60 protein-coding genes, 2 tRNA genes and 2 pseudogenes (1 of these 64 cut by a window edge) are annotated in these 54,590 nt (G+C 56.6%); 40 read left to right on the forward strand and 24 right to left on the reverse strand.

All coding sequences use genetic code 11. The features are described from left to right. Nucleotides 1-759, reverse strand: partial view of a cysteine synthase A gene (gene cysK, locus QP888_RS04805; RefSeq protein WP_284812372.1) — the 5' portion only. The gene continues 177 nt to the left of window position 1, outside the view; 759 of the gene's 936 nt are visible here — the first part of the coding sequence; it begins with the start codon at nt 757-759; its stop codon lies off the left edge, out of view. Between the two features lie 301 nt (nt 760-1,060). On the opposite strand from cysK, the gene ramA reads away from it, so the two are divergent. From ramA to QP888_RS04840, 7 genes are all read left to right on the forward strand, one after another. Next, a complete protein-coding gene (gene ramA, locus QP888_RS04810; protein ID WP_284812373.1) occupies nt 1,061-1,903 on the forward strand; it encodes an acetate metabolism transcriptional regulator RamA in 843 nt (280 codons plus the stop codon). Nucleotides 1,904-2,028: 125 nt separating this feature from the next. Then, entirely contained in the window at nt 2,029-3,291 is a 1,263-nt protein-coding gene (gene murA, locus QP888_RS04815) for a UDP-N-acetylglucosamine 1-carboxyvinyltransferase (RefSeq protein ID WP_284812374.1), read from the forward strand. Between the two features lie 160 nt (nt 3,292-3,451). Next, a complete protein-coding gene (locus QP888_RS04820) occupies nt 3,452-4,270 on the forward strand; it encodes an ABC transporter ATP-binding protein (RefSeq protein ID WP_284812375.1) in 819 nt (272 codons plus the stop codon). A 2-nt stretch (nt 4,271-4,272) separates the two neighbouring features. Beyond that, nucleotides 4,273-6,888: an ABC transporter permease gene (locus tag QP888_RS04825; RefSeq protein ID WP_284812376.1), complete on the forward strand. Its 2,616-nt coding sequence runs from the start codon at nt 4,273-4,275 to the stop codon at nt 6,886-6,888. Between the two features lie 43 nt (nt 6,889-6,931). Next, entirely contained in the window at nt 6,932-7,411 is a 480-nt protein-coding gene (locus QP888_RS04830) for a MauE/DoxX family redox-associated membrane protein (protein WP_284812428.1), read from the forward strand. A 65-nt stretch (nt 7,412-7,476) separates the two neighbouring features. After that, complete coding sequence (locus QP888_RS04835; protein WP_284812377.1) at nt 7,477-8,196, forward strand: DsbA family protein; 720 nt, start codon at nt 7,477-7,479, stop codon at nt 8,194-8,196. Between the two features lie 197 nt (nt 8,197-8,393). Further along, nucleotides 8,394-8,466: transfer RNA gene (locus QP888_RS04840), tRNA-Ala, on the forward strand. A gap of 50 nt (nt 8,467-8,516) precedes the next feature. Here the strand turns inward: QP888_RS04840 and QP888_RS04845 are convergent. Next, complete coding sequence (locus QP888_RS04845; protein ID WP_284812378.1) at nt 8,517-9,707, reverse strand: cytochrome P450; 1,191 nt, start codon at nt 9,705-9,707, stop codon at nt 8,517-8,519. Nucleotides 9,708-9,804: 97 nt separating this feature from the next. Between QP888_RS04845 and QP888_RS04850 the strand changes: the two genes are divergently transcribed. Then, the gene (locus QP888_RS04850; RefSeq protein ID WP_284812379.1) at nt 9,805-10,341 is read left to right on the forward strand and encodes a hypothetical protein; all 537 of its coding nucleotides are present in this window, start codon (nt 9,805-9,807) and stop codon (nt 10,339-10,341) included. A gap of 60 nt (nt 10,342-10,401) precedes the next feature. On the opposite strand, the gene QP888_RS04855 is transcribed toward QP888_RS04850, so the two are convergent. Beyond that, a complete protein-coding gene (locus QP888_RS04855; RefSeq protein WP_284812380.1) occupies nt 10,402-11,202 on the reverse strand; it encodes an SNARE-associated domain-containing protein in 801 nt (266 codons plus the stop codon). A 91-nt stretch (nt 11,203-11,293) separates the two neighbouring features. On the opposite strand from QP888_RS04855, the gene QP888_RS04860 reads away from it, so the two are divergent. Then, nucleotides 11,294-12,052, forward strand: coding sequence for a fructosamine kinase family protein (locus QP888_RS04860; protein WP_284812381.1), 759 nt, complete (start codon nt 11,294-11,296; stop codon nt 12,050-12,052). A gap of 29 nt (nt 12,053-12,081) precedes the next feature. Here QP888_RS04860 and nadE read toward each other — a convergent pair whose 3' ends face one another. After that, nucleotides 12,082-12,936: an NAD(+) synthase gene (nadE, locus tag QP888_RS04865; protein ID WP_284812382.1), complete on the reverse strand. Its 855-nt coding sequence runs from the start codon at nt 12,934-12,936 to the stop codon at nt 12,082-12,084. A gap of 41 nt (nt 12,937-12,977) precedes the next feature. Here nadE and QP888_RS04870 point away from each other — a divergent pair, with 41 nt between their 5' ends. The 5 genes from QP888_RS04870 (at nt 12,978) to nrdE (ending at nt 18,281) form a co-directional block, all read left to right on the forward strand. Further along, nucleotides 12,978-14,432 (forward strand): sugar porter family MFS transporter, encoded by a 1,455-nt coding sequence (locus QP888_RS04870; RefSeq protein ID WP_284812383.1) that lies wholly within the window; start codon nt 12,978-12,980, stop codon nt 14,430-14,432. A 110-nt stretch (nt 14,433-14,542) separates the two neighbouring features. Next, nucleotides 14,543-14,665: a type B 50S ribosomal protein L36 gene (ykgO, locus tag QP888_RS04875; protein WP_018120863.1), complete on the forward strand. Its 123-nt coding sequence runs from the start codon at nt 14,543-14,545 to the stop codon at nt 14,663-14,665. 571 nt (nt 14,666-15,236) lie between these two features. Then, nucleotides 15,237-15,482 carry a glutaredoxin-like protein NrdH gene (nrdH, locus tag QP888_RS04880; protein ID WP_026167934.1) on the forward strand — a complete coding sequence of 82 codons (246 nt, stop codon included), beginning with the start codon at nt 15,237-15,239 and terminating at the stop codon, nt 15,480-15,482. A gap of 117 nt (nt 15,483-15,599) precedes the next feature. Beyond that, nucleotides 15,600-16,040: a class Ib ribonucleoside-diphosphate reductase assembly flavoprotein NrdI gene (gene nrdI, locus QP888_RS04885; RefSeq protein WP_284812384.1), complete on the forward strand. Its 441-nt coding sequence runs from the start codon at nt 15,600-15,602 to the stop codon at nt 16,038-16,040. A gap of 78 nt (nt 16,041-16,118) precedes the next feature. Then, nucleotides 16,119-18,281: a class 1b ribonucleoside-diphosphate reductase subunit alpha gene (gene nrdE, locus QP888_RS04890; protein WP_284812385.1), complete on the forward strand. Its 2,163-nt coding sequence runs from the start codon at nt 16,119-16,121 to the stop codon at nt 18,279-18,281. Between the two features lie 79 nt (nt 18,282-18,360). Here nrdE and QP888_RS04895 read toward each other — a convergent pair whose 3' ends face one another. Next, nucleotides 18,361-19,104 (reverse strand): FadR/GntR family transcriptional regulator, encoded by a 744-nt coding sequence (locus QP888_RS04895; RefSeq protein ID WP_284812386.1) that lies wholly within the window; start codon nt 19,102-19,104, stop codon nt 18,361-18,363. 145 nt (nt 19,105-19,249) lie between these two features. Here QP888_RS04895 and nrdF point away from each other — a divergent pair, with 145 nt between their 5' ends. The 3 genes from nrdF to serB all read left to right on the forward strand — a co-directional run bounded on the left by nrdF (nt 19,250) and on the right by serB (nt 24,087). Beyond that, nucleotides 19,250-20,233, forward strand: a complete 984-nt coding sequence (gene nrdF, locus QP888_RS04900) for a class 1b ribonucleoside-diphosphate reductase subunit beta (protein WP_284812387.1) — start codon at nt 19,250-19,252, stop codon at nt 20,231-20,233. 416 nt (nt 20,234-20,649) lie between these two features. Continuing rightward, on the forward strand, nt 20,650-22,407 hold the full coding sequence (ctaD, locus tag QP888_RS04905; RefSeq protein WP_284812388.1) for an aa3-type cytochrome oxidase subunit I: 1,758 nt from the start codon (nt 20,650-20,652) through the stop codon (nt 22,405-22,407). Between the two features lie 417 nt (nt 22,408-22,824). Beyond that, entirely contained in the window at nt 22,825-24,087 is a 1,263-nt protein-coding gene (gene serB / locus QP888_RS04910) for a phosphoserine phosphatase SerB (RefSeq protein WP_284812429.1), read from the forward strand. Nucleotides 24,088-24,116: 29 nt separating this feature from the next. Here the strand turns inward: serB and QP888_RS04915 are convergent, their stop codons facing one another. From QP888_RS04915 to QP888_RS04925, 3 genes are all read right to left on the reverse strand, one after another. Beyond that, entirely contained in the window at nt 24,117-26,225 is a 2,109-nt protein-coding gene (locus tag QP888_RS04915; RefSeq protein WP_284812389.1) for an ATP-dependent DNA helicase, read from the reverse strand. Beyond that, complete coding sequence (locus tag QP888_RS04920; RefSeq protein WP_284812390.1) at nt 26,226-27,569, reverse strand: nicotinate phosphoribosyltransferase; 1,344 nt, start codon at nt 27,567-27,569, stop codon at nt 26,226-26,228. Nucleotides 27,570-27,637: 68 nt separating this feature from the next. Next, nucleotides 27,638-27,766, reverse strand: coding sequence for a hypothetical protein (locus tag QP888_RS04925; protein ID WP_284611926.1), 129 nt, complete (start codon nt 27,764-27,766; stop codon nt 27,638-27,640). A gap of 621 nt (nt 27,767-28,387) precedes the next feature. On the opposite strand from QP888_RS04925, the gene QP888_RS04930 reads away from it, so the two are divergent. Further along, nucleotides 28,388-28,663: a hypothetical protein gene (locus QP888_RS04930; protein ID WP_284611927.1), complete on the forward strand. Its 276-nt coding sequence runs from the start codon at nt 28,388-28,390 to the stop codon at nt 28,661-28,663. 475 nt (nt 28,664-29,138) lie between these two features. Here the strand turns inward: QP888_RS04930 and QP888_RS04935 are convergent. The 6 genes and pseudogenes from QP888_RS04935 to QP888_RS04955 all read right to left on the reverse strand — a co-directional run bounded on the left by QP888_RS04935 (nt 29,139) and on the right by QP888_RS04955 (nt 32,308). Continuing rightward, nucleotides 29,139-30,420: pseudogene (locus QP888_RS04935) on the reverse strand (IS3 family transposase). Next, a pseudogene (locus QP888_RS11100) lies at nt 30,368-30,487 on the reverse strand (hypothetical protein); the annotation flags it as partial. The pseudogenes QP888_RS11100 and QP888_RS04935, both read right to left, overlap by 53 nt. A 95-nt stretch (nt 30,488-30,582) precedes the next feature. Continuing rightward, nucleotides 30,583-31,104 (reverse strand): hypothetical protein, encoded by a 522-nt coding sequence (locus tag QP888_RS04940; RefSeq protein ID WP_284611929.1) that lies wholly within the window; start codon nt 31,102-31,104, stop codon nt 30,583-30,585. A gap of 114 nt (nt 31,105-31,218) precedes the next feature. Beyond that, the gene (locus QP888_RS04945) at nt 31,219-31,395 is read right to left on the reverse strand and encodes a hypothetical protein (protein ID WP_284812391.1); all 177 of its coding nucleotides are present in this window, start codon (nt 31,393-31,395) and stop codon (nt 31,219-31,221) included. A 170-nt stretch (nt 31,396-31,565) separates the two neighbouring features. After that, entirely contained in the window at nt 31,566-32,003 is a 438-nt protein-coding gene (locus QP888_RS04950; RefSeq protein WP_350338227.1) for a primase C-terminal domain-containing protein, read from the reverse strand. Further along, nucleotides 31,982-32,308 carry a replication initiation protein gene (locus QP888_RS04955; RefSeq protein WP_284611931.1) on the reverse strand — a complete coding sequence of 109 codons (327 nt, stop codon included), beginning with the start codon at nt 32,306-32,308 and terminating at the stop codon, nt 31,982-31,984. The genes QP888_RS04950 and QP888_RS04955 overlap by 22 nt, the downstream gene beginning before the upstream one ends. Before the next feature lie 159 nt (nt 32,309-32,467). Here QP888_RS04955 and clpS point away from each other — a divergent pair, with 159 nt between their 5' ends. From clpS to QP888_RS04995, 8 genes are all read left to right on the forward strand, one after another. Then, nucleotides 32,468-32,779 carry an ATP-dependent Clp protease adapter ClpS gene (gene clpS / locus QP888_RS04960; protein ID WP_026167937.1) on the forward strand — a complete coding sequence of 104 codons (312 nt, stop codon included), beginning with the start codon at nt 32,468-32,470 and terminating at the stop codon, nt 32,777-32,779. Between the two features lie 51 nt (nt 32,780-32,830). Continuing rightward, complete coding sequence (locus tag QP888_RS04965; RefSeq protein WP_284812392.1) at nt 32,831-33,364, forward strand: DUF2017 domain-containing protein; 534 nt, start codon at nt 32,831-32,833, stop codon at nt 33,362-33,364. A gap of 14 nt (nt 33,365-33,378) precedes the next feature. Then, entirely contained in the window at nt 33,379-34,467 is a 1,089-nt protein-coding gene (locus tag QP888_RS04970) for a P1 family peptidase (RefSeq protein WP_284812393.1), read from the forward strand. Between the two features lie 15 nt (nt 34,468-34,482). Next, nucleotides 34,483-35,193 (forward strand): rhomboid family intramembrane serine protease, encoded by a 711-nt coding sequence (locus QP888_RS04975; protein ID WP_284812394.1) that lies wholly within the window; start codon nt 34,483-34,485, stop codon nt 35,191-35,193. 162 nt (nt 35,194-35,355) lie between these two features. After that, complete coding sequence (gene murI / locus QP888_RS04980) at nt 35,356-36,189, forward strand: glutamate racemase (protein ID WP_284812431.1); 834 nt, start codon at nt 35,356-35,358, stop codon at nt 36,187-36,189. Nucleotides 36,190-36,268: 79 nt separating this feature from the next. Next, entirely contained in the window at nt 36,269-37,042 is a 774-nt protein-coding gene (locus QP888_RS04985) for an MBL fold metallo-hydrolase (RefSeq protein WP_284589664.1), read from the forward strand. Between the two features lie 31 nt (nt 37,043-37,073). Then, nucleotides 37,074-37,865 (forward strand): ribonuclease PH, encoded by a 792-nt coding sequence (rph, locus tag QP888_RS04990; protein ID WP_284812395.1) that lies wholly within the window; start codon nt 37,074-37,076, stop codon nt 37,863-37,865. Continuing rightward, entirely contained in the window at nt 37,865-38,506 is a 642-nt protein-coding gene (locus QP888_RS04995) for a non-canonical purine NTP pyrophosphatase (RefSeq protein ID WP_284812396.1), read from the forward strand. Before rph ends, QP888_RS04995 begins: the two co-directional genes overlap by 1 nt. A gap of 26 nt (nt 38,507-38,532) precedes the next feature. On the opposite strand, the gene QP888_RS05000 is transcribed toward QP888_RS04995, so the two are convergent. Then, complete coding sequence (locus QP888_RS05000; RefSeq protein ID WP_284812397.1) at nt 38,533-38,895, reverse strand: DUF3817 domain-containing protein; 363 nt, start codon at nt 38,893-38,895, stop codon at nt 38,533-38,535. Further along, nucleotides 38,895-39,332, reverse strand: a complete 438-nt coding sequence (locus QP888_RS05005) for a hypothetical protein (protein ID WP_284812398.1) — start codon at nt 39,330-39,332, stop codon at nt 38,895-38,897. Before QP888_RS05005 ends, QP888_RS05000 begins: the two co-directional genes overlap by 1 nt. A gap of 72 nt (nt 39,333-39,404) precedes the next feature. On the opposite strand from QP888_RS05005, the gene QP888_RS05010 reads away from it, so the two are divergent. Beyond that, nucleotides 39,405-39,486 (forward strand) — tRNA-Leu (locus QP888_RS05010). A gap of 245 nt (nt 39,487-39,731) precedes the next feature. Here QP888_RS05010 and QP888_RS05015 read toward each other — a convergent pair. From QP888_RS05015 to QP888_RS05030, 4 genes are all read right to left on the reverse strand, one after another. Further along, on the reverse strand, nt 39,732-40,028 hold the full coding sequence (locus tag QP888_RS05015) for a hypothetical protein (protein WP_284812399.1): 297 nt from the start codon (nt 40,026-40,028) through the stop codon (nt 39,732-39,734). Then, the gene (locus QP888_RS05020; protein WP_284812400.1) at nt 40,028-40,231 is read right to left on the reverse strand and encodes a hypothetical protein; all 204 of its coding nucleotides are present in this window, start codon (nt 40,229-40,231) and stop codon (nt 40,028-40,030) included. Before QP888_RS05020 ends, QP888_RS05015 begins: the two co-directional genes overlap by 1 nt. A 144-nt stretch (nt 40,232-40,375) precedes the next feature. Beyond that, nucleotides 40,376-40,987, reverse strand: coding sequence for a class I SAM-dependent methyltransferase (locus tag QP888_RS05025; protein WP_284812401.1), 612 nt, complete (start codon nt 40,985-40,987; stop codon nt 40,376-40,378). A gap of 108 nt (nt 40,988-41,095) precedes the next feature. Continuing rightward, the gene (locus tag QP888_RS05030) at nt 41,096-41,962 is read right to left on the reverse strand and encodes an SDR family oxidoreductase (RefSeq protein WP_284812402.1); all 867 of its coding nucleotides are present in this window, start codon (nt 41,960-41,962) and stop codon (nt 41,096-41,098) included. A 221-nt stretch (nt 41,963-42,183) separates the two neighbouring features. Here QP888_RS05030 and QP888_RS05035 point away from each other — a divergent pair, with 221 nt between their 5' ends. From QP888_RS05035 to bioD, 3 genes are read left to right on the forward strand one after another with little or no spacing between them, the layout of a single operon-like run. Next, nucleotides 42,184-43,134, forward strand: coding sequence for an SPFH domain-containing protein (locus QP888_RS05035; RefSeq protein ID WP_284812403.1), 951 nt, complete (start codon nt 42,184-42,186; stop codon nt 43,132-43,134). A 39-nt stretch (nt 43,135-43,173) separates the two neighbouring features. Beyond that, nucleotides 43,174-44,526: an adenosylmethionine--8-amino-7-oxononanoate transaminase gene (locus QP888_RS05040; RefSeq protein ID WP_284812432.1), complete on the forward strand. Its 1,353-nt coding sequence runs from the start codon at nt 43,174-43,176 to the stop codon at nt 44,524-44,526. Between the two features lie 24 nt (nt 44,527-44,550). Beyond that, on the forward strand, nt 44,551-45,228 hold the full coding sequence (bioD, locus tag QP888_RS05045) for an ATP-dependent dethiobiotin synthetase BioD (RefSeq protein ID WP_284812404.1): 678 nt from the start codon (nt 44,551-44,553) through the stop codon (nt 45,226-45,228). A gap of 147 nt (nt 45,229-45,375) precedes the next feature. On the opposite strand, the gene QP888_RS05050 is transcribed toward bioD, so the two are convergent. Further along, the gene (locus QP888_RS05050; RefSeq protein WP_284812405.1) at nt 45,376-45,996 is read right to left on the reverse strand and encodes a TetR/AcrR family transcriptional regulator; all 621 of its coding nucleotides are present in this window, start codon (nt 45,994-45,996) and stop codon (nt 45,376-45,378) included. A 116-nt stretch (nt 45,997-46,112) separates the two neighbouring features. Beyond that, the gene (bcp, locus tag QP888_RS05055) at nt 46,113-46,583 is read right to left on the reverse strand and encodes a thioredoxin-dependent thiol peroxidase (RefSeq protein WP_284812406.1); all 471 of its coding nucleotides are present in this window, start codon (nt 46,581-46,583) and stop codon (nt 46,113-46,115) included. Between the two features lie 130 nt (nt 46,584-46,713). Between bcp and QP888_RS05060 the strand changes: the two genes are divergently transcribed. Then, the gene (locus tag QP888_RS05060; protein WP_284812407.1) at nt 46,714-46,995 is read left to right on the forward strand and encodes a DUF3618 domain-containing protein; all 282 of its coding nucleotides are present in this window, start codon (nt 46,714-46,716) and stop codon (nt 46,993-46,995) included. Between the two features lie 40 nt (nt 46,996-47,035). Here the strand turns inward: QP888_RS05060 and QP888_RS05065 are convergent, their stop codons facing one another. Beyond that, on the reverse strand, nt 47,036-47,632 hold the full coding sequence (locus QP888_RS05065; protein ID WP_284812408.1) for a nicotinamidase: 597 nt from the start codon (nt 47,630-47,632) through the stop codon (nt 47,036-47,038). A 114-nt stretch (nt 47,633-47,746) separates the two neighbouring features. Here QP888_RS05065 and QP888_RS05070 point away from each other — a divergent pair, with 114 nt between their 5' ends. From QP888_RS05070 to QP888_RS11110, 9 genes are all read left to right on the forward strand, one after another. Further along, nucleotides 47,747-49,123 (forward strand): glutaminase, encoded by a 1,377-nt coding sequence (locus tag QP888_RS05070; RefSeq protein ID WP_284812409.1) that lies wholly within the window; start codon nt 47,747-47,749, stop codon nt 49,121-49,123. 382 nt (nt 49,124-49,505) lie between these two features. After that, nucleotides 49,506-49,937, forward strand: a complete 432-nt coding sequence (locus QP888_RS05075; RefSeq protein WP_284812410.1) for a primase C-terminal domain-containing protein — start codon at nt 49,506-49,508, stop codon at nt 49,935-49,937. Between the two features lie 1,100 nt (nt 49,938-51,037). Beyond that, nucleotides 51,038-51,244 (forward strand): plasmid mobilization relaxosome protein MobC, encoded by a 207-nt coding sequence (mobC, locus tag QP888_RS05080; protein ID WP_284812411.1) that lies wholly within the window; start codon nt 51,038-51,040, stop codon nt 51,242-51,244. Next, nucleotides 51,241-51,798, forward strand: coding sequence for a hypothetical protein (locus QP888_RS05085; protein ID WP_284812412.1), 558 nt, complete (start codon nt 51,241-51,243; stop codon nt 51,796-51,798). Before mobC ends, QP888_RS05085 begins: the two co-directional genes overlap by 4 nt. Nucleotides 51,799-52,154: 356 nt before the next feature. After that, a complete protein-coding gene (locus tag QP888_RS05090; RefSeq protein WP_284812413.1) occupies nt 52,155-52,556 on the forward strand; it encodes a hypothetical protein in 402 nt (133 codons plus the stop codon). Nucleotides 52,557-52,579: 23 nt separating this feature from the next. Further along, nucleotides 52,580-52,759 carry a hypothetical protein gene (locus tag QP888_RS05095; protein WP_284812414.1) on the forward strand — a complete coding sequence of 60 codons (180 nt, stop codon included), beginning with the start codon at nt 52,580-52,582 and terminating at the stop codon, nt 52,757-52,759. Nucleotides 52,760-52,958: 199 nt separating this feature from the next. Further along, nucleotides 52,959-53,186, forward strand: coding sequence for a hypothetical protein (locus QP888_RS05100; protein ID WP_284812415.1), 228 nt, complete (start codon nt 52,959-52,961; stop codon nt 53,184-53,186). A gap of 229 nt (nt 53,187-53,415) precedes the next feature. Beyond that, entirely contained in the window at nt 53,416-53,856 is a 441-nt protein-coding gene (locus tag QP888_RS11105) for a hypothetical protein (RefSeq protein WP_350338226.1), read from the forward strand. Next, nucleotides 53,856-54,038: an integrase core domain-containing protein gene (locus QP888_RS11110; protein ID WP_350338228.1), complete on the forward strand. Its 183-nt coding sequence runs from the start codon at nt 53,856-53,858 to the stop codon at nt 54,036-54,038. Before QP888_RS11105 ends, QP888_RS11110 begins: the two co-directional genes overlap by 1 nt. 142 nt (nt 54,039-54,180) lie before the next feature. On the opposite strand, the gene QP888_RS05105 is transcribed toward QP888_RS11110, so the two are convergent. Then, a complete protein-coding gene (locus QP888_RS05105; protein WP_284812416.1) occupies nt 54,181-54,447 on the reverse strand; it encodes a hypothetical protein in 267 nt (88 codons plus the stop codon). Between the last annotated feature and the right edge of the window lie 143 nt (nt 54,448-54,590).

Below are 54,590 nucleotides of genomic sequence, written 5' to 3' on the forward strand. Positions count from 1 at the left end.
GGAAGCCTTGACGGCGTCTTCGTTGCTGACGGTGATGACTTCATCCAATGCGGAGCGATCCAGAATCTCTGGGATGAAGTTTGCGCCTAGGCCCTGGATCTTGTGTGGGCCGGCCTTGCCTTCGGTCAACAGTGGGGAAGCGGCTGGTTCAACGGCGATAGCCTTCAGGTCCTGGTTCTTTTCCTTCAGGTACTTGCCTGCACCAGAGATGGTGCCGCCGGTACCGATACCAGCAACGAAGATGTCGACGTTGCCGTCAGTGTCTTCCCAGATTTCTGGGCCAGTGGTCTGGTAGTGCACCTGGACGTTGGCCTCGTTAGCGAACTGGCGGGCCAGGATGGCGTTGTCTTCGGTCTCAGCGATCTCGTTGGCCTTGTCGACGGCGCCCTGCATGCCGGCTGCACCAGGCGTGAGAACAATTTCTGCGCCGTATGCGCGCAGCAGAACGCGACGCTCGTTGGACATGGTTTCTGGCATGGTCAAGATGACCTTGTATCCGCGGGCTGCGCCCACCAGCGCCAGGGCGATACCGGTGTTACCGGAGGTAGCTTCAATAATCGTGCCACCTGGCTTCAGCTGACCGGACTCCTCGGCGGCATCGACAATCGCGCGACCGATGCGGTCTTTCACCGAGTTTGCTGGGTTGAAGGATTCTATCTTCGCGTAGACATTTGCCTTGAGGCCCTTGACGGATTCGTTTAAACGAACCAGTGGGGTGCCACCAATGGTGTCAAGAATGTTGTCGTATACCTTACCCATTTGTTGTTCATCTCCTTTGCGGCTGCAGAGTCTATGCATTGGTCTGTATATGGACTATGCGCGTTACTCTGCAATGAAATAGGGGTTTGTTTCTGCGCACCACTATACAGCAAAGAAATAGACAGAGCAGTCTTTATATTCTAGACAGCCAAGTCGGGGATTTTATTAACGAAAGTTTCAGCTTTGTGTGACGTTTCTAGTGGGGTTGATCGGGGTTAGGTATTACCCCCGTTTTCACGCTACAGTGAGGTCAAGCGGTTTTGGAAACACCCAAATGGGTACACCCAGATGAGGAGACTTCATGGATTCCCAACTAGTCAAAGACGATGACGAAGCCATCCGCTCAGCGCTAACGACGTTGAAAAATTCCACCAGCATTCCCGTCACCATGTACGCCACCTTGTTGGCTGATAACCGCCTGCAAATCACGCAGTGGGTTGGGCTGCGTACACCAGCGCTGCAAAACCTCATCATGGAACCCGGAACCGGCGTCGGTGGGCGCGTGGTTAACACCAGGCGCCCGGTAGGTGTGTCCGATTACGTGCGTGCGAACATCATTAGCCACGAAAATGACCAAGTGATGCAGGATGAGGGGCTGCATTCGTTACTGGCAGTGCCAGTCATCGTGCGTCGCGAAATCCGTGGGGTGCTGTACGTGGGTGTGCACTCGCCGGTGCGCTTGGGCGACAAAGTGATCGAAGAAGTCACGATGACGGCCCGTTGTCTGGAGCAAGATTTCGCGGTTAATTCCGCGCTACGGCAATTCGAAGCCTCCGTGCCTGCCACGCCGCGTTCCAACCGCAGCATGAATGGCGCGGAATGGGAACAGGTGCGTTCGACGCACTCCAAGCTGCGTATGCTGGCTAACCGCGTCAATGATGACAATATGCGCAAAGAAATCGAGGTGCTGTGTGAGCAAATGGTCTCGCCAGTGCGCGTGAAGCAATCTACGCGGCTGTCTGCCCGTGAGCTCGATGTGCTCTCGTGCGTCGCGCTGGGGCATACGAATGTGGAAGCTGCAGAAGAAATGGGCATTGGTGCAGAGACCGTGAAGTCTTATCTGCGTTCTGTCATGCGCAAATTGGGTGCACACACCAGGTATGAGGCCGTGAACGCGGCTCGACGCATTGGTGCCTTGCCGTAAAAATCTGCGTTAGCCCATAAAACAACCCATAAAAAACTATGTGAGCTCGCAATAAACTATGCGAGCTCGCACGGGCTGGTCGAATGAGACCATAAGCAACGGAGAAATCGGTACTGTTTAACACCGTGAAGGATATATTTTTAGTCACCGGTGGCGCGCGCTTGCAAGGCTCGGTCAAAGTCGACGGAGCCAAAAACAGCGTGCTGAAATTGATGGCCGCAGCGCTGTTGGCAGAAGGTACGACCACGCTGCACAACTGCCCGGAAATCCTTGATGTTCCCTTGATGCAAAACGTACTGCAAGGGCTGGGCTGTGAGGTGGAAATCGATGGTTCTATCGTGCGGATCACCACCCCAAGCAGTGAAAAGTTATCCCCAGACGCGGATTTTGAGGCGGTCCGGCAGTTCCGGGCTTCAGTCTGCGTGCTTGGTCCGTTGACTGCGCGCTGCGGTCGTGCTGTCGTCGCACTGCCGGGAGGTGATGCGATTGGTTCGCGCCCCCTCGATATGCACCAATCCGGCCTGGAAAAAATGGGCGCGACTACCCGCATCCAGCATGGAGCAGTCGTCGCGGAGGCAGAAAACCTGCATGGCGCAGAAATTAAACTTGATTTTCCCTCGGTCGGTGCTACGGAAAACATTCTGACTGCTGCAGTACTGACCGATGGAGTGACCACCCTGCATAACGCAGCACGGGAACCAGAAATTGTTGACCTGTGCGACATGCTCAATGGCATGGGCGCACAGGTAGAAGGTGCCGGGACGTCGAAAATCGTGATCACCGGCGTCGACAAACTGTACCCGATCGAACACGAAGTGATCGGCGACCGCATTGTGGCTGGAACGTGGGCCTATGCAGCGGCGATGACGCAAGGCGATATTACGGTCGGTGGCATTGCCCCGAAGCATCTGCATTTACCGCTGGAAAAGCTGCGCAGCGCGGGTGCCGAAATCGAATCGTACGAAAACGGATTCCGCGTGCGCATGGACCAGAGCCCGGTCGCTGTCGACTATCAAACCCTGCCGTTTCCGGGCTTCCCAACGGACCTGCAGCCGATGGCAATTGGCATTTCCGCGCTTGCCGACGGCATGTCTGTGATCACGGAAAACGTGTTTGAGGCGCGGTTCCGGTTTGTGGACGAGATGCAGCGACTCGGCGCGGACGCCCAAGTGGATGGCCACCACGTCGTGTTGCGTGGCATCGATGAGCTGTCGTCGACAAGCGTGTGGTCGTCCGATATTCGCGCGGGCGCTGGTTTGGTACTGGCAGCTTTGCGTGCCGACGGGGTCACCACCGTCCATGACGTGCACCATATTGATCGCGGATACCCGAATTTCGTGGAGAATCTGCAGCGTTTGGGGGCAACCATCGAACGCTCTGTTGCATAGCCAGGTTCGCTGGTGCAGCGCTTGTACGAACCGGGGTTTCGTCGGAATACGTCAGTGAATACCGGAAAACCTTGCCCGGGTGTGAGTCCTATCGGGTAGTCTGCTTGGAGTAATCACGCGCTAGATTTCGCCGAAACTTTCCGGAAAGGTTCGCACCCACATGACGGCTCACGACAATGGCCCACAGCAAAGCTCAGGCGCAGGCAAATACGTCACTGACAAACACACCATTAACCCACAGGATGAACCACAAGCGGCTCCCGCTGCCCGCGCGCACCGGTTGTCCAAGAAATATGGCTCGGGTGATACGGAAGTTGTTGCGCTTGACGCTGTCGATGTGGTTTTTGAGCGGGGGAAATTCACCGCGATCATGGGACCTTCCGGTTCCGGCAAATCCACGCTCATGCATTGCATGGCTGGGCTAGATGCGGCTTCTGCTGGGCACTCCTTCATCGGTGAGACAGACCTGTCGCAGCTTGGCGATAAAGGCATTACCGAGCTGCGGCGTGACCGGCTCGGTTTTATTTTCCAGTCGTTTAACCTGGTGCCAACACTCACAGCGGCGGAAAATATCACTTTGCCACTGAATATTGCCGGCAAAGACGTAGATCAGGCGTGGTTCGACGAGGTCACCGCGCGCCTGGGCTTGGCCAAGCGCCTGGATCACCGCCCAGCAGAGCTTTCCGGCGGCCAGCAGCAGCGCGTGGCGTGTGCCCGCGCGTTGGTCTCGCGCCCGGAGATCATTTTCGGTGATGAGCCGACCGGTAACTTGGATTCGAATTCCTCGGCAGAGGTACTGGATATTCTGCGCACTGCCGTTGATAACGACGACCAAACCGTGGTGATTGTCACCCATGATGCGCGCGCGGCCTCGTATGCCGATCGCGTGATATTCCTGAAAGACGGCACTATCGTCGATGAGCTACACGGCGCCAGCATGGACGATATTTTGCAGACCATGGCGGGAATTGAGGGCTAAATATGGCGAAGCGAACTTCCATGCGCACTATCGCCGTGCGCAATATCGTCTCGCACAAACTGCGTCTGGCACTGACGGTGCTGTCAGTGATGCTGGGCACCGCATTTATTTCCGGCGCGTTCATGTTTACCAACTCGCTGTCGTCGACCTTTGAGGCAGCCGTGGGCAGCGCCTATGAGGACGTGGATGCAGCTGTCGGTCCGGCAGAAGGCCACCCCATCATCGATGGAGAGACCGTGCAAGCGATTAGTGCCGATGAATCGGTGCGTGCGGTCAACCTGACTGAATCTACCAACGTGGTAGTCGCCAATGAGAACCTGGAGGCTTACCAAGTAGGTGGCGGTACTTCCACGTTGCAGATGTATTACCCGCCGGAAGCCAAGGTGGGAGAGGCCGACGACATCATTGACGGCGCAGCACCGCACGGTGACGGCGAGGTCATCGTCAACGACACCGCTGCAGAAGAGCAAGGCATCAGCGTCGGTGAGAAGATCATCCTGGTCGCCCCGGATGAGCGCTACGAAGTCACCGTAAGCGGAATCTACACCCCAGCCCTGGAAGAAGGATTGGGCTCGTTGTCGGTGTTGATGGAGGCAGGAGCGTACCAGCACCTGTTTAACCCGGACGGTATTGCTAGCCAGATGACCGTCGCCGCACACGATGGCACCACTTCCGAGCAGCTGGTGAACCACCTCAACGAAGTATACCCGCAGGTAGACGCACAAACCGGGCAGGCGCTTGCCGACGACTTGACCGAACAAATCAGCAACGCGCTGAGCTTCGTCAATTACTTCCTAGTTGCCTTCGGGCTGATTGGTCTGCTGGTGGGCACGTTCATTATCGCCAATACCTTCTCTATGATTGTGGCTCAGCGCATCAAAGAATTCGCGCTGCTGCGGTCTATCGGTGCGTCTCAGCGCCAGATCACCGGATCAGTTGTCGTCGAAGCTCTGGTCGTCGGGTTCCTGGGTTCGGTGCTAGGTGTGGTTGCCGGTATTGGCTTGGTTGCGGTGATCCGCGCGGTGCTATCAGCGCGTGGTATGTCCTTCGACGGTGGGGGCCTGGGTTTGTCGGTTTCCGCCGTTGTCGTGCCAATCATCTTGGGAATTCTGGTCACCATCGGTTCTGCCTGGGCGCCGGCGCGCCGGGCGGGCAGGGTGAAGCCAGTCGAGGCCATGCGCTCGACAGAATCCGCCGCGGGAGCGCCGCTGACCGTGCGCACCATTATCGGAACCATCATCATCGTCGCAGGCGTACTGGCCGCAGGTCTGGCGATGTTGTTGGACGATTCTGGAACTACTCTGCGCGCCAGCTTGGTCGGCATCGGTGCCTTCTTAGTAGTCGTCGGCTACTTCATGGCTGGACCGGCATTCAGCATGGGCATCGTGCCCGCGCTGGGACGGGTCATCGGAGCACCGTTTGGCTCCATGGGACGGCTGGCTTCCACGAATGCGCGCCGCTCGCCACGCCGTACCGCTGCCACGGCATTCGCGTTGACCCTAGGAATGATGCTGGTTACCGGCATTGGCATGTTGGGGGCGACCATGAAAAACAGCATCGGCGACATGCTGGAAGAAACCGTTACCGCGGATTTCTTGGCTACCGGCCCGCAGGATGGGTCTTTCCCAGTACCACAGGCCGTACCGGGTGCCTTGGCGGAAACCGACGGTGTGGAAAGCACAGTGACCATGCGCATGGCGCCAGTGCAGATCGCCGGCCAGGCCGGATACAACTATGGTCCGGGGTATACCTTTACCAACAGTATTGACGGCAACCCGCAGGATTTCGCCGACATGGAAATTCTGGAAGGCTCTGCGGATTTGGTTGCCCAGCCGGGAGTGTTGGTCAGTGATGAACTGGCAGAGGCGGAAGGCTGGACCGTCGGTCAGGCTTTGCCACTGACCACACTGGAAACTGCCGAAAGCTCCGATGAAACTGGTGCACCAGTCGCTGTGGAACCTGGGCATGCAACCGAAGTGACCATCACCGGCATTTACAGCAGCGAGAACGACATCTTTGAAAACCTGCTGGTTGCACAATCTGCCGTTGATGAAGTTATGGAAGGCAATACCGCACCGATCCAAATGATCGCGATAAACACCGATGATTCTGTCGGGGAAAATGAGATGCGCGAGCGGCTGATCGAATCGGTCAAGGAATTCCTGGTCATCCAGGTGAAAACCGGTGCCGAATATGCTGACGAGGCTAGCCAGCTGATCGATCAGATGCTGTCAATCCTGTATGCGTTGCTGGCGCTTGCCGTGATCATCGCGGTGCTGGGCATTATCAATACGCTGACACTCGGTGTGATTGAGCGTCGACAAGAAATCGGCATGTTGCGCGCAGTTGGTGCTTACCGGGGACAGATTCGCACGATGATCATTGTTGAAGCCGTTCAGATTGCGCTATTCGGTGCCATCATGGGAATTCTTGCGGGTCTTGGCCTGGGCTGGGCGTTTATCGACGTGCTGGCAGGTGAAGGCCTCGGCGGAGCGGTCATTCCGTGGAACCAGGTGCTGATCATGCTGGGTGGTGCGGCAGTCGTGGGCGTGGTTTCCGCGTTGTGGCCAGCACGCAAGGCTGCTAAGACACCACCGCTGGAAGCCATCGCGGACTAGCATGAACGATATGGACAGCACGACTGAACCCAAAGATGTTGGTATGGCGAAACGCACCTGGAAGGGGCACTCTCTAGGTTTCTGGGTGCTCGAGGCGATCAGCGCTTTCGCACGGTTTTATATGGCCTATATCTGGATCAGTGCTGGCTCCGCCAAATTGAATCAGCACCTGTCCGTGACACAGACCATTGAGGGCTACGAAATCTTCACCCCGGAATGGTCTTCGGCGTTGGCACATCTGATTGGCCCGCTGGAGATCGCCGGGGGAGCATTCCTGCTTCTTGGTTTGTTCCTGAAACCAGCAGGCTGGGTATCGACGACGGTGTTGGTGCTGTTTATCATCGGTGTAGGGTCCGCATGGGCGCGTGGGCTGATGATCGATTGCGGTTGCTTCACCGTCGACATCAGCGAATCGGATCAGGCTATGAACTATTTGCGGACAATCCTGCGGGATGTGTTTTATATCTTCTTAAGCGTGTGGATTGCGCGCAGACCTTTCCGACGCTTAGCTATTTATCCGTAGGCGGCCGTTTATCCTTAACCGAGACCTTATCGCTAGCGAAAAACAACGAAGAAATAGGTGGATGAGTGAGTAAGAAAGTAACTAACCCAAACCAGAAATCGAGCGCGGGCTTTATCGGTGCCATCGTCGCGGTGCTGGTCATCGTGGTAGCAGTGATTGCGTATATCGTCATTGCTGGCCAGGGGGCGAAAGCAGAGAAATTTGCCAATTGGGAGATCAAGCAAGTTTCCGCAGAAACGAGTTTTGACGACAACACCCTGACGTTTGGTGATGCCGACAAGGCCCCACACGTTGATCTGTATGAGGATTTCTCCTGCCCGCACTGTGGAGAGTTGGCAGAAGCTACGGATGCTGAGGCTCTGGAAGAAATCAACGCCGGGAACCTGGCTGTATCGATTCACCCTATGACTTTCCTGGATCACCAGAGCGATGGTCATTCCACCCAGGCAGTTGCCGCCCTGCTGGCATTAGCTGAGCATGACGACGTCAACGCCCTGTGGAACCTGCGTGAAGCTATGTTCGAAAACCTGCAGGATATTGTCCGTAGTTGGGGCCCTGATGATTTCGCTGATGCGGCCGCACAGATGGAAGCATCTGACGAGGCTGTCGAGGATATTCGCAACGGCAAGTTCCTGGAGAAGGCCCGCGAAGCTGGCGAGGCCAATGGTAAAGACCTGGAATCTAAGGTCGATCGCGTTTCCACCCCGCGCGTTCTGATGGATGGCAAAGACTTGGAAGTTGAGGACATTAACGACTGGGTGAAAGTTGCTGTTGAGTCCAAGTAATGCGCGCTAAGCACAGGGCTGATCTCGAAAGCTAGCACAGCTTCATAGACACCTCCTGCGCTCAGGCTAGGATGGAAGAATCTTCCGAAAACCCTGGCTGAGCGCAGGATTTGTTCACCCTCAAGGTGAAAGTGTAGACTCAACATTCGTTGAACAGACGGCGAGGAACACCGGGTCATCGCTGTGAGTTTCAACCTGGGGCTATGGCGCAGCTGGTAGCGCACCACACTGGCAGTGTGGGGGTCACGGGTTCGAGTCCCGTTAGCTCCACTTTTTGCATTTCCCCTGGTCGTTAATGACCGGGGGTTTGCCTTATCCTTTTAGCGCCGTTGTAGAGTAATCGGCAAGCTACTCCAGCCGCCGACCGGGTGCTCATCGCGCTCGCCGTGCTGGTTTTCACCCGCACGCACATTCGTCGCTGAAAGCAGCTCCTCAACAAAAGCGCCGATTTCCACCATCGACAAATCCTTGCCGGGGCACGCATGTGGCCCAGTGCCCCAGACCAGATTCTTCTCGGCATTCCCCTCTGGATCGAAGCCGTCTGGGTCGGAAAATGTCTCAGGGTCACGGTTTGCAGCAGTCCAGTGCAAATACACTCGCTGACCTTCGTCGATCTGCTTGCCACCCACCGTTGCCGGGCAGGTACTGACCCGCCGGTTAGAAACAAACGGATCGTCAATGCGCAAGATCTCGTCGACAAGCGACACCAGCTCCTCGGAAGACACGCCGGAGCGGATGCGCTCTTGCATAGCAGTGTTTTTTGCGAGCGCGTGCAACAAAACTCCCACGCATTTCGCCATCGAACCAAGATCACCGCCGGTCCAGTTGCGTAGGATGGACACGATCTCGTCGAATTCCAACTCGCGGCCCAAACTGGTGTCATTGATCAAGCGGTAGGTCACGCAATCTTGCCCGGCAGCACGAACCTCGCCGACGACCTCGTTGATGATCTCGTCGTATTCCTGGGCCACCCGGGCGGTGCGGTGCTGCTGCCCAGAGCGAGTGGCGGCCGCGTTTTTCTCCACCCATTCCTTCAGCCGGGGCTCAATCGCGCGTGGCCACCCCAGCCACGCGACCATGGCGCGCACCGCAAAATCGTAGCCCAAATCTTGCACGGCATCGACACTCACGTCATCACCGGTAGCGGGGGCGTCGGCAAGATAACCGTCGATGACCTCGCGGGCCACCCGGTGAAAATCTGCGCTGTAACGGGCAACCTCGTCGGCATTCAGGTAGTTATCCAGCAAGCGTCGGAAAGCGCTGTGCTTGTCGCCATCCAGCCCGTTTGGGATTTGCAGGTAACGCGAGACCGCGGAGCTAAAGGTTTCGGCATCCTGGGCGACGCGGGTGACCTCGTCATGGCTCACGATAACGACATCTCCGGCGTCGTCATGCGCAATCGGGCAGCCGTGAGCATGGACGTCGTGGGAATAAGCCAACGGATCACGCCCGGCCGGGTCGAAAGTGCGAATGTCTAGTTTGTCAGGGGAAGAAGATAGTTTTTCAGACACAATTTCGAGGCTAACAGATATTTTCGTGCTGAAATAAGAAATGTGAGATGGAAAATTCTGTCCAATAGCAGCAGTGCAAACCGCTAAACTGGAGGGCATGAAAAAGACTGCTAGTTCGAAGAAAGACACCGGAAAAAGCAGTGCACGCAAGCTGGCTGCGAAACCCATCGGAGGCGGCCGTGGGACGCGAAGCCTCCTGTTTTTCCTGCCTGCGATTTGGTTGGGGTTGATCATCGGTATTTCGTTGATCGAGGCGCCACTGAAGTTCACCGCCCCAGGGATCACCATTCCGCTGGGGCTGGGCATTGGTCGGCGGGTGTTTTTTGCGATGAACATCGTCGAGGTCATCCTGGCCGTCGTGCTCATGACGACGCTGGTGCGGCTGCTGGGTCGGCCGTCGCGGCAGAAACTCTGGGGCCTGGGCATCGCGATTAGCGTGGTGCTGGCGATCAAAATTCTGGTGATTCGTCCGATCCTGAACATCCGGACCGATGCCGTGCTGGCCGGAAATTTTGCAGGTGGCTCGACCACGCACTATTTTTACGTCGCTGCTGATGCTGCGTTGTTTATTTTGCTGATCACGTTCATGGTGGTAGTTACTCGCCGGTTGCTGCCGAAAAACCCGCAGGCTTAGGGCTTAGCAGTTTTTTAGTGGGGTCGCACCCATCGGCGAGCTAGCACCGAGCTACATCCACTAGCTCGCGTCGCCTTTCCTGATCCGGACGTCTTTCTCAGCCCGGCCGTCCGTATTGCTGAGCCCATGGGCGTCGTCCATGGTGTGCAAACGTGCCTTCTTCCGCTTGGATTTCAGCCACATCGTGAAAAACATATAGCCCAGCAGGGCGAAGGTAATCCAGGTGACGTAGCGTTCGATCGTTACCAGCGTCTCGCGCACCGTAGCGCCGAAGGTCAGCCCCAGATATACGTAGAAACACTTCAGCGCGATGGCATAAACCAACACATAAGCACCGATGATCCAGCCCTTGGCGCGTTTAATACCGGCAATGACGACGATGATCGTGGCAGGGATCGGCGAAAAGGGGATAAACGACAGCAGCAGACAAAAACCCGGGTGGCGGTAGATGAAGTTTTCCAGCTTCCGGAACCACAACGGCGGGTGCCCCATAAATGAGTAATCGATAAACGATGGGCCCCAGCGCTTGCCGATCAAGAAAAACAGCGGCAAAAACTTCACCATGCTTACAGCCGCGACCAATACCGCAGCGACGATCAGGCCGACGTTATCTTCGTTTTCTGCCGTCAGCGCGAGCACCGACAGGCTGGAACCGCTGAGCACCGTGTATACGAAGGTGTAATCGATCAGCAACACCGCGCGGAACGGCAGCAGTACAAGACCGTAAATGCCAGAAGCCGCCAGTAGACCCCACAAAATCCAATCGAAGCGCTGGAAATTTCGCATGAAACTTGGCAGTTGCTGCTGCCAGGAATCTGTATCCTTATCGGTGTGATTCGCCTCCGCGGTGCCATCGCTCATAACGATCCTTTATAGCACCTCACCATTAGCGTTTTATAGTGCTGGGATGCACGCCTGTTGTGGCCTGACACCGCGCGTATCATCGGCGGATATGACACAAACATTCGTGAAACGCCCGAATGAACACCGCGCCGCCGAGGCGGAAGCGGCCGGCCTACGCTGGTTGGCCGAGGCCAGTGAATGCGTGCCAGCGGTGGTGTCGCTGAATGCAGAACGCAACGAATTAGAGACCGCCTACGTGGAATCAGCCGCGCCTACCCCGGAGATAGCTCGGCGTGCGGGCCGCGAATTAGCCCGTATTCATGCCGCTGGAGCCCCGGCTTTTGGCGCACCACCCCAAGGCTGGGATGGGCCGAATTATATCGGCACCGAACAGCAAGAATGCACCCCGAGCGATGAGTGGGGCGAGTTTTATACCCGCCAGCGTGTAGAGCCGTTCGCGCAGGCAGCCAACCGGGCAGGAAATCTTGCCGACGATGAACTAGCCGTGGTTATGCGCGCCTGTGAAGCCATTCGTGCTACTGAATGGAATCTGCGGCCTGCCCGCATCCACGGCGATTTGTGGACGGGCAACCTGCTGTTTGGTAGCGACGGGCCTGCGTTCATTGATCCCGCAGCCCACGGTGGGCACCCGCAGACTGATCTGGCGATGCTGGATCTATTCGGCACCCCGTATTTCGACGAGATTGTCGCCGGTTACCACGAGGTGTCGCCGTTGCCGAAAAATTGGCGCGAATTTATTCCGATGCATCAGCTGCACCCGCTGGCGGTACACAGCCTGACCCACGGCGCTGCGTATGCGGGCCCGTTGCAGCGCGCGGCACAGACAACCTTGCGGATTCTCGGTTGATTCTAGGCCAATGCTGGGTTAAAGCTGGGTTAGCCGCGCCACCAGTCGTCGGCAAGCGTGGCCGGTAGGTGACGCTTGTGCTGGCCTGCGTCCCACAAATTTTCAATCCGAGCAGCCGCCTCGGCGCTGACCTCGCGGCCCTCCAGGTAATCGTCGATTTCGGAATACCGCAGGCCCAGCGCCTCCTCGTCGGGAAGGCCCGGCCGGTTGTCTTCCAGATCCGCCGTCGGAACCTTCTGCCAGGTCGCTTCCGGGGCGCCGAGGTGGTGCAGAAGTGCCGCACCCTGACGTTTATTCAGCCCAGCCAGCGGCACAACATCCGCGGCACCGTCGCCAAATTTAGTGAAGAAACCGGTGACGTTTTCCGCGGCATGATCAGTGCCAATCACCAATAAACCGCGTGCGCCAGCAACTGCGTACTGCGCGATCATCCGTTGCCGAGCTTTCACGTTGCCGCGGTTGAAATCGCTCAAATTAGTCTCACCAACTGCCGCTGCGGCCGCCTGGTCGAGGGCAGCGGTGGCGGGGGCAATATCGATGCTGGCGGTGCGGTCAGGCCGGATGAATTCCAGTGCTAGCTGGGCATCGGCGTCGTCATGCTGTTGGCCGTGCGGCAGTCGCAACGCCCAGAACTCAACGTCCTGCCCTTCTGTGCCGTGCCCTTCTGTGCGCAGCTTTTCGACGGCCAACTGTGCCAAGCGCCCTGCCAGAGTGGAATCTTGCCCGCCGGAAATTCCCAACGCATAACCACGGGCGCCGGTGGTGGCGAGGTATTCGGCGAGGAAGCCAACGCGCCGGGAAATTTCTTCTTCTGGATCGATTAAGGGCTTCACACCCAGGGCTTTTATGATTGATTCTTGCTTATTGCTGGGGTTTTTCGGCATGGTTTTAGCCTAGTCGCCTGACACAATGTGTGTTTGTGAAAATGACCGAGACTAACCAGACTAGTGCGCGCGATATTTCCCGCGCGGAGACTGCCGAGACCCGCCGCTACGTAAAAATGGTTGCTGCATTCGCGGCCATCGGTGGCCTGCTCTTTGGCTATGACACCGGCGTGATGTCTGGAGCGCTGCTGTATATCAGCCCGGAATTTGGCATGTCTGCCGCCGAAGAGGGCCGCGTGACGGCCATGCTGTTGGTCGGAGCAGCCATCGGCGCGTTGCTCGGCGGCCGTGTGGCGGACTGGTGGGGCAGGCGCATGACACTGATCATCAATGGCGTGATCTTCTGCGCTGGGTCCATTTGGTGTGCGCTGGCTGGATCCGTCGCAGAACTGGCCACCGCACGCACATTCTTGGGAGTGGCCGTCGGTGCGGTGTCGATCGTGGTGCCAATGTATATCGCAGAAAAAGTTCCCGCCGCTGTGCGCGGGCGAATGGTCTCGTTGAATACGCTGATGATCGTCGTCGGCCAACTGCTGGCCTACTTGGTCAACTCCGCATTGGCGCCGACTGGCAATTGGCACCTGATGCTGGGCATGGCCGCGATCCCAGGTGCGATGCTGACTGCAGGCATGATCTTTTTGTCGGATACTCCAGTCTGGTTGGCGCGCCGGGGCCGTACCGAACACGCCCGTGCGGTAGCTGCCCGTGCGGGTATGTCGCTGGAAGAACTGTCCATCGTCGTCGAAGCTGAGCAACACGATGCAGGCGCGGATGGCGTGCCGGAGAGCGCGGCTGCCGGACACGCGAAGACTTCCGAGGAATTCCAAGCATTCAAGAAGCTGCGGTGGGTGCGCGTGACCATTTTGTTGGCGATGCTCATTGGTGTGACGCAGCAGATCACTGGAGTTAATGCCGTGATTTATTTCGCCCCGACGATGATGAGCGAGGTTGGTATCTCGACCACCAACGCGGTCTATACCTCCATTGTTATTGGTGTGGTCTCTGTGATTGCATGTTGGGTCGGGCTGAAGATCATTGACGTGGTTGGCCGGAAACGCTTGCTGACGTGGGGGCTGACCGGAAATATCATGTCGCTGCTGATTTTGGCTGTGACATATTCGCTTGCCGACGGCAGCACCACCTGGGCTCTGATTTCGCTGGGCATGATGGCCGTGTTCATTGCTTTCCAGCAGGCGGCGGTATCGCCAACGACCTGGCTGTTGATCTCCGAGATCGTGCCGGTGCAGGCTCGTGGCCTGGGCATGGGTATTGCCGGTTTGGCGCTGTGGGTAGCCAACTGGGCCGTTGCGCAGTTCTTCTTGCCATTGACGGAGATTATGAGCGGTTCCGGCACTTTCGTCGCCTTCGCCATGCTGGGTGTGGTGGCGCTGGGGTTTGTCCGGGTGTTTATCCCGGAGACGATGGGTCGCAGCCTGGAAGAGGTCGGCGAGGTTATGGAAAAACGCTGGGGTAAAAATAAGGATTTGAGAAAATAGTATCTGCCTAGGTAGACTGTCAGCTTGTGTTATGATCGCCGTTTTCGGGCGGTCGCTGATAATTATTGTCTACACGCTGTGTAGTAGCCGCGTACAGAAAGGAGCGCCCGATGAAGGTCCGCAAGTCGCTTCGGTCGCTGAAGAGGAAACCGGGCGCCCAGGTTATCCGCCGCCACGGTAAAACCTTCGTGATCAACAAGAAAGATCCCCGCTTCAAGGCACGTCAGGGCTAATTCACCTGGGTTTCTTCTGAAGCTTTGTGCAAGCCGCCGTCTCACTCGAAACAGAGTGGGGCGGCGGCTTTGCTGTATCTCCATAGTCCCGGAGCCCGTTGCGGGTCACTGCGGGTCACTGCGGAGCCCGTTGCGGGGCACAGTGGGGGCACGGTGGGGCACTAGGCACAAGTGGGTTGTTCGGCGGCTCGGTTCTGGTCTCACTCCCGTGAGAAATTTCCACAATTTGTTCACAGTATTGTCACATCCTGTGAAATTACATCCTTGTATAACGATTTGATAACGCTCTAGCGGGGCGTCCTGGGGAAATGCTGGCGCCGGCCGGAAGGGGGAGTTTCTGGCGGTAGTGGTAATTGCTTGGGGTGAGCTAGATGTGGGGGCTGTGAAAATCACCAGCAGGGGATTCCACAGTTGTAACTACTACATATAGTGCTATTGCGCAGATTCGCCACAAAGTATAGTGTCGATGAGGTCGAAGCGAGCCGCAGCGCTTGCCTCACGAAACTCACAATCAATGAATTAAGTACAAGAATTTTTCGCCCAATTGCGTACTGACAAGGAAGTCTCACCCATGGCAATCACCGTTTACTCCAAGCCAGCTTGCATGCAGTGCACCATGACTAAAAAGAAGTTGGACGCTCTCAACCTGGATTACGACGTTGTCGATATCTCCATGGATGATGAAGCTCGCGACTACATCATGGCACTGGGTTACTTGCAGGCCCCAGTCGTGGAGGCGGAAGGCGAGCATTGGTCCGGATTCCGGCCAGAGCGTTTGAGCGCACTAGCTGAGACCGTAGCCACCGCGTCTGCCTAGACCGCGTCTGCCAAGGCGTGCTTAGGGTGCTCCGAGCTTAGCACCTGGCAAGTACCACCTGTGATAACTCCATATTCCCCCTCTCCCATAGACCGCAGAGACAGGAGTGAGGCCACGATGTTGATCGTGTACTTTTCTTCCACGACGGAAAACACCAAGCGATTCGTCGACAAGCTAGGCTATCGCTCCCAACGTATTCCGCTGCGCCCGGCACAAGAAGGCCACCTCAGTGTCGATGAACCGTTCGTGTTGGTATGCCCAACCTATGGGGGAGGGGTTTCGTTGACTCGAGGCACCGCCAAACCAGTTCCGCCGCAGGTCATTAAATTCTTGAATGATCCGGACAATCGCAAATATTTGCGTGCTGTCATTTCTGGTGGAAACAGCAATTTTGGTGCCGATTACGGCAAAGCAGGAGACATCATTGCTGCCAAGTGCAACGTGCCGTATGTCTACCGCTTCGAGCTCATGGGCACCACAGAAGACGTGGAGCTCGTCCGGCAAGGCCTAGATAACAACGCCCACCGGCTTGGCTTAGTAGAAGGTCTCGCATCATAACTTCATATACACCCCTAATTTCAGACTCTGCGTAATTGCACGCTGATACAACAGGACAAACAAGCAGGAAGGTTTTCCGTGACCACTCACGTCGGCAGAACCGTCGCCGAACCCGTCAATACCGATCATCAGCTCGACTACCATGCGCTGAACGCGTTGCTGAACCTTTATGACGAAAACGGACAGATCCAGTTCGATAAAGACCGCGAAGCGGCGAACCAGTACTTCATCCAGCACGTCAACCAGAACACCGTGTTCTTTCATGACCTGGAAGAAAAAATTGATTACTTGGTAGACAATGCCTATTACGATCCGGCTGTGATCGAGCAGTATGACTTCGAGTTCATCAAATCTCTGTTCAAGCAGGCCTATGCCTACAAATTCCGTTTCCAGACTTTCTTGGGCGCCTACAAGTACTACACCAGCTATACGCTGAAGACTTTCGACGGTCGTCGATACCTGGAGCGTTTTGAAGACCGTGTATCCATGACCGCGCTGTTTCTTGCCGACGGCGACGAGCAGATCGCCAAGGCCCTGGTCGATGAGATCATGTCCGGGCGTTTCCAGCCAGCCACCCCGACGTTTTTGAACGCAGGTAAGGCCCAGCGCGGTGAGTTGGTTTCGTGCTTCTTGCTGCGTATCGAAGACAACATGGAATCTATCGGCCGTTCCATCAACTCTGCCTTGCAGTTGTCTAAGCGCGGCGGCGGCGTGGCGCTGCTGCTGTCCAACGTGCGTGAATCCGGTGCACCGATCAAGCACATCGAGAACCAGTCTTCCGGTGTGATCCCTGTGATGAAGCTGTTGGAAGATGCCTTCTCCTACGCTAACCAGCTGGGTGCGCGACAGGGCGCTGGTGCAGTGTACTTGAATGCACACCACCCGGACATTCTGTCGTTTTTGGACACCAAGCGCGAAAACGCGGACGAGAAAATCCGCATTAAGACGCTGTCCGTCGGCGTGGTTATCCCTGATATCACCTTCGAGCTGGCTAAGCGCAATGAGGACATGTATTTGTTCTCGCCGTATGATGTCGAACGTGTCTACGGTAAAGCGTTCGCGGATATCTCGATTACCGAGCATTACGAAGACATGGTCGAAGATCCGCGCATCCGCAAGTCCAAGATCAACGCGCGCCACCTGTTCCAGACCATCGCTGAGCTGCAGTTTGAGTCCGGTTACCCGTATATCATGTTTGAAGATACGGTCAACCGTGCGAACCCGGTTAAGACCGGCCGGATCAACATGTCCAACCTGTGCTCGGAGATTTTGCAGGTTAATAGCCCATCGGTGCTGAATGCTGATCTGACGTATGATTCCATCGGCCACGATATTTCTTGTAACCTTGGTTCACTGAATATCGCGAAAGCCATGGACTCGCAGGATTTCGAGAAGACCATCGAGATGGCTATCCGTGCGCTGACCGCGGTGGCGGATAAGACCTCCATCGATTCCGTGCCGTCTGTGCGCGAGGGTAACAACAGCTCGCACGCCATCGGCCTGGGGCAGATGAACCTACACGGCTACTTGGGCCGCGAGCACATCTACTATGGATCTGAAGAAGCACTGGATTTCACCAACGCATACTTCGCGTCCGTCATGTATGCCTGCTTGAAGGCGTCGAACAAGCTAGCGCGTGAGCGTGGCGAGTACTTTGCGGAGTTCCCAGAATCTGACTACGCCAGTGGCGTTTTCTTCGACAGCTACGACCCAGCGGAGTTTGCTCCAAAGACTGACAAGGTCAAAGAGCTTTTCGCGAACTCGTCGATCACTACCCCGAGTGCGCAGGACTGGGCACAGCTGAAGCGCGACGTCGCCGAGCACGGCTTGTACAACCGTAACTTGCAGGCAGTGCCGCCGACAGGTTCGATTTCGTACATCAACAACTCGACGTCGTCGATCCACCCAATCGCGTCGAAGATCGAGATCCGCAAGGAAGGCAAAGTCGGCCGTGTGTATTACCCGGCGCCGCACATGGATAACGATAACCAACAGTACTTCCAGGACTCCTACGAAATCGGCTACGAAAAAATCATCGACACCTACGCCGAAGCGACAAAATACGTAGACCAAGGCCTGTCGTTGACGCTGTTCTTTACCGATACCGTGACCACGCGTGATATCAACAAAGCGCAGATTTATGCATGGCGCAAGGGCATCAAGACGCTGTACTACATCCGGCTGCGCCAGCAAGCACTGGAAGGCACCGAGGTCGAAGGTTGCGTTTCCTGCATGCTGTAAGGCTATAAGGCTGTGGTGCGGTGAAGCTGTAGTGCGCTGCGGCCGTGGAACCCTAAGACAGGACTGCTAGCTTTCGCGGTTATTCCAGCGAGCGTGCCACCTCGTGCAGTAATGCGTGCGATGTGCGCTCGGCGTGGATGCCGTCGCCGTCGCTGACGTATTGGGCCAACTCCTGGTGCAGATCCAGGGTGTTGGCCACTGGTTTATCAGAATCCACACCAAAAACGGTTTTGCCGCTGTGGACCGCAAAAAATACTGGGACGAGCGCTGCGAACATTTCGTTGCCGGAAGCCTGCAAAAGCAGCGAATGGAAGCGTAGGTCGGTGTCTAAGAATTCTGCTGCACTCGGGTCAGCGGGCAGTTTCGCGAGCTGCAATAAACGAGCCGCTAATTCCAGAATCTCCACCCGTTGATGCGGGGTGGCGTTCTCGGCGGCCTGTCGTGCCGCGACAGGTTCGACGGCCATGCGCAGCTCGTTCAGCGAGGTTAGCTGTGCGTCACGTTGGTTGGGTGCGGCTAAACGCCACCTGATCACCGCAGGGTCAAACAACGCCCATTGTTGCTGGTCTAGCACGGTGATGCCTACTCGTCGGCCAGATTGCACTAGACCGACGTGTTCGAGTGCGCGCATGGTCTCGCGGGCAACGGTGCGGGAAATTCCAAAACGTTCACAGATGGACTGCAGCGTGAAGTGCGAACCTGTGGCGTATTCACCGGCGACGATTTCTCGGCCGAGTTCGTCGAAGACGGACCCCAGCAGTGGGGTAGCGCTTGGTGCACCGTGGGGCTGGATCGACGGGGTCACAGGTGATCTGCCTTTCATTGTTGTCATTTGCCTGGTGGGCAACCGCTGGGAGTTAGTCACACGGTGACGCAACGGCTAGATTAGTAAGAAGAGATTGGGCACGTGAGAGCGTATTATCCACGCCCAATATTAAGTGAAAACACCGACGGAACGAGGTATTCCCATGACATCTGGTGCCGCTGCTAACGATCCACAGAAACCGGTGAAAGCCATCAACTGGAACACCATCCCGGATGATAAAGACCTAGAGGTCTGGGATCGGTTGACTGGTAATTTTTGGCTGCCAGAAAAGGTGCCTGTGTCCAACGACATTCCAACGTGGAAGACACTGACCGATAAGGAAAAAGAGACCACCATGCGGGTCTTTACCGGCCTGACGCTGTTGGATACTATTCAGGGCACTGTCGGCGCGGTCGCCATGTTGCCGGATTGCCAAACCCAGCATGAAGAAGCCGTGATGACGAATATTGCGTTCATGGAATCGGTGCACGCGAAATCCTATTCCAATATCTTCATGACTTTGGCGCCGACACCGATGATCAACGATGCGTTCCGCTGGTCGGAAGAAAACGAGCGTCTGCAGCGCAAGGCGCGGATTGTGCTGGATTATTACAACGGTGATGATCCGGACAAGCGCAAGGTCGCTTCGACGATCCTGGAATCGTTCCTGTTTTATTCCGGGTTCTACTTGCCCATGCACTGGTCCTCACGTGCGAAGCTGACGAACACCGCGGATATCATCCGGTTGATCATTCGCGACGAGGCCGTCCATGGTTATTACATCGGCTATAAGTATCAGCAGTCGGTGAAAAAACAGTCGGTGGAGCGTCAGGAAGAGCTGAAGAACTACACCTTCGAGCTTCTCTATGAACTCTACGAAAATGAGATGCAGTACACCGAGGATCTTTACGACGAGCTCGGCTGGACCGAAGACGTCAAGCGTTTCTTGCGTTACAACGCGAACAAGGCGTTGAACAACCTCGGTTACGAGGGCATGTTCCCGGCTGATGAGACTCGCGTGTCCCCAGAAATCTTGTCCGCGCTGGCGCCGAATGCCGACGAAAACCATGACTTCTTCTCTGGCTCTGGTTCTTCATATGTCATGGGCAAAGCGGAGCTGACAACCGACGACGATTGGGATTTCTAAGCCCCCGTCGAAAGTATGACACCAACCGGGGGAACGGATTAGTTCCGGAAAATTGAACTTTTCACAGAAACCTCAACAGTCACAGTGGGGTGGCTCACGGAGCATGTGCTTCCGCCCGAGCCACCTGCCCCGCTATGACTGGTGGGGTTTTTCGCGTTCTCGCACTTAAGCCGTCTATAGAAACAGCAACCGTGACGGTGGGGGAGTAGTCGTCGAAAAGAGCCTGGCTAAGGCTAGCTAAACCGGGTGATTAATGCCGTCGCGAGCATAGAAACAAAAACACTCAGTGGTTACCTAAAAAGCTCGCAGTGACCTAATATAAGTACACGTAATTAATTGGCATTTTCTGTACCTTCAGTGTGCTCTCAAGAGTCGTGCTGGTGGAGCGGCGAATGCTTTCGTAATTAGGAGGAATTATGACCGCTGTGGCGCCACGGCTTGATGATTACGTCGAGCCAACTCGTCCCCAGCCAACGGGGCATGAACGCACCGGGTCTAAGGCGTTGACAATTCTTTCAACCACCGACCACAAGCAGCTGGGCATCATGTACTTGATCATGTCCTTCAGCTTCTTCTTCCTTGGTGGTTTGATGGCACTGTTGATTCGTGCCGAATTGTTCACCCCTGGCCTGCAGATGCTGTCCAACGAACAGTTCAACCAGCTGTTCACTATGCACGGCACCGTGATGCTGCTGCTGTTTGCTACCCCGGTTGTGTGGGGTTTCGCTAACTACATCCTGCCGCTACAGATCGGCGCACCGGATGTGGCTTTCCCGCGTCTGAACGCTTTCGGTTTCTGGATTACCACCATCGGTGGCTTCGTCATGTTGGCTGGGTTCCTGACCCCAGGTGGTGCCGCTGACTTCGGTTGGACGATGTACATGCCTTTGGCGGATTCGATCCACACCCCAGGTTTGGGTGCTGACTTCTGGATCGTCGGTGTTGGTGCTACCGGTGTCGGTACCATCGCTTCGGCTGTGAACATGTTGACCACTCTGTTGACTCTGCGCGCACCAGGCATGACGATGTTCCGTATGCCAGTGTTCTGCTGGACTATCATGGTCGCCGCCATCTTGGCGCTGATGATCTTCCCAGTTCTGACCGCTGCTGCATTGGGAGTTCTGTATGACCGTCAGCTTGGTGCTCATATTTATGAGCCTGCTAACGGTGGCGCTATCCTGTGGCAGCACCTGTTCTGGTTCTTCGGCCACCCAGAGGTCTACGTGTTGGCTCTGCCATTCTTCGGTGTGATCTCCGAGATCGTTCCGGTCTTTTCCCGCAAGCCAGTCTTCGGCTACATCGGCTTGGTCTTCGCGACGTTGTCCATCGGTGGTATGTCGATGGCCGTGTGGGCACACCACATGTTCATTACCGGCGCTATCTTGTTGCCGTTCTTCTCGTTCATGACCTTCCTGATCGCCATCCCAACCGGCATGAAGTTCTTCAACTGGGTTGGCACCATGTGGAAGGGCCACATCACTTGGGAAACCCCAATGATCTGGGCCATGGGCTTTTTAACCACGTTCCTCTTCGGTGGTATGACCGGTGTCATGCTGGCTTCACCACCACTGGATTTCCACCTGGCAGAGTCCTACTTCCTGATCGCTCACTTCCACTACACCCTGTTCGGTACCGTTGTGTTCTCCGCCTTCGCGGGTCTGTACTTCTGGTTCCCGAAGATGACCGGTCGTATGCTGGACGAGCGCCTGGGCAAGATCCACTTCTGGTTGACCTTCATCGGCTTCCACGGCACCTTCCTGGTGCAGCACTGGGTCGGTAACATGGGTATGCCACGTCGTTACGCTGACTACCTGGACTCTGACGGATTCACCATCTACAACCAGATATCCACCGTTTTCGCCTTCGTCCTGGGTGCTTCGGTTATCCCACTGGTATGGAACGTCTTTAAGTCCTGGCGCTATGGTGAGGTCGTCACTGTCGACGATCCATGGGGCTATGGCAACTCCCTGGAGTGGGCAACCTCATGCCCACCACCGCGCCACAACTTCGTGTCGATGCCACGCATTCGTTCGGAGCGTCCAGCATTCGAGCTGCACTACCCGCACATGGTCGAGCGTATGCGCGCCGAAGCGCACTCTGGTGCTCACGAGTCCGGAGCACACGAAGATCCCCGTCAGGTTGCACAACCGACAGGTGCACACGCTAAGCGCTAGTGCATATAAGCAATGCTAGAGCGTGGGGAAACACGTTCTCGCGTTGCACATACTCACAGCAGGATTTAAACAGCATGGTTCTGGACAAAACAGCCACAGCGGTTGCGCTAGAACCAACTAGTACCTGCTAGCAAGCCAGCCCCCGCGCCCATCCACTCCTAGTGGGCAGCGGGGGTTTCGCTTATTCTAGAAACGGCCAGACCGGCAATATTTCGACATCATCGCTAAACACTGAGTCACTGTGAAAAGGTCACCGTGAAACGGTTACCGTGACAAGGTCACCCTACAACCGCCATCGCACACGTATTAGCGCGTAACAGAATCGAGGAACCTGTGAACCAACCAGCGCCCAGCACGATGCACACGACGGCAAAAACGCCCGCGACGGCTACGGCGGCTACGGCGGCTACGACGGCCATGAAAGCTGAACCCACCGTGCGTTTACAGGAGGGGCTTCGTTCTGCCGTCGTCATCGTGCGCGGCAAAGACCAAAAAGGCGTCTCCGCGGAATTTTTCCGCGTGCTCGCTCATTACGGTGTCCAGCTCTTGGATGTGCAGCAGTCGGAATTCTTGGGCTATTTGCAACTGGCAGCATTTACCGGAATCAAAGCTGAATATTTCGCAGAACTATCTGAGGCACTGACTGATGCATTAACCCCGTTGGGCCAGCAGGTGACCATCGAGTATTCGGCTGCGGACGAAAAGACTCCTGCACCTGCTCCGCGTTCCACCCACGTTGTCGTCGTGTTGGGTAACCCAGTGACGGCGCAGGCGATCTCGGCGATTGGTGCGACCTTGGCGAAGCACGGCGCGAATATCGACCGCATGCGTGGCATCGCCGATTACCCGGTGACCGGGTTAGAAATCTTCGTCTCAGTGGCCGACCCGGCACCGGGTGCTAGTGAAGAGCTCCGTGCGGCGCTAGCGCAACTGACAAGCAAACTGGGCGTCGATATCGCCATCGAGCGCGCGGGCTTGGCTCGTCGCGGTAAAAGATTGGTCTGCTTTGACTGCGATTCTACGCTGATTACCGGCGAGGTCATCGAAATGTTGGCTGCGCACGCAGGCAGGGAAGCGGAAGTCGCAGAGGTGACCGAGCGGGCAATGCGCGGTGAGCTGGACTTTGAAGAATCGCTGCGTGAACGAGTAAAAGCACTGGCTGGGCTGGATGCCTCTGTGGTGCAGGAAGTGGCTGACGCCATCGAACTAACCCCAGGTGCGCGCACCACGCTGCGCACGCTGAACCGCATGGGCTACCGCACTGCGGTCGTTTCTGGTGGTTTTATTCAGGTCTTGGAAGATCTCGCGGAAGAACTTGAGCTGGATTACGTGCGGGCCAACACACTAGAGATTGAAAACGGCAAGCTTACCGGCCGGGTGATCGGGCAGGTAGTGGATCGGGCCGCGAAGGCAAACTTCTTGGCGGAATTCGCTGCTGATTCGGGCCTGACGATGGCACAAACCGTGGCCGTCGGCGACGGTGCCAATGACATCGACATGATCTCCGCCGCTGGTCTCGGTGTGGCGTTCAATGCGAAGCCAGCGTTGCGGGAAATCGCCGATACGTCGGTGACCCACCCGTTTTTAGATGAAGTGCTCTACATCATGGGCATCCCGCGCACAGAGATCGATACTTCGGACCGCGAAGACGGCAGCTACCACCGCGTCACATTGGAATAACTCTGGACTAGCACCGGACCAGCTCTCGACTAGTTCTGCACTAACCTTTTCAGCGCACCCAGCACCGTGTTTTTATCTTGGGTGCGCCAAAACGGCGGCAGCGACGATAATAAAAACTGCCCGTAACGCTTAGTGACCACCCGGTTGTCCAATACCGCGACCACGCCACGGTCGGTTACTGATCGCAACAAACGCCCCGCACCCTGCGCCATCAACAGCGCGGCATGGGTAGCGGAGACTTCCATAAAACCGTTTCGCCCCGCTGCCTGCGCTGCCTCCGAACGGGCCTGCAGCAGCGGATTATCGGGCCGCGGAAACGGGATGCGGTCCATCAACACCAGAGAGCACGCCTTGCCGGGTACGTCCACGCCTTGCCACAGCGTCAAAGTGCCAAACAGCACCGAGTGTTCTTTTGCCGCAAACTTTTCGACGAGCGCACCAATCGAATCCTCACCCTGGACATAGACCGGGAAAGGCAACTTCGGGCGCAACTCGTCGGCCGCCTGCACTGCCGCCCGTTTCGAAGAGAATAAGCCCAGCGTGCGTCCACCGGCTGCCATGATCAGCTCGCGCATCTCTTCTACGGTTTCTGGTGCCAGACCATCTCTGCCTGGCTGCGGCAGATGCCTCGGAGCATACAAAATCCCGGACTTTGCCGGATCGAACGGGGTGCCAGCATCCAAGCTGTCCCACTTACCCTTGGGCAAACCCCACTGGGCGCCCATGGCGTCGAAACGCCCGCCCAATGTGAGTGTGGCTGAGGTCAACACCACGGTGTTTTCTCCAAATAAGCGTTCGCGCAGCAAATCCGCCACCGACAGTGGGGCGACGTGCAGCGTGTCGCCGTAGCGCTCATTGCGATCCAACCAGACCACATCGTCCTGGGCGGCTGGGTCCTCGGTATCGAAGACTTCCTGGATCCTGTGCACGGTCTCTTCGAGCGTGGCCAAGTGATTGCGCAGGTTATTGCGCTCGGCGGCGGTTTCTGGCTCGTTGGTGGCTTCGCCTTCTGGGGCGTCTTTCAAGGTGGCACGTAGCGACGACAAAAGCTCCGCGATGGCGCTCAGTTCCGAATCTGCGGCCTGATCCAATTCCGTCCAGCGTCCGTCGGCAAGCTCTTCAGTGGTAATCCGCCATTGTTCGGCGAGATTCTTCAAACGGGAATCCTTGCCTTCCGCGCCAAGTGGTCCGGCGCGATTGGCTGCCAAGGTCAGTGAGCGCGGAGAGAGTTCTGCGGTGGTTGCAGAGGTAATCCGGGCATCGAGTTCGTGGGCCTCGTCGATGATGACGCAATCGTGTTCGGGGAGGGTGTCGATTTCCGAAATCGCGTCGATGGCGAGCATGGCGTGATTCGTGACGACGACGTCGACCTCGCGAGCTTCTTGGCGGGCGAGTTCGGCGAAGCACTCCACGCCGTGCGGGCAGCGGGAAGCGCCGAGGCATTCTTGGGAGCTGACAGAAACGTGGCGCCAAGCGGCATCGCTGACACTGGTGTCAAGGTCATCGCGGTCGCCGGTCTCGGTTTCTTGGGCCCAGTTGTGCAGGCTGGCGATTTGTTTTCCTAGCCAGGTGATTGGTTGGGGGTTGCCGGGGCGTGCGGGCGTTTCGCTAGCAGCTCGTTCGGCTGCGTGCCCAAAACCTGTGGCGGCCTTTGGAGCAGCCTCTGCGGCGGCGTCGGTGGCAGCTGCCTCTTCGGCTGCAGCCTCTAATTCCGGCTCCAGTTGTGCTTGCGCGATTTTGTTCATGCACAGGTAGTTGGACCGGCCCTTCATAATTGCGAAAGTTGGCCGCCGGTCCATCACCGGCTCCAGGGCGTCGGCAAGCCGAGGCAGGTCGCGTTCGATGAGCTGGCGCTGCAAAGCCAGAGTCGCGGTGGAGACGATGACGCACGTATCGGTTTCTTGCGCGTGGCGAAACGCCGGGACCAGGTAGGCCAGGGATTTTCCGGTGCCGGTGCCGGCTTGGACTGCCAAGTGACGCCCGGAACCTAGGGCGGATTCGACGGCGTTGGCCATCCGGCGCTGGCCCGGGCGATCTGCACCACCGAAACCGCTCACGGCAGTGGCGAGAAGTTCTTCGGTGCTGCCGGTACTTGTGTTGCTGGCGCTGGCGCTGTTATTGGTGCTGGCAGACTCCATTTAGAACCCAGCCAGACGCGTCGGTACCGCAGGTTCACCGCGGCCCAAAGCCAAACCTTCCCACGGCAGGCTGGCAATACCAGCGGCCACTAGTTCGCGGGAGGCATGCAGGTCATCCAAGCCATCGACGATCTCGCCGTCGCGGATCAACGGAACCGTCAATTCGCGGATTTCTGAACCGGAATGCGCAGGTATCTCGCCGCCGAGCGGGTAGATGATTTCTTCCACGGCGACCCCGGTTTCACGGTACGTGCGCACGCCGGCTTTGGTGCCGCCGTCGGAGACCTTTCCGGACGAACGCTTCGAGACAGGCTTGCCCTCGACTTCCACCAGCTTGTACACCAGCGATGCCGTCGGCGAGCCAGAGCCAGTGACCACGGAAGTGCCGACGCCAAAGACATCGACGGGGTCACCGCGCAAACCAGCGATGGCGAATTCGTCGAGGTCAGAAGAGACTACGATTTTGGTGTTGGTCGCGCCGAGCCCATCAAGCTGTTTGCGCACCCGGCGGGTGAGTGCGCCGAGGTCACCGGAGTCGATGCGCACGCCCCCCAGCTCTGTGCCTGCAACAGCGACCGCGTTTTCTACGCCCCGGGTGATATCGAAAGTATCAACCAGCAGCGTCGTCGATGCACCGTGGCGTTTCACCTGCGCAGCAAAAGCTGATTTCTCATCCGGCTGGCCGTTCTCGTCGACGTGCAACAGGGTCCACGCGTGTGCGGCCGTCCCCTGCGCCGGAATGCCGTAACGGCTGGCGGCTTCCAAGTTTGAGGTGGCGTCGAACCCCGCGAGATAAGCTGCACGGGCAGCAGTTACCGCAGCGTATTCGTGTGTGCGACGCGAGCCCATTTCCAGCATGAAGCGCCCATCCGCAGCGCAGACCATGCGGGCAGCGGCAGAGGCCACAGCAGAATCCGCGTTCAAAATAGACAGCACGACGGTTTCCAAGACGACGCATTCGGCGAAAGTCCCGCGGACCGTCAAAATCGGTGACGAAGGGAAGTAGAGCTCGCCTTCGCGGTAGCCATCTACCTGGCCGCGAAAACGATAATTACGCAGGTATTCGATGGTTTCCGGTTGCAGGAAATCTAGCTGTTCTAGCTGTTTTTCAGTGAAGCGGAAATCGCGGATTGCTTCCAGCACTCGCGCCGTGCCAGCGACGATGCCGTAGCGGCGCTCGGTGGGCAAGCGCCGGGTGAAAACCTCGAAGGTGACGTTGCGGTGGGCGGTGCCGTCGGCAAGCGCGGCTTCGAGCATCGTCAGCTCGTATTTATCGGTTAATAGCGCAGTGGAAGCGGCAGGATGCTGCAAAGAATTCACACTCGCTAAGGATACACCCGGCATTCTTGCCGACGGCTGGTGGCCGCAGGGCGGCTGAGCGGGTTCAGCGGTCCTGAGCGGGTTCAACGGCCCTAAAGGTTGCCCATCGCTTTGGCCCGGGAGGTGCGGTAAATGCCCTCGCGTAGGTCATCGCTTGCCAGCGGCCACAGCGGCAACCACAGCTGCTCGAAGCGTCCCTCCGGGCGCACAGTTGGGTTCATGGGTTTGACTCTTTCAGGCGAGAGCGGGCGGTCAGTGTTCATTCCTCGACATGTTCAGAGTTTGCCACGAACCAAGTCAGATATTTCTGGGGATTTAGGGGACACCCCTAAAAGGGCTTTACAGGGCGAGCGAAGCGAGCTCCTTACCTCTGGCCCTCCCCACACTTATGGTTCCTCTCATGGACTCCTCGTCGTCCCCTCCGACCGTGGCGCACTTCTCTCAGACGTTCAATCCCTCACCGCACGCGTGCAGGCAAGCCCAGACCCCTCCATCGACCGTGACGCAGTCCTCGACCTCCTCGACGGTGTACCCGCGCTCCTGGAGCCGCACAGTGAGCGCCCCTCGCGTGTTGGGCGTGTTGATCTCACCCCCCGGGCAGCAACCGCGCCAGCGTTCTGGACGCGGCCGTCGCGCCGGTTTCTGATTTGGCGTACCCGCGCTTGCGCTGTTGTCGTGGCGCTGCCGCACGAGCGCTTGTGTGCTGGCTTGGCCCTGAACGCTTGCTGCGCGGTTTTGAACCCTGCTGGGTTACACACAGTAGGCACTTTTAGTGAGAAGTGGTTTTCCGCTGCTAGCAGGCGTGCGGTGCGGCAGAAAAGCTATAACGAACGTTCGGTATAGTGAGTCCATGGCCGCACGCAACGAGTGCGAGTTTTGCAGCGGACGCATCCCACGGCGCGGCGATCCACGAGGGCGCAAAGCACGCTTTTGTTCAGACACGTGCCGCGCGGCAGCGTCACGAAAGCGCCGTGAGCAACGCCACCGCGACGAGCCTGCCCAAGTGCGAAAACCAGATGAGTTTGAATTTGCGAACGCCTGCCGAGGAAGTGGCAGAAGCGGCCAATGTCGTGCGCACAATGGCGCGCAATTTGCGCGAGGGACGCGAGTTTTTGTGACCGAGCAGCACCGGGAATTGGTCGCAGCGGTTCACGACCTTGCCCAGATACTCGATGCAGCTACACCCGCCAGCGGCGCGGTAGCGCCGCCGGCATTACGCAGCAATCGCGCTCAGCGCAGAGCCGCGAAGCGTCGCTAATAACTATTCCGTGACACGCAAAAATCGAAAAGTTTTCCCCTAACAGTGGAAAAATATTTTCATTAATGCGACAATCAACTGCGTCGGCTACTCACGCCGTAAGACTCGTACGTGTAAGGAGATGGTGAAAATTAATCTTGGTGGCTTCGAACTTTTTGTACTTCTGTTGTTCGCGATCCTGGCGATTGCACTTGTAACTTTTATTGTTCTGTTCGCAAATAAAGTAATGAAGGCGTTAGACGAATTTTCTCGGCAGCGTAATGAATCTGAGACACCCTCACCGAGGAGATAATAAAAAGCGCTGGAGTGAACTGCTCCCCGTTTTCCGGACTGGGTTAATTCTCAATGGTTTGGGTCTTTGCAAGGGTCTGGTTCCGATATTGCATCGGGGCCAGGCCCTTAAATTGTTCCTGTAGCCGGGTCGTGTTGTATCACAGGATGTAATCATCAACAGCTTGGCAGAACTCATCGACGCTGCTGAAAGAAACACCGTGGTACATCTCAGATTTCAAGTGACCGAAGAAATTCTCCATCACTGAGTTGTCATAGCAATTGCCTTTCCGCGACATTGACTGCACGCCACCAATGTTTGTAATCAGGTTGCGCCAGCTGGTGTGCTGGTACCAGAAGCCTTGGTCGGTGTGCACAATGAGTCCTTCAGCCGGGCTGAACAGGGCAATGGCATCGGATAACGATTGTGATGTGAACTTGGTATTCGGTGATCTGGACAGCGTATGAGCCAAGATTGTTCGGTCACACAGATCCAAAATCGGCGACAAGTAGACCTTGGTGCCTGCGACTCGGAACTCGGTGACGTCGCTAACCCACGCTTTATTCGGTGCACTTTGCTCGAAGTTGCGCTCAAGCACGTTATCGGCAATGTGGCTCATAGCTCCGCGGTAAGAGTTGTACCTCTTACGCCTGATTTTCGATACTAATCCCAGCTGTCGCATCAGCTTGCGAACCAACTTCTTATTGACGATCTCATTCTCGTTGCGTAACCCACGCCATACACGGCGGTAACCATACGTGGCGTTGGAGTTGCTAAAGATCTTCGTTATTAGTTTCTTCAGATGGGCATATTTATCCGGTTCATCAAGGCGACGCTGATGTTCGAAGAAGGTCGACCTGGACAGGCCAGATACGGTGATCAAGTCATCGAGGCGGTGGTCAGACTTAACAGTGATGATGGCTTCGACTTTTAGCCTCGTCGCTGATCCCTGGGGTCCCGCAATTTTTTTAGGTACGCCAATTCAGCCTTGCCAAGCTCATTTTCACCTCGCAGTTTGTCTTCTTCGGTCAGTGGTGCAGGCCGAGCAGAGTCTTGAGGCCTGCCCTTCGGATTCGGCCGTAGTGCATCAATACCATCCTTGTTGACCTTTCACACCCAATGACTAATCAGGTCAGGCGAGGACAAGCCGAATTCTTCGGCAAGATCGGCTTTGGTCTCGCCGGCTTTATGGCGGCGAAGGATCTGAATCTTGGTGTCGAAGGAGTACTGTTTCCTCGTTGGTTTGCTCACAAGACAAAGTCTGCCATGTAAACGGAATCGACCCTTAAGCCTTCGAACCTGGCCCCGCTTGACTCCGAGACGATTAGCCACCGCGCTAGCGCCATAGCCGTGCTCAAATAGTTCCACTGCTTGTTCACGTTGAGCCTGGCTCAGGTTGCTGTGTGGATGCATAGAAAACTCCCCATAATCTGGTTTCTGATTTCTCAGTCCGGATTATGGGGAGCAGTTCAGAGAAGGATCCTTCTCCAGCGCTTTTTTTATTGCCTTTACGGTTTGATCTCTACACAGGCGTAGTTACTCCACGCTCCTGAAATCTTTACGCGACCGCACATTGGACCAGCATCAATATCACGATTGAAGTCCCAGCTCTGGGTAGCCCTCACCAGCCCTGAATCAGGCCCCTTGGTCTCTGCGCGTCGTTCTCCGCTCTCATACCAAGCAAGCTCAAATTCTTCAGCGCTGGCATTCGATCCCGCAATGTCAGTGCCTGGAAAATAGTTCACGTAAGCACTATCAACATGTAGACCTTGCCCCCTAACGTTCATTGAAACGTAGGCACCGTTGCCGCCAGGAGCGATAGTGATCCCATCAGCAGAGCGCGTCGAGACTCCACCACTTTGATTGGAGACAGGAGCAACTGAAGTCTGAGTTGCGCCTTGCTGAACTTGAGTCTGTTTGATCGCGTCTTCAACAGAGGGATTTTCTGCTGCAGAAGCTGCGCTTATTGGACCGGCGATTGTAATGAGGAGTGAAGAGGCGGCTGCGAGAGCCTTCATCTTTTTGCTCATTTTCCCTTCCTTTAATGAAAATCGAAACCAAATCTAGCGCTTTTATTGTAAGCCAGGAAAAGGATTTCCGCTCGCTATCTAGCGGAAATTAATGGTCATGCTTGGTCGTGGAAATCAGGAAGATTTCTCTTGTGCTTCAGTCGCGTAGCGGTGGACGGTGCCGACTGAGTATCCGGTCTCGTTGGTGATGGCGCAGATGGTAAGTCCTTGGTAGCGCAACTCCCGGACACGCTTGCGTTTCTCGTCGGCGCGCGAGGAAGTCCTCGCGTGGTTCAGAAGTCCAGCGAGCAAGGGTTCGGACGGGTACGCCGGTTAATTTCGAAGCTTCTTTAAGGGGGCATACCGTTACGAGAAAAGATTGGTTTATTCACCTTGAATCCACTCCTGGACGACGATCTGTCGGTACTCCTGTGTGCTTATAGTTTCGTGTTTTTCTGGAGCGGGGTTTGAATTAGATGCTTTCAGCACGCGTTCCGCTTCCGCAGTGCGTTCAGTGGCTGTAGCCGTTCGAGCCTTCCCGCTCCTCTTGCCACGTGCGCTTTGGGGATGGGTGTGAATGTTGCGTCGTAGGCGGCGGGGCCGTCGGCCCACATGCGTGACTTCGTGATGATCCATTTGTGGATCGAGCGCGCGATGTGGTCGACCTCCGCGACGGGTAGCGGGGTTTCGAACTGCGTTTGGTTGAGCAGTTGGGCTTCTTCCTGGATTATGCGCCCGAGACCCTGGGGGTCGCCGAAGTGGTAGCTAATTTCGCGGTACGCCCACGTCCTGGCGGACTCGAACAGGGCGCAGTTGCGGCCAAGTCCGACGGGGTTTTTACGGCGGGTTCGTTTCCACGTCTGTGGCGGTATGAAGCCGGTTTCTTCGAGCCAGAACGTCAGCTCATCGAGCGTGTACAGGTGGTCGGTGACCTAGTGGCTGTCCCACGATTCGTGCTCCGGGTTTTGGTGATCAGACCTGAATAGCCCCGGTCACCGTCAACAGATCGGCGCAGGCCCTCCACGACTGCCGTGGCGTAGGCCAAGGGCTTGCGGCGCGCGTACTCGGTGCGGGCAAACGGCGCTTTCAGCGCCCAGACCGCATGTGCGTGGCCGTTAGTGGGGTTTTCCACCACCGCGTTAGGCCGCCAGCTTTCGCGGTCCCACATCGAGCGTATGAGCGCGTCGTTGTGGTCGATGTCGACGACGAGGAGGTTACTTATCACGTCTGGGTTCGCTTCGATGTAGCGCTTGTAGGTTCTTGAACTATGTGGATGTCTAGTATGCAGAAATCACGGGAACGAGTCAGTAAACTGGCAATCATGAATACGCGCAAGTCTGAGGTTCACGAGTCGGAAGTTTCTGTAGCACTAGAAACCTCCGCTATGGAAGTGCACGCATCTAGCCCAATGGCCAGCCCCGAGCTGGATGAAGAAATTGACGTTGAGGTTGCTACGAGTGCGAACCTGCCGTGGATGTGCATCGTGTGGGATGACCCCGTCAACCTCATGAGCTATGTGACTTACGTGTTCCAAACCGTGCTGGGCTATTCGAAGTCCCGCGCGCAGGAGCTGATGATGCAGGTGCATTCGGAAGGCAAAGCCGTGGTGACCTCCGGTGAGCGCGATAAGGTGGAAGCCGATGTGAAAAAGCTGCACACCGCTGGGCTGTGGGCGACGATGCAGCAAGCGGGCTAATCCCCGGCGCGATATTCCGAGCAATTAAGGACTAGAGGAGCTTTCGAGACCATGCAACCGTGGCGCAAGAAGAAGGGCCTGCGACGCAGCCCGAAATTCCAGACCGTTCTCGACCCCATTGAGCGTGAAGCCCTGGGCGATATTATCGCCGCTGTCGCGGAAGCGATTATCGCCCGCGCGCAGTCCGCGCCGAAAGACGAGTTGGCTGAGATGATGGATATGCCTTCTGGCCACAAAGAAGCGCCGGACGATCCCGCACTGGCGCGGTTGTTCCCGGATTTTCAGCGCGAAGGCGACGAGGAATACGACGGCGATCGCTCCCTGTTGCGCTCGTTGCATGAAAATGACATTGCGCGTGCCAAGTTGCAGAACCTGCAGTTGGTCTCGGAAAAGGTCAACGAGGGCGTAGAAATTAGCGTGGATGAATCCGAGGTGCAGGCCTTTGTTGCGGGCCTGAATGACGCCCGGTTGTATCTGGCGAATACAGATAAGAAAGTCTCAGAGCTGATCTCAGACCGCGATGCGTTGGTGGAATGGTTGGCGTATAACCAGGATTCGCTGCTTACCGCCATGATGGAAGATTAAAAGACTAGATGTGTATGTCGAACCGGTCGGAAATGGACTTTTGCCCCGGTGTGGGCATCGGGCATGTAAGCCTCGATGCTACCGGGGTGAGTGTGCTGAGCTTCGCTGCAGCTGGTTCTGGTGCAGGCGCGGTGGCCAGCGTTGATGTGCGCGGCGGCGGCCCCGGAACCCGCGAGACAGACTTGTTGGCGCCAGAAAATACCGTCGGTGCAGTACAAGCGATTGTGCTGGCCGGCGGTTCTGCGTATGGGCTGGCAGCTGCCGATGGTGCGATGGCGGAGTTGGAATCACGCGGGGCTGGTTTTCGCGTTTTCGGCCCGGATAGCGATGGGCCAGTGGTGCCGATCGTGCCCGCGGCGGTGATTTTCGATCTTGCCGTAGGCGATCCGCAACACCGACCGACCGCGGCAGACGGGCAGTGTGCTACTGCTCGTGCGCTGGAAAACGTCGACGGCGCAGCAACTACGACGTCGACAAGCAACATCGGCGCTGGCTGTGGAGCTACCGCCGGAAAGCTACGCGGCGGGTTTGGCCAAGCCAGCCGGGAAGCTGCAGGCTACCGGGTCTCTGCCGCCGTGGTAGCCAACCCCGTCGGTGAGGTCGTCGATGCAGCTACGGGTAGAATGTTCGGTGCCCCGGAGCGCGCACCCGTGGACCCGGAAAAATTCGCGGATCTACCCAGCCCAGCCGCATCACTGAATACCACCATCGGGGTGATCGCCACCAACGCGCCGCTGAGCAAAGCGCAGTTACGCCGGTTGGCGATGTGTGGCCACGATGGGATTTCCTGGGCCGTACGGCCTGCCCACAGCCCGTTGGACGGGGACACGCTGTTTGCAGTTTCGACAGCTGCGAAAGAACCGGCTGCGAAAGAAACAGCTGACTCGCCCCCCCCCAATTCGTCTAGCATGGTGGACGATCCAGCGACCACCACAGAAACGACGGCTGCAGAAACGATCACCACAGAAACGATGACTGCCCTGTGCGCGGCAAGTTCTCAGGTGGTCTGCGATGCCATCGTGCATGCCGTGGTCCATGCGGAACCCGGTTATGGCTTGCCGACGTACTCGCAGCTGGCTATGCCAGCGAATTCCTCGAATTAGGAGAATGACCAGCCGATGGAACCAAGTTTTCGCCGACCACCCCGTGACAATTTCCGGCAGTACAACCCGAATTACACCGGACCGGGAAACACTGGCCACACCGGCGGGATGATGCCGTACCAGTCGAACCAACCGGCCCGCCGCGGTGGTGGTGGACCTGCGCGGCTAGGCGTCGGCCAGCGTTTACAAGCGGGCACCTCTTATGCGGTGACTTATGTTGTCGTGATTTGGGCGGTGCACATCGTCAACCAGTATGTGCTCGGCGGATCGCTGCTGGCCTATGGTGTGCACCCTCTGGACACTACAGCCTGGTGGACGGTGTTTACGGCGCCGCTGATTCACGGCAACTTTGCGCACTTGATTTCTAATACCATCCCAGGGGCATTATTCACTTTCGTCATTGCGGCCTCGGGCAAGCATGTGTGGCTGAAATCGACGTTGATCATCACCCTGGTTGCAGGCATGGGCACGTGGCTGATCGGTGGCGTGGGGACGGTGCATATTGGTGCTTCCGGGGTGCTCTACGGCTGGTTTGCCTACTTGTTGGTACGCGGCATTTTCAATCGCAGCATGGCACAACTGGCGATCGGTGTGGTCATTGCCAGCGTGTACTCGGGATTGATCTGGGGGATCTTCCCGACGATGCCGGGCGTGTCTTGGCAGGCGCACCTGTGTGGATTCATCGGCGGCATCATTGCCGGATTCATGGTGCGCAACACAAAATAGCCAGCGGCAGTGGACGCGTTCGCACGAGCGCGCGCAGGCGTCGACAAGCACAGACGTCGACAAGACTGAGCAACCTGATTTTGTGCAGCCGCTAAACTACAACCCGTGAGCACAACCGAGACCACCGCCGCGAGCCCCGTACAGAGCACATTATTTGCACCCATGAGTAACCGCACTCCGCGCGAGCATGACCGGGAAGCACCGATCGGAATTTTTGACTCCGGTGTCGGTGGGCTGACGGTAGCGCGCACCATCATGGATCAGTTGCCGAATGAATCGGTGCTATATATCGGTGATACCGCGCACGGCCCTTATGGCCCACTGCCGATTGCGCAAGTACGCAGCCACGCCCAGCGGGTCGCCGATGAGCTGGTGGAACGCGGCTGCAAAATGCTGGTCATCGCCTGCAACACCGCCACCGCAGCTTTCCTGCATGATGCGCGGGAGCGTTACGACGTCCCCGTCGTCGAGGTCATCCAACCCGCGGTACGTCGTGCGATGGCGACTACCCGAAACGGCAAGATCGGTGTCATTGGCACCGAAGGAACTGTAAAATCAGGTGCCTACCAAGATATGTTCCGGCTCAACCCGGCGGTGTCTGCCCAGGCGGTGGCATGCCCGTCGTTCGTGGATTTCGTCGAGCGCGGCATTACCTCCGGCCGCCAGATTTTGGGGGTGGCGCAAGGCTATGTGGAGCCGCTGCAATCGGCAGGCGTCGACACGCTCGTGCTGGGCTGCACACATTACCCGCTGCTCTCCGGTGTGCTGCAGCTGGCGATTGGCGAGAGCGTCACGCTGGTCTCGTCGGCGGAGGAGACCGCGAAAGATGTGCTGCGGCGGCTGACCGAGTTGGACCTGTTGGCTACCGGGAAAAATCAACAGCGCGTTTTTGAGTCTACGGGCGATCCAGAGAAATTCGCGGAACTTTCCCAGCGGTTTTTGGGTCTGGGCGTGGGGGAGGTCACTCAATCTGCAACGGGCGTCGGCAAGGCCTAAACTATGAGAATCGAGTAAAAAGTTGTCAGCGATTAACTGACAGCTGTGATGAAGCTGGGATGCAACTGGGATAGACGTCATGAAACTCACAGTCCTTGGATCTTCTGGATCGGTACCCGCGCCGGGCAATCCGGCCAGCGGGTATTTGCTGACGTTTAGTGATCCTTCGGCTTCTCCGATTGTGGTGGATTTTGGTTCCGGCGTGTTCGCTGCGCTACAAGAAATCGGCGAGCCCGGCGATTGCCACATGGTACTGAGCCACATGCATGCAGATCATTGCAGCGATTTTCCCGGTTTGCTGGTGTGGCGTCGTTTTCATCCCACTCGGGGCGCTAGTCGACGTCACCGCCTGTTGGGGCCCAGCCACACGGTCACGCATCTGGGTCGGATGAGTGGCAATTTCTTGGACGAGGTCGACGATCTTTCCGATACTTTCAAGTTCCAGCCTTTCCAACACGGGGTGCCGCAGGTTTTTGAACAAGCCACGATCACCCCGTATCGCACCGTGCACCCGACGGAGACTTTCGCGCTGCGCATTGAAGATCACGCCAGCGGCAAGGTGATCGCGTATTCGGCGGATACTGCATATACCGAAGACTTGGTGGATTGCGCGCGCGACGCCGAATATTTCTTGTGTGAAGCCGCGTGGGGGGCCAGCGCAGCAGATAAAATTTCCGGTATGCACATGTCCGGTGCTGATGCCGGCGAACTGGCTACCGCAGCCGGGGTGCGCAACCTTGTGTTGACGCACCTGCAGCCCTGGGGTGATACTGCCGCGACCGTGCAGGCAGCGGAAAACTATTTTGCGGGCCCGGTCCAGGTGGCTTTGCCGGGCAACGAATACACGCTCTAAACCGGCACCGCGTGCGGGTATGCTGGCAGGCATGTCTGATTTTCAGCGAGCTGATCAACGTGCCCTTGACGAACTGCGCCCAGTGCGCATCACCCGTGGTTTTACCTCCAACCCGGCTGGTTCCGTGTTGGTCGAATTCGGTAATACCCGCGTGATGTGTACGGCTTCGGTGTCGGAAGGCGTGCCGCGTTTCAAGAAATTCTCCGGCGAAGGCTGGTTGACCGCCGAGTATGCGATGCTGCCTTCTGCTACCCACGAGCGTATGCCACGCGAGTCCATGCGCGGCAAAGTCAAAGGCCGCACCCACGAGATTTCCCGCTTGGTGGGCCGTGCGTTGCGTGCCGCGGTGGATCTGGGTGAGCTGGGCGAGAACACCATCAACCTGGACTGCGACGTACTGCAGGCTGACGGTGGTACCCGTACTGCCGCAATCACTGGTGCTTATGTGGCGCTTGCCGACGCCATCGCCGTGCTGCAAGACCAGGGTGTGGTTCCGGGCGAGCCGCTGCTGGATCCGATTGCTGCGATCTCCGTGGGCATTATCGACGGCCACGTGTGCCTGGATCTGCCGTATGAGGAAGATTCCCGGGCGGAAGTCGACCTGAACGTGGTGATGGATGCGCACGGTGATTTCGTGGAGATCCAGGGCACCGGCGAAAATGGCGTCTTTGGCCGCGATGAACTGGATGAGATGCTGGATGTGGCGCAGAAAGGCTGCTACGAGTTGATCGAAGCGCAGCGCGCCGCATTGGCAAAGCCTCTGCCTGGAGTAGCTGATTCGCAGGCAAATGCCCATGATGGCGACCGGGGAGGCGATGCCTAGTGCGCATCCTGGTTGCTTCGAATAACCCGAAGAAACTGGCCGAGCTGCGTAAGATCGTGGCCGAGGCCCCGGAATTGGCCGATCTTGGCGACGTCGAGGTTATCGGCACCGCGGATGCTCCGGCCTATGATGAGCCGGTGGAAGACGGCCGCACTTTCGTCGATAACGCGTTGATTAAAGCGCGTGCCGGGGCGAAAAACACCGGGCTTATCACCATCGCGGATGATTCCGGCCTGGCCGTCGACGAGCTCAACGGCATGCCGGGTGTGTTGTCTGCGCGCTGGTGTGGCGAGCACGGCAATGATGCTGCGAATAACGAATTGTTATTGGCCCAGCTTGCTGATGTCCCGGATGAGCGCCGCAGCTGCGCATTCGTGTCCGTGTGCGCGCTGGTGACACCGGATGGCGCCGAGCACGTGGTGGAAGGCCGTTGGGAAGGCCAGCTGTTGCGCAGCCCGCGCGGGGAAAATGGGTTTGGTTATGACCCGCTATTCGTCTCGGATACGGAAATCGCGCAGACCGGCAGCTTCGAGCAGGCGCGGAGTTCTGCGCAGTTAAGCCCGGAAGAGAAAAACGCCGCCTCGCACCGGGGCAAGGCGTTGGCGCAGCTGGTGCCGACACTGGCGGATTTGCTGCGCTAAACAGTGGCAGCTGCGCTAGTTGCCGGTTACCGGACGTCGGCAAGCTGAAATTGAGTAGTGATTTCTTTGCGACGTTTGGCTTCCATCCAGAACGAGAAAAACGGCACCACGCCGGATAGTGCGGTGCTCAGCCATTTCACCGGCTCCCAGCGGGCCTTCAGCCCCAGGTTGATCACGCTGAGTACGAATCCGGCATAAACCCAACCGTGGGCGACGCCGATATAGCGCGCCCACACGGGGATCTCAAGGCCCAGGATGTATTCGCTGATCATGCGGCCGACCAAGAACAGCAGGAAGAAGCCGGTGATAAAAGCCAGCGCCGAGAAAATGGTCAGTGCGCTGCGCACGCGTCTTTGCCGCTCGGGGTTGATAGATTTTTGAGTGCTCACTAGCTGTCCTTTTTCTGGGTTGAATGCTGTCTATGTGCTTGTCGACGACGGGCTGCCGGGTCTGCCAGCTTATTGAACGCTTCCACGTTATCGTTGCGGCGGGTGGGCAGGAAGTCGTCGTCGATGGCGGTGACTCGTTGTTCTAGCTTGTGTCGATTCGCGACATAGGGCTGGTTGTCGGTCTTGGGGTCATTTTCTTCGGCCAGTTTCTCGTTTTCATAGCGCAGGATCATACGGTAGGCGAATACCGCAAAGGCCGCGAATAATGGCCACTGAAGTGCGTAGCCGAGGTTTTGGAAGGTGCCGGAACCGGACTGGAATCGGGTCCATTGCCACCAGGCCAGCCCGAAGAAACAGAGGACGACGATGGCGAGCAGGATGATGTGCCACCACCGCACGCGGATTGTGGTGCGCTTGTCATTCTGCGAGTCCTTCACGGCTTCAAGATTACCGAACTAGGTGCCGGAGTTGGCGACAGCCGTGGTGTGCGCTAGACTGATTTTTTGCAAGCGCCCGTGGCGGAATTGGCAGACGCGCTGGATTTAGGTTCCAGTGTCTTCGGACGTGTGAGTTCAAGTCTCACCGGGCGCACTATTTTAACCCCCGCTACCAGGTGTTTTGCCAGGTAAGCGAGGGTTTCTTGTTTTCTGGTTTGGGTTCGTGAGGGGCCGTTCTCGGTCAGAGAGCGGGTCAAAAATGGGTCAAAAATTTCAGGGTTGAAGTCTCCCGGGTTTTGTTCCTAATTTTTGGCATGTTCCAGATTTTCCCGTCTACTCAAACGGAACAAAACCTGGGGCACTTCATCTAAAAACTCGGCCTATTCGTTAAACCCGCAATTACTCGGGGTGAGGGCCGGCGTAGATAACGATGATCTGACTCTTACCCCAGTACGACCAATACAGGCGCCATGCAGTCGGGGTGTGGTTTTCCACATAAGAGATGTAAATAGTCGAGTTATCCGCAGCTTTCACACCGCTCATCGCATGCGTACGCAAACTGGGATACTGCGGCCCATACTCGGAAAGAAGCCGAAGGGCTTTCTCAAGTCTCTTTTTCTTCTCCGGCTGTTTGCGTAAAAATTTTTGCGTGCCTTCGTAGGCGGTTGGCGTCCACTTAATGCTGATGCGCTGCATTAGAGCTCAAAGTCGACGAATCGCCCGTCTGCGAAATCTTCCAGTCCATCGTTGAAGCGGGCTAGTGCATTGGGGTCGGAGAACAGTTCACTGTTTGTCTCATCGACTTCGTCTTGGTGGACCCAGGTCATACGACCATGTGCGTCTTGAAAGCCTATGCAGTCGCCTTGCTGGCGCGCATTAGCTGCCAATAATTGACTCAATCTAGCTCACCTCTTCCTCTCTCCGTATCCAATGTTTCCATATTTTGCTCCGGGGGTATTGCCCTGGGGGATACCTGAAAAGAGCTGACCATGTTTGAACTTGCATAATTATTTTTTGCTAGGCACGCACGGTTGCTACCGCTACTACCGCGGACGACGCAAAACTGCGATGAGGAAGTCGGAGTCGGTATTGAATGGTTCGATATTGAAGCTAGACAGCAGCAGTTCTTGTGCAAAACCAGCTTCGGTGCAAGAATCCAGGAATTCGCTGAAGCCCCAACCTCGGCCAGCGCCAAAGGCCAGTACTGCGCGACCGCCCGGGCGCAACGGCGCATAAAGATTCTCGATGGCGTGCTCGCGGTCTACTGGATCAATAAAGCCAAGCACGTTTCCGACGCTAAAAACCACGTCGAAGCTGCCGCGCATGTGCCCCAGCTCTGGCTGGTCGTACAATGAGGCAGAGCCCAGATCGCCGACGTGCCATTCGCCTTTCGGGAAATCATGCTGTGCATGGTTAATAAGCACCGGGTCCAGATCAATTCCGGCGACGGTGTGGCCGCGTGCAATCAATGGGCCGCCGGCACGCCCCGTGCCGCACCCAGCGTCGAGGATTTTGGCACCGCGTGGGCTCAGCGCGTCGATAAAGCGCGCCTCGCCATCAATGTCTTTGCCTTCGGCGACGAAGCGTTTCCAGCGTGCAGCGTAGTTTTCTGAGTGCGACGGGTTGTTACGGGTGAGGTCATTCCAGGTAGGCATGGCTCCATTCTAGTGCGTGGGCGGTGCGCTCGGCGTGCACAGAGTCGGCAAGTGAACAACAGCGTCGACAAGTGAATAGAGACAAATCAGCGTTAATTGCGCTGTGATTTACTGCGCGATCAGCTTGTTTATAAACCGCACAACAATGGATGGTGCACAACGGGCAGCGTAGCGCATGAGTAACGACGGTAGCCCCACCGAATACATGATGCGATGCCGGGTTAACCTGTTGGCGGGGTGTACTGCGTGCCAGATTTTGTCGGCAACCTGCTCCGGGGTCAGATTCACACCCAATCGCTTGATTGATTCCGCATCACCGCTGGATAGTTTCGTTTTCGCCCATAGCGGCATGATGTTGACCACGCGAATATCGTCTTTTTCCCACTCCAGCTCCAGCGCTTGGCTAAAACCCTGCACGTAAAACTTCGATGCTGAATAAGGGCTGATGTGTGGTTGGCCGTAAATGGATGATGCCGATCCCATATTCACCAGGTGCGCACCGGGAGTTTTCTTCAGGTATTGGTGTGCGGCGCGTGCGCCTAGGGTGACGCCGGTGCAGTTGATGTTTACTTGGGCTGCGATCAGGTCAGGGTCTTGCTCAGTGATATCGCCAAAACCGATTACACCGGCGTTGTTGTCCAGGACGGTGAGTGTTCCGTCGGTATGCGCGGTGAAATGTGCCAATGCCTCGTCCCATTGTTCGGCGTCGGTGACATCCAGGTGTCCGGTGATGAGCTGTGGGGATTCGGCTTGGAACTGCTGCAGGCGGTCGTTGTCAATGTCATAGGCGCCGACCACCCACCCTGCGTCGAGGAACTTCTTGGCGACGGCCTTGCCGATGCCCGTTGCGCCCCCGGACACGAAAATACTGCGTGGTGTGGCCCTGGTAGGAGAATTGCTGGTTGCGGTTTGTGTGTTCGTGGAATTGACCTGTGCTGAGTTCTCGCTCGTAGACTTCTTGCTCCTAGACTTCATGCTCATAGACTACGCCACATTTTTATTATCTGTGTTACAGATAACAGTTTTGTGTGAAAATACCACGATGCACCACGGGGTTACGCATACACCGGAAATGCGTTTAAATAGGAAGGGAATTAGCGATAGTACGCATGGGTCATATGACATGTGTTGATACTGGGTTCTCGGCCGGGAGCCGCAGTTACTCACGTGAGAGACCTATTGGAAAGGACACGCGCATGGTTTTGCTTTCGACGCTGGGGATTCTCCTCGTATTACTGATTTTGGTGGCCACCTCTTCGATTTTCACGGTGCAAACCCGGCAGGCCGCCGTGATCGAGCGAATGGGTAAATTTCACCATGTCGCGCACGCCGGGCTGAATATTAAGATCCCGTTCGTCGATAAGGTGCGTGATCGTATCTCGTTGCAGGTGCAACAGCTCGACGTGATGGTGGAGACCAAAACGCAAGACAACGTCTTCGTTCAGATCCCCGTCGCGGTGCAATATCAAGTCGTGGAGGGCCGCGAGCGCGAGGCATATTATTTGCTGTCTAATCACGAACAGCAGATCATCGCGTACGTGCAGGATAATGTGCGTTCTTCTGTGGCAGGCATGAAGCTGGATGAGTCGTTTTCTTCTAAGGATGATATTGCCCGCAACGTGGCGGAATCTCTGCGTGACAACATGGCGGAATATGGTTGGCACTTCGTCAATACCTTGGTCACGGATATCCGCCCGGATTCCAAGGTGCGCGATTCCATGAACGCCATTAACGCCGCCCAGCGTGAACGTGATGCTGCGGTCTCGCAGGCAGAAGCCGAAAAGATCCGCGTGGTCAAAGAGGCCGAAGGCGCCGCTGAAGCCCGTCGATTGCAGGGCCGTGGTGTGGCTGATCAGCGCAAAGAGATCGTCGAAGGTATCGCTGCGCAGTACGAGTTGTTGCGTGAGGCAGGCATCGAGGAATCCCCGGAAGTGCTCATGTTGGTCTCGCAGTATTTGGACGCGATGGTCGATGTTGCCGGCAATGGCGGTTCGAATGTCATGTTCATGCCTAATAACCCGGGCGGTATGGGGGAGCTTTTCGACGGCATGCGTAATGTGTTGTACTCGACGCAGCTGAGTGCTGCTAATACATCCCCGAAGACCGCACGCTTTCCTCAGCAGAACCACGACATCACGAAGGACTAGCCCGTGCCCGACACCGATGCGCAGTTGCCGCCTTCCCAGATGCCTGCCAGTGAAATTTCCGCGATCGATGCCCAGCACATCTGGCATCCGTATGCCGCCCCTGGCGAGCCGACCCGCCTGGTGCGTTCGACTGAGGGTATTTATCTAGAGCTTGCCGACGCCACCACCGCCGCAGTACCGGGTGCAACTGCAGAACAACCTGTGAAACCCGAATCACGGTGGGTGATTGATGGCATGAGTTCATGGTGGGCTGCCTGCTTTGGCCATTCCCACCCGCGTTTGGTGGATGCGGCACAGCGCCAGATTTCTGCGATGAGTCACGTCATGTTCGGCGGGCTGACACACCAACCTGCTGCGCAGTTGACGCAGAATTTGTTTGCTCTGACCGAAAACCGTTATCAGCAGGTGTTTTATTCGGATTCCGGCTCGGTTTCGGTGGAAGTCGCAATCAAGATGGCGTTGCAGTACGCCCGCGGTAAAAACAGCGGCGACACAAGCACAAGCACCCCGAATAAACTGTTGACCTGGCGCTCGGGCTATCACGGCGATACGTTCCAAGCGATGAGCGTGTGTGATCCAGACGGCGGCATGCATTCGCTGTGGAACGGGACGGTGAAGGAACAAGTTTTTGTTCCCGCACCGCCGACGCGTGGTGCTAGCCCAGACCAGCGTGCCGAATACTTACGCGTGGTCGACGAAGCCATGACTGACGAGATCGCCGCGATGATTATCGAACCGGTAGTACAGGGTGCCGGAGGCATGCGCTTTCATGACCACGAGTTGCTGGTTGGCATACGCGAACTCTGCACCAAGCACGGCGTCGTGCTGATCGCCGACGAGATCGCTACCGGTTTTGGCCGTACCGGCGATCTATTTACCACCCACGCTGCTGGAATTACCCCGGATATTTTGTGTGTCGGCAAGGCCTTGACCGGTGGTTTTATGTCGTTGGCAGCCACGCTGGCGACAAAAGAAATCGCCGAAACTATGCAGCCTGCAGCGTTGATGCACGGACCGACGTTTATGGCTAACCCGCTGGCGTGTGCAGTAGCCAGCGAGGCGACAGCCATGATCCGGGAAGGCCACTGGCGTGAACAAGTCCCACGCATTGCAGCTCGGCTTGTCGACGGGCTAGATCCGCTGCGCGAGGTGCCAGGCGTGGCCGACGTCCGCGTGCTGGGGGCGATCGGCGTGGTGGAAATGGAACATGATGTGGACATGGCCACCGCCACTGCTGCCGCGCTCTCGGCAGGGGTGTGGATTCGTCCTTTCGGGCGTCTGGTGTATACGATGCCGCCGTATATTTGCACTGACGACGAGATCGCCACCATCTGCCGGTCGATTGCGCGTACCGTTGCAGCCTGCGGCAGCTCTGCGCAGGCTGCGCACTAAAGCAGCAAGAACGAAGGAATCTGCATGATCATTACTGGGACTGGCACGGGCGTCGGCAAGACCATTGCGGCGGCGGCACTGGGGTGGGCCTGGCAGCAGCCGGTGCTTAAGCCTCTGCAGACTGGTGCGGATGACGACGCCGGGGTCGTGGAGAAATTCACCGGAATTGCCGGGGATGTCTACCGTCGCTACCCAGACCCACTGGCACCCAACCTAGCCGCCACACGCGCCGGGATGCCGCAGGCCGATCGTGAGTCGGTGGGCCAGTGGATTTCGGATTTCCGCGCGGAACATGGCATCTGTTTGGTGGAAGGTGCCGGTGGATTGCTGGTGCGCCTGGGTACGGATGCGCGGGGCCGGGAATTCAGTGCATTAGATTTGGCCAAAGACTTAGGTGAAAAACTCGTGGTGGTGACCAGCACCGGACTGGGTAGTTTGAATATGGCCGAGTTGACGGTGCGCATGGCAGAATTTGCTGGTGTGGAGGTTGCCGGGCTCGTTGGTGGCAGCTTGCCGGAAGAACCAGACTTGGCGACACAGTTGAACATGCAGGAACTGCCCCGGGTGACTGGGAAAAATCTCTGGTTTAGCCTACCGGAGGGCATTGGATCGTGCACACCGGAAGAGTTTCGGGAGCGCGTCGACAAGCTCGGTGTTCCTGCCTTTCATTCTGTGGCGGGACTACCGCTGACTGGGCTCTAAGACATGCACATTGCAATCGGTATTGATCTGGTGCATATGCCTGGGCTGCGCGAGCAATTGGAGCTGCCGGGGTCGAGTTTCCGCCGGGGGGGTTCGTGATTGTGAATGGCGTAGCCGTCACGGCGCCACTCTGGTTACTGCGCAGCGTTACAGCGTCGCCACGCTACATAGGTAGGCGACCAGCATACGCTTGGTCTCGTCGACGGTGCGGGCAAGTGCTGCAGGATCTTCGTCCTGCACGCCATAATTCAGCAAAGAGACCACCGTATGTACCAGCAGACCGGCCATGTCCAAGCGCGCATCTTCTGCCATGTCCGGTGCCAGTGGGCGCAGTGCCTGGGCGATGATCGCCAACATTTCCTGCTGCGTATCTGCGGCTGTTGCGCGGGTAGCCGGAGTGGATTGGATGGCATGCCACACGGCACGACGGGAAGGATCCTCACTCCACATCCGGGCGAGGTGATCGATGAACCCTTCCAGAACCTGGGGCCACTGGGGCGCGGGGATCTGCTCAGAAAAAGACTGCAACGCGCCGATGGATTCTGCGGTATCGACGCGATCGAGTTCGCAGATCATCGCGTATTTATTCGCGAAAAACTGATAAAGCGTGCCGATTGGCACTTCGGCGCGGCGGGCAACCTCGTCGAAAGTGAAAGAATCAAAGCCGACGTCGACAAGCACGCTGCGCGCGGCCTGCAAGATGCGGTGAAAACGCTCCCGGCTACGCGCCTGCGATGGCCGACGCCGTGGCACCAGAATCTCTGACATCGGCTTTCGTCCTGCCTGTCTTTAACGTCGTTGTGGTTTGGGGTGTGGTTCCGGCTGTGGTTTCGGTGGTCGTTCTGGTCGTAGCTTTGATAGCTATTGTCGGTCGTGGTTTCGGTTTAGCTTTCCAGATCCGGCAAATCACGCACCACACGTGCGACGTGGCCGGTGGCTTTCACGTTGTATTGTGCCATCGCAATCGCGCCATTGTTGACGATGAACGTGGAACGAATAACGCCCTGGACCTTCTTGCCATAATTATTCTTCTCGCCGAATGCTCCGTAGGCTTCCATGACCTTCTTATCGACGTCGGAAAGTAGCGGGAAATTCAGGTCGTGGTCCTTTTTGAACTCCGCGAGTTTCTCTGGCTTGTCCGGCGAGATGCCGATGACGTCGATGCCTAGTTCATTGAGCTGGCCTAAAGAATCGCGGAAGTCGCACGCTTCTTTGGTGCATCCAGGTGTGTTGGCTTTGGGATAGAAATAAACTAGTACCCGCGAATAATCCGAGAGTTTCGTGGTGCCGCCTTCGTCGTTCGGCAGCTCGAAATCGGGTGCAGTATCTCCTACGCCAAGTTGAATATTGCTCATACCCAACACAGTACCGGGTTAGCAGGCCACCGGGTAGGCGCAGAAAGGTAGTCTGACGTAGACTAGCTAACATAATTGCCAGGAAACTGTGAACAGTAAACGACAGCAGTGAACTAATAGGAGAGTGCACGTGGCACGGAAAATTGACGATATTCAGCGTGATATTGAACGCACCCGCAAACAGCTGGCGGGAACGCTTGATGAGCTTGCACAGCGCACCAAGCCGTCGAACCTAGTGAACGATGCCAAATCCAATTTCCTGGAAAAGCTACAGGATCCGCAGGTGCAGAAAGTCCTGGCAGGTGTGGGGGCCGTTGTGGCCGCTGGCATTGCTTTCAATGTATTTAAAGGCCGCCAGCGCAAGAAAGATATTCAAGAGCTCAAACGCATGATCGTCGAACACGACGTCTAGCCCGGCACGCTCGTGTCGCCAGGTCGCGCTCGCTGAAAAGCTAGTCGACGATCTCCGCACCCGCGTCGCGCATCTCTTCGATAGCGCTGCGTTCTGTTTCTTCAGCTACTGGAGAGCAGAGATTACGCAGCACGCGCACGCGGGCTTTTGTTTGCGTGCAGGCATCCAACACCGTCGCGCGCACGCAGTAATCGGTGGCAATGCCTGCAATATCCACCCGCGTAATGCCGCGTTCATTCAACCACTCGGCTAATCCGGTGCCCTCGGAATTTGCGGCTTCGAACCCGGAATATGCCGCGGTGTATTCGCCTTTGCGGAAGATTGCGTCGAATTCCATGTCGCTCACACCGGGGTGTAGCTGTGCACCGTGGGAATCAGCGACACAATGTACTGGCCACGTGGTGGTGAAGTTGGGCTCTTCACCTTCCGGGGCAAAGTGCGAGCCGGGATCAATGTGCCAGTCCATGGTGGCTACCACGTGGCCGTAACCGCTGGTATCAAGTGCGCCAATGCGCGCTGCGACGTCGTCGCCACGCTCCGTGCCTAGGGAACCTCCCGGGCAAAAATCGTTTTGCACATCGACGACGATCAGGGCGGTGTGCGCAGTGTTTTCTGGGTTATCAGTGTTGTCGCTCATACTTTTCCAGTCTAGTAGTCTCCCGGCTGTTTGTTCACGGGCGTGGAGCGCGTATTCTGGCACAGGATTTTGCCGCTGTTTTAGTTTTCGATTGAATTTTCCAGGAGAGTGATTGTGAAAGCACCTATTTCTTCCTACCTCGACACCATCCTGGACGAGGTCCGCTACAAAGACGCAGGCGCGAATGCCGACTATATCCCGGAATTGGCGAATAAAAACCCGAATGCTTTGGGTGCGGCCATGTGTACCACCACCGGGCATATTTATAGTGCCGGTGATGCCGAGGTGGAATTCAGCATCCAATCGATCTCTAAGCCGTTCGTGTACGCCATGGCTGTGCAGGAGCACGGCATTGATGTAGTCAGCGAAATCGTCGGCATGGAACCATCGGGTGAGGCCTTCAATGAGCTTTCTTTGGACCGTGAAGGCCACCGTCCGGTGAACCCAATGATTAACGCGGGTGCGATTGCCGTGACCCAGCTGATTGGTGGCACGGAAGCCACGGTGGAAGACCGTATCGAAATGATTCGTTCCTTCCTCTCCGAGATGGCGTGTCGGCAGCTGCGGGTGGATTATGACTTGTGTGAATCCGAGCTGAAATTCGCGGATCGTAATCTGTCGCTGGCGCACATGCTGCGTAATTACGACATCATTCAGGATGATGCCCACGATGCGGTTGTCAGTTATACCGCCCAGTGCTCGATCATCGTGAACACACGCGACCTGGCATTTATGTCTGCTGTGTTGGCCAACGGAGGTAAGCATCCGCTGAATGGCAGGCGGGTGCTGGATCCGGATGTGTGCCGGTTGACACTGGCAGTGATGAGCTCGGCGGGCATGTATGACCAAGCTGGTCGCTGGATGGCGCACGTGGGAATCCCGGCAAAATCTGGTGTCTCGGGTGGTCTGCTGGGTACGTTGCCGGGCCAGTTGGGGTTTGCGTCATATTCGCCGCGGCTGAATGAATACGGTAATTCCGTGCGTGGTGTGCGGATTTTCAAGCTGCTTTCGCAGGATATGGGCTTGCACTTGATGGCAGCCGATGACCGCGCCGGTGTGGATGCGGTGCGCTCGATTGTGACATACCAGGAAGATACCGTCGTCACGCTGCAAGGCATGATCAACTTCAATTCTGCGGAATCTATTTTGTATGAGCTCTCGCAGCACGAGATTTCCGGGGACCACGTTATTTTCGATATGACGCGGGTCTCGGGAATCCGCAAAATGGGCAGGTATTTGCTCAAAGAGGGTATGCACCTGTTAGAAGAAAAAGGCTTCCGCATCTCGATTGTGGACCCGGACGATCACGTGCCGGATTACCGCCGGGTGGATGGCACGGAGATTCACGTCAACGAGCAGGAATCCGCGCCGTTTGCTACCGAGCGCGAAGACGATCGCTATCATGACGACGATTGCCCGGATCCAGACCAGCCGGAGCGTCCCGATAACTGGGAAGACTGGGATGACAGCGCAGATCAAGGACAAGCATGACGCACGAGCTCATACAGCAAAATATCGATGGCAACCTGGGGGCGAGGCGTAAGTCTGCATCCCTTTGTTGTTTACCCTGCTTACTCCGGCGCCGTTAACTATTTACTCCGGCGTCGAGTCCGGGTACCCGGGTAACAACGAAGAAGCAGGTCAAGTGATTGTGAATTCAATCACTTGACCTGCTTGTATTGTGCGCCATCAGGGAATCGAACCCCGAACCCACTGTTTGAGGGCGCAGACGTGATTTTCCCGGCTGATTGCCCATCCCGTATGCCCTCAAAGCCCTTTCAACGCCGCCGAGAGCCTTTCTGAGAGCTTCTGAGCCACAAGAGCACACTGTGGAGAACCGCCCGGGGCGTTCTGTGCCCGTCTGGGGGGCGATTTGAGCGCAGGAGCGCGCAACGCAACGATTTTCCAGACCACTCGCCGCGCCGCCTATCGCGGTGAAGACTTTGAAGCCCTGGCGTATGTGCTAAATTCTGAGTGTGAACCGCCGTTACCGGCGACTGAAGTCGCTGGAATCGTCAGGAGTGTAGAAAAGTTCATGCGTGAGAAGTACACCCCGAAAACCGCCACCCAGGACGGCGAGCCGGTACCTGAAGCCCTGCGGGAGTTCATGGCGGAGATTGGGCGCAAGGGCGGCAACCGTAAGACCGAAGCCCAGAAAGCCAACCTTGCCAAAGGTGCGAACGCATCACGGGCTGTTCGGAGCGAGCAGAGCATCGCGCGTAAATCTCAGATTCAGGAGCTGAAAAAGGCGGGTTATAAGCAACGCCAGGTAGCCGAAAAATGGGCGTCAGCATCGAGACCGTGAAACGTGGTTGGCGCGTTTAGAAAAAGGTGTCATTTATGGAGCTTAATCGGGGTATTACGCTTTTCGTGCACTCAGCCGCCCCACTTTCTACCCCTGGTTAGGCTCACTCTGACCGGTTGCTAGAGCCTCAATATCCCAGGCTAAATACTCCACAACTCCCGCGACTTCGTCCCACAAAGCACTTAGGGCAACGTCCCCGCTGTTGTCTGCTTGGTTCTTCCCGTTCCCAGAGAATTTGAGCCAGGTAAACGGGTAGGTTTTTCGGTCGGCTGGTTCTGGGAGATCGGGCAAATCTTTGATGAAGTCCAGGGGGTCTAGTTCTTCGGTTTTTCAATTTTGCGAGCGGTCTTGTTTTGTAGTCGGTAGGTCTGCTGGGCGGTCTGTCGGGTGATTCCTGCTGCTGCTCCCACGTCTGCCCAAGTTGGTCCTGCTGCGAGGGCATGTTCGGCGGCTTCTTGCTCATGTTTTCAGGGCTTGTTCGGTGTGCTGTCGTAGCTCTCTGATGATGTGAAAGCGCTCTAGCATCTGTTCTTTGTTTTGGTCGTCTACTTGTGTATCGAGGAAGCGGCGCAGGGCGCGGCGGCTCAGCGGTGGACCCCTGGACTTCGTCCGCACCGGGGTCACGCCCTGCGTAGGACTCCGGGCTAACGGGGTTTCCCTCTGCCCTCAGCGGCGTTTGCTTGTGAGGACTTCGGGCAGGGGAAACCCCGCCTGGCAGAGTTCGCGCTGTATCCTCCAAAGTCGGGTGAACTCTGCCAATGCAAGGTATGATTACTGGTAGCCAGAAATTTGCGCACCGGTCGTTCCTCCCTGCAAATTTCTGCTTACTTGCGTAATCATTTTGCTCCTGCGGCGGGCTGTTTCTTCCGCGTGGGGCGCGTAAGAAATGGGGCCTGGTTTTAGGTTTGTTCTCGTGGTCGAAAAGGTAACCGCAAGAACCTGAGCCGGTGCGTTCGAAATCGAACGCTGGCCGACCGGCTAAGAGCGCACCGCGTAAGCGCCTTTCGCTCTCATTCGAACCGGACGTGTTCGAGCGGTGGCAGTAGGCGGCGGGTGAGCAGCCTGTTTCGACCTGGGCGCGGGAGCAGGTGGCGGAGAGCTTGAATCGTGCGGATAGTAAAAGCGCCAATAATAAGGGTGCTGATCATCGGTGGGTGCGTGCTGACCTTGCCCGAGCCGGTAGCAACCTGAATCAGCTCATGCGCGCGGTGAACTCGGAGCAGATTGTCGCTAATGATGAACTCATGCAGATGCTTAACGCACTGTTGGCAGAGCTTCAAAAAACCCGTCAGGCGTTGCGCTCATGATTGCCAAAATTACGCGCGGTTCACGACCCGGTGACATCGGCGCATATCTGCATGGAGCGGGCAAGGCGAACGAACACCAGCACTACCGCAACGGCAAGCTAGAAACTGGCGGTGTTGCCATTGGCAGAAACTTTGCCGTTTGGGGAGCGACCCGCCCGGACTCCTGGGTGCGGGATATGCGCGAAGCCATTGCCACCCGCCCAGAAATCAAGAACCCCGTTTGGCAGGTGTCCCTACGGAACACCGCGAACGACCGCCGACAAGCCCAAACAGCCTGTTCTGAGCTTGAAAAAGCCTATGGGTTAGAGACTGCCTCGCGTAGGCGTGAGAACACCCGTAAGCGGTCGTTTGCCGCTGAGGTGAAAGCCCACCGTGAGAGGGCTGAGCACTTGCGAATTTCGCGCGAAGAAACGGCACTTTCGGCGGAGTTGGCGCGGCGTGCTCGTGGTGTTCCGGTGTCTAAGACGGTCACGGCGAGCAAGTCTACTACGGGTCGAAATCAGCGGAGGACACGGGGAGTTTCGCGCGATACTGGGCGCGGTTTTGAGCGGTAGTTTTTTCTTTGCTTTCCTCGCTGATACCTGCGAATCTTAGCCGCCGAGCACAGCCGGTCAAGGGCGCTGACGCGTCGCAAGCGATGGCTAAAGCCACCCTCTGATGGGCTGTGATCTGGCGGCTTGGCTTCCAGCTATCATCAGCGAGGGAGCAAAGAAAAAGCCTGGGTTTATGGTCACGGTGGGGTTACTTTTGGTCTGAGGTTCGGTAACTTGCAGGGTTTTTGATACCGGTTTGATAACAATTCTCAGGTTTGGTGCAGAATTGCTTGAAATATGATGTAGGTTACTTTTTGGGTTGAAGTGTTCCCAACAATCAACACCGCGAGGATGCGATGATACGAAAAATAAGAACCATGAAAATGAAGAAGATCATTTCGTCAGCAATGGCTACTTCGCTTTTGGCGACAGGTCTTATTGGTGCAGGGGTAGCATCGCCGGCATTCGCGGAAGAATGCAAGGGAGAGAATTCTTCAGAAGTCACCTCAGTGGATTTCATGACTGGCGGACAGACTGAAGAAATCAAAGTTGATTCATGTAAGACACAAGAGATGATTGATGCCTACGCAAACGTCAAAGACGGCGCAGGCCTTGCAGGACTTTTGGGCGCTAAATATTGGCCAGTTGGAGTATCGAGCGGAGTCCTCTTTGGATGGGCTTGGGCTAACCAAAACGCTCTCAAGGACTGTGCAAAGGACGGAAACGGTGTCATCTATACTCAGATCAATGGCATCGTAACAGGTTGCTCTTCTCAGTAGATTCATCGGAGGAGATTCTAAAGATGAAAAACGCAAAAAAAAATACAGCTGCACTGATATTCTTTGCTCTCGGAGTTCTCTTAATCGTTCTTCAACGGCTAGGAATTATGGGAGATAACGCTGTTAGCTGGATAATAGCCGGTTTAATTCTTGCATCGACAGGAACCGGAATTTATCTTGCTTCGCGCGAGCATAACGCATAGATAAATCCTTAAAGCATAGAGACATAAAAGCGGGTGGAAAGTCTACAAGTAGACTTTCCACCCGCTTTTACACGTTAGATAGCGTGTAAGCTAAGAACCAGATTTAAATAAAAAGAACCGGCAGGGGTGCAACCCTACCGGTTCGAAATGAAGTGCCCCAGGTTTTGTTCCGTTTGAGTAGATGGGAAAATCTTCTAACATGCCGAGAAAATTTGACCACGAAGCGTGCAAGTTCGTGGCTCCAAAGCTGGGAGTTTCGTGGCACACAGCGAGGCAATGGACGCAGTCCGCTCGTCGCGAAGGACGTGTTGTGGAATCAATGCCCGAAGACCTTGCTGCAGAAAACGCACGGTTGCGTCGAGAGAATCAACAGCTTCGCGACACCAACAAGTTGTTGAAAGCTGCCTCAGCTTTTTTCGCCTCATGACTCGACCCAAAACCTTAAGAAATGATTCGGTTCATCGATTTGCATCGGAATCGTTTCACCCCGAGTTCATCTGCCAGACGTTAAACACGCATCGCGAAGGCGGTTTTCTTAGCTCGCGTGGTTACCGCCAATCCAAGGCGCGCGGGCTTTAAGTGCCCGTAGTCTTCGCGACGCTGCCCTCATTGACTACATCAGCGAGATTCATGCTGACAATTACGGCGTCTACGGGGTGCGGAAGATGTGGCATGCGCTACGCCGTGAAGGAATTGATATCGGTCGTGAACACACCGCCCGGCTGATGCGCCTGGCCGGTGTTTCTGACAAAAGCAAAGGCAGGTCACCTATCACAACCCGTAAGCCTAACGGGCCTAATCTGCGCCCAGACTTGGTCAATCGTGAGTTTAAGGCTCCTGGCCCCAATCGGCTGGGCGTTGTCGGATTCGATGCGCACTTCAGGCGCTGCCGTTGCAAGCACTCAATCAGGCGACCCAAGTCTGCTAAGGAAACAACAGGTCTGATTCACTATTCGGATCATGGTTTGCAGTATGTGAGCATTGTCTACAACGAGCGCTTGGCCGAGCACGGTATCGCAGCGTCCACTGGGACGGTGAGCGACTCCTATGACAATGCTGTGGCTGAGAGTCAACGGCTCCTCACAAGAATGAGCTGATTCATAGGCGAACGTGGGACGATGTCGTCGACGTGGAAATCGCCACGTTCGAGTGGGTGAATTGGTGGAATGAGTCAAGGCTCCACCAGAGTCTGGGCTACCGCACCCCGGCTGAGGTCGAAGTCGAAGTTTGGGAACACCACCCCAGTCGAGAAATATTGGAAATCAAGGCAGATGCTTAGGAACAAAACCCAGGGCACTTCACGTCGACAATTTCGCGTACTGTCTTTTCGGTTAACACGGGCTGCAATGATGAGTGCTTAATCACTGTTTTGGTTTTCCTTAGTCGTCGTTTTTCTGTTGAGTTTTCAAGCATTTTCATTATTAGGCGTGATTGCACGCGTTATCTTTCGGTTCTTGTAGGGCGGCGAGGTACTTAGCGTTAACTCGGACTAGCCGGGGCGCTTTAGTCTCGGCGTTGGTGAATAACTCGATTAGGTAGCGATTAGCGTCAGTGAGTTGTTCCCGCGTCATGTGCTGCATTAGTGCAGAGAACATGATTTTTTCACCCGATAAATCATTATTTTTCAAGGCCGCTAGGAACGCTTCACGTAGGCGAATATCTGGAATTGTCGAATTATGCTTTTTCATTTTCGGCCCCTGTGCGTTCCATCTCCGCTAGTTTCTCTACAGTGCCGCGGTTAAACAGATATTGGCGGGGTCAAGTCCGTTTGAGTGGTGTTTCTATCTTTCGATAAAGCATGCAGTGTGATGATGTCAGGGGCCATCACGTG

Origin of the sequence: Corynebacterium sp. MSK297, assembly GCF_030232885.1 — a bacterium.
Taxonomy (GTDB): Bacteria; Actinomycetota; Actinomycetes; order Mycobacteriales; family Mycobacteriaceae; genus Corynebacterium.

Coding starts and splice junctions, on each gene's coding strand:
- ctaD (WP_284812388.1), top strand. CDS start 20,650: ATGACCGCTGTGGCGCCACGGCTTGATGATTACGTCGAGCCAACTCGT.
- QP888_RS05065 (WP_284812408.1), bottom strand. CDS start 47,632: ATGAGCGACAACACTGATAACCCAGAAAACACTGCGCACACCGCCCTG.
- QP888_RS04940 (WP_284611929.1), bottom strand. CDS start 31,104: ATGAGCAAAAAGATGAAGGCTCTCGCAGCCGCCTCTTCACTCCTCATT.
- nrdI (WP_284812384.1), top strand. CDS start 15,600: ATGTTGATCGTGTACTTTTCTTCCACGACGGAAAACACCAAGCGATTC.
- QP888_RS04965 (WP_284812392.1), top strand. CDS start 32,831: ATGCAACCGTGGCGCAAGAAGAAGGGCCTGCGACGCAGCCCGAAATTC.
- QP888_RS04915 (WP_284812389.1), bottom strand. CDS start 26,225: ATGGAGTCTGCCAGCACCAATAACAGCGCCAGCGCCAGCAACACAAGT.
- nrdH (WP_026167934.1), top strand. CDS start 15,237: ATGGCAATCACCGTTTACTCCAAGCCAGCTTGCATGCAGTGCACCATG.
- QP888_RS05035 (WP_284812403.1), top strand. CDS start 42,184: ATGGTTTTGCTTTCGACGCTGGGGATTCTCCTCGTATTACTGATTTTG.
- QP888_RS04925 (WP_284611926.1), bottom strand. CDS start 27,766: ATGAACCCAACTGTGCGCCCGGAGGGACGCTTCGAGCAGCTGTGGTTG.
- QP888_RS04985 (WP_284589664.1), top strand. CDS start 36,269: ATGAAACTCACAGTCCTTGGATCTTCTGGATCGGTACCCGCGCCGGGC.
- clpS (WP_026167937.1), top strand. CDS start 32,468: ATGGAAGTGCACGCATCTAGCCCAATGGCCAGCCCCGAGCTGGATGAA.
- QP888_RS04825 (WP_284812376.1), top strand. CDS start 4,273: ATGGCGAAGCGAACTTCCATGCGCACTATCGCCGTGCGCAATATCGTC.
- QP888_RS05025 (WP_284812401.1), bottom strand. CDS start 40,987: ATGCCTACCTGGAATGACCTCACCCGTAACAACCCGTCGCACTCAGAA.
- QP888_RS05015 (WP_284812399.1), bottom strand. CDS start 40,028: ATGCAGCGCATCAGCATTAAGTGGACGCCAACCGCCTACGAAGGCACG.
- rph (WP_284812395.1), top strand. CDS start 37,074: ATGTCTGATTTTCAGCGAGCTGATCAACGTGCCCTTGACGAACTGCGC.
- QP888_RS04920 (WP_284812390.1), bottom strand. CDS start 27,569: ATGCCGGGTGTATCCTTAGCGAGTGTGAATTCTTTGCAGCATCCTGCC.
- murI (WP_284812431.1), top strand. CDS start 35,356: ATGAGTAACCGCACTCCGCGCGAGCATGACCGGGAAGCACCGATCGGA.
- QP888_RS05085 (WP_284812412.1), top strand. CDS start 51,241: ATGATTGCCAAAATTACGCGCGGTTCACGACCCGGTGACATCGGCGCA.
- QP888_RS04970 (WP_284812393.1), top strand. CDS start 33,379: ATGTCGAACCGGTCGGAAATGGACTTTTGCCCCGGTGTGGGCATCGGG.
- nadE (WP_284812382.1), bottom strand. CDS start 12,936: ATGCCGAAAAACCCCAGCAATAAGCAAGAATCAATCATAAAAGCCCTG.
- QP888_RS04820 (WP_284812375.1), top strand. CDS start 3,452: ATGACGGCTCACGACAATGGCCCACAGCAAAGCTCAGGCGCAGGCAAA.
- bcp (WP_284812406.1), bottom strand. CDS start 46,583: ATGAGCAATATTCAACTTGGCGTAGGAGATACTGCACCCGATTTCGAG.
- QP888_RS05090 (WP_284812413.1), top strand. CDS start 52,155: ATGAAAATGAAGAAGATCATTTCGTCAGCAATGGCTACTTCGCTTTTG.
- QP888_RS05095 (WP_284812414.1), top strand. CDS start 52,580: ATGAAAAACGCAAAAAAAAATACAGCTGCACTGATATTCTTTGCTCTC.
- nrdF (WP_284812387.1), top strand. CDS start 19,250: ATGACATCTGGTGCCGCTGCTAACGATCCACAGAAACCGGTGAAAGCC.
- QP888_RS04860 (WP_284812381.1), top strand. CDS start 11,294: ATGACACAAACATTCGTGAAACGCCCGAATGAACACCGCGCCGCCGAG.
- QP888_RS05050 (WP_284812405.1), bottom strand. CDS start 45,996: ATGTCAGAGATTCTGGTGCCACGGCGTCGGCCATCGCAGGCGCGTAGC.
- QP888_RS05105 (WP_284812416.1), bottom strand. CDS start 54,447: ATGAAAAAGCATAATTCGACAATTCCAGATATTCGCCTACGTGAAGCG.
- ramA (WP_284812373.1), top strand. CDS start 1,061: ATGGATTCCCAACTAGTCAAAGACGATGACGAAGCCATCCGCTCAGCG.
- bioD (WP_284812404.1), top strand. CDS start 44,551: ATGATCATTACTGGGACTGGCACGGGCGTCGGCAAGACCATTGCGGCG.
- QP888_RS04895 (WP_284812386.1), bottom strand. CDS start 19,104: ATGAAAGGCAGATCACCTGTGACCCCGTCGATCCAGCCCCACGGTGCA.
- ykgO (WP_018120863.1), top strand. CDS start 14,543: ATGAAGGTCCGCAAGTCGCTTCGGTCGCTGAAGAGGAAACCGGGCGCC.
- QP888_RS05040 (WP_284812432.1), top strand. CDS start 43,174: ATGCCTGCCAGTGAAATTTCCGCGATCGATGCCCAGCACATCTGGCAT.
- QP888_RS04855 (WP_284812380.1), bottom strand. CDS start 11,202: ATGAGCGATGGCACCGCGGAGGCGAATCACACCGATAAGGATACAGAT.
- QP888_RS05100 (WP_284812415.1), top strand. CDS start 52,959: ATGCCGAGAAAATTTGACCACGAAGCGTGCAAGTTCGTGGCTCCAAAG.
- QP888_RS04830 (WP_284812428.1), top strand. CDS start 6,932: ATGGCGAAACGCACCTGGAAGGGGCACTCTCTAGGTTTCTGGGTGCTC.
- QP888_RS04975 (WP_284812394.1), top strand. CDS start 34,483: ATGGAACCAAGTTTTCGCCGACCACCCCGTGACAATTTCCGGCAGTAC.
- serB (WP_284812429.1), top strand. CDS start 22,825: ATGAAAGCTGAACCCACCGTGCGTTTACAGGAGGGGCTTCGTTCTGCC.
- QP888_RS05030 (WP_284812402.1), bottom strand. CDS start 41,962: ATGAAGTCTAGGAGCAAGAAGTCTACGAGCGAGAACTCAGCACAGGTC.
- QP888_RS04850 (WP_284812379.1), top strand. CDS start 9,805: ATGAAAAAGACTGCTAGTTCGAAGAAAGACACCGGAAAAAGCAGTGCA.
- QP888_RS04870 (WP_284812383.1), top strand. CDS start 12,978: ATGACCGAGACTAACCAGACTAGTGCGCGCGATATTTCCCGCGCGGAG.